57 protein-coding genes and 3 pseudogenes (1 of these 60 only partly in view) are annotated in these 57,671 nt (G+C 34.3%); 49 read left to right on the top strand and 11 right to left on the bottom strand.

The features are described 5' to 3' along the window. The 26 genes and pseudogenes from ACZDYH_RS13880 to ACZDYH_RS13755 all read left to right on the top strand — a co-directional run. Positions 1 to 27, top strand: the end of a protein-coding gene (locus ACZDYH_RS13880; protein ID WP_000688074.1) for a cupin domain-containing protein. Its footprint begins 339 nt before the window's first position; 27 of the gene's 366 nt are visible here — the last part of the coding sequence; its start codon lies beyond the left edge, outside the window; it ends in the stop codon at positions 25 to 27. A 3-nt stretch (positions 28 to 30) separates the two neighbouring features. Continuing rightward, complete coding sequence (locus ACZDYH_RS13875; RefSeq protein WP_000584245.1) at positions 31 to 459, top strand: GNAT family N-acetyltransferase; 429 nt, start codon at positions 31 to 33, stop codon at positions 457 to 459. A gap of 298 nt (positions 460 to 757) precedes the next feature. Then, positions 758 to 1,054 (top strand): WXG100 family type VII secretion target, encoded by a 297-nt coding sequence (locus ACZDYH_RS13870; protein ID WP_000918601.1) that lies wholly within the window; start codon positions 758 to 760, stop codon positions 1,052 to 1,054. Between the two features lie 126 nt (positions 1,055 to 1,180). After that, positions 1,181 to 4,894 carry a type VII secretion protein EsaA gene (gene esaA, locus ACZDYH_RS13865; RefSeq protein ID WP_474886406.1) on the top strand — a complete coding sequence of 1,238 codons (3,714 nt, stop codon included), beginning with the start codon at positions 1,181 to 1,183 and terminating at the stop codon, positions 4,892 to 4,894. Beyond that, positions 4,866 to 5,369 carry a type VII secretion protein EssA gene (gene essA / locus ACZDYH_RS13860; protein ID WP_000595658.1) on the top strand — a complete coding sequence of 168 codons (504 nt, stop codon included), beginning with the start codon at positions 4,866 to 4,868 and terminating at the stop codon, positions 5,367 to 5,369. Before esaA ends, essA begins: the two co-directional genes overlap by 29 nt. A gap of 4 nt (positions 5,370 to 5,373) precedes the next feature. After that, complete coding sequence (locus tag ACZDYH_RS13855) at positions 5,374 to 5,625, top strand: EsaB/YukD family protein (RefSeq protein ID WP_001007571.1); 252 nt, start codon at positions 5,374 to 5,376, stop codon at positions 5,623 to 5,625. A gap of 73 nt (positions 5,626 to 5,698) precedes the next feature. Then, a complete protein-coding gene (gene essB / locus ACZDYH_RS13850) occupies positions 5,699 to 6,898 on the top strand; it encodes a type VII secretion protein EssB (RefSeq protein ID WP_000136611.1) in 1,200 nt (399 codons plus the stop codon). 39 nt (positions 6,899 to 6,937) lie between these two features. Next, positions 6,938 to 11,449 (top strand): type VII secretion protein EssC, encoded by a 4,512-nt coding sequence (gene essC / locus ACZDYH_RS13845; RefSeq protein WP_474886402.1) that lies wholly within the window; start codon positions 6,938 to 6,940, stop codon positions 11,447 to 11,449. 12 nt (positions 11,450 to 11,461) lie between these two features. Further along, a complete protein-coding gene (locus ACZDYH_RS13840; protein ID WP_006923816.1) occupies positions 11,462 to 11,884 on the top strand; it encodes a YwqH-like family protein in 423 nt (140 codons plus the stop codon). A gap of 3 nt (positions 11,885 to 11,887) precedes the next feature. Next, positions 11,888 to 12,178, top strand: coding sequence for a TIGR04197 family type VII secretion effector (locus tag ACZDYH_RS13835; protein ID WP_000503889.1), 291 nt, complete (start codon positions 11,888 to 11,890; stop codon positions 12,176 to 12,178). Between the two features lie 39 nt (positions 12,179 to 12,217). Beyond that, on the top strand, positions 12,218 to 13,699 hold the full coding sequence (locus ACZDYH_RS13830) for a T7SS effector LXG polymorphic toxin (RefSeq protein ID WP_048558206.1): 1,482 nt from the start codon (positions 12,218 to 12,220) through the stop codon (positions 13,697 to 13,699). 29 nt (positions 13,700 to 13,728) lie between these two features. Further along, positions 13,729 to 14,511, top strand: a complete 783-nt coding sequence (locus ACZDYH_RS13825; RefSeq protein WP_048558207.1) for a hypothetical protein — start codon at positions 13,729 to 13,731, stop codon at positions 14,509 to 14,511. Positions 14,512 to 14,625: 114 nt separating this feature from the next. Further along, a complete protein-coding gene (locus ACZDYH_RS13820; RefSeq protein ID WP_000868165.1) occupies positions 14,626 to 15,087 on the top strand; it encodes a DUF5085 family protein in 462 nt (153 codons plus the stop codon). Further along, positions 15,084 to 15,527, top strand: a complete 444-nt coding sequence (locus ACZDYH_RS13815) for a DUF5085 family protein (protein ID WP_048558208.1) — start codon at positions 15,084 to 15,086, stop codon at positions 15,525 to 15,527. Before ACZDYH_RS13820 ends, ACZDYH_RS13815 begins: the two co-directional genes overlap by 4 nt. Before the next feature lie 137 nt (positions 15,528 to 15,664). Then, the gene (locus ACZDYH_RS13810) at positions 15,665 to 16,117 is read left to right on the top strand and encodes a hypothetical protein (protein WP_048558209.1); all 453 of its coding nucleotides are present in this window, start codon (positions 15,665 to 15,667) and stop codon (positions 16,115 to 16,117) included. 127 nt (positions 16,118 to 16,244) lie between these two features. Beyond that, complete coding sequence (locus ACZDYH_RS13805) at positions 16,245 to 17,033, top strand: hypothetical protein (protein ID WP_474886399.1); 789 nt, start codon at positions 16,245 to 16,247, stop codon at positions 17,031 to 17,033. A 32-nt stretch (positions 17,034 to 17,065) separates the two neighbouring features. Beyond that, a complete protein-coding gene (locus tag ACZDYH_RS13800; protein WP_048558211.1) occupies positions 17,066 to 17,863 on the top strand; it encodes a hypothetical protein in 798 nt (265 codons plus the stop codon). 94 nt (positions 17,864 to 17,957) lie between these two features. Next, positions 17,958 to 18,148 (top strand): annotated as a pseudogene (locus ACZDYH_RS13795) (hypothetical protein). A gap of 92 nt (positions 18,149 to 18,240) precedes the next feature. Next, a complete protein-coding gene (locus ACZDYH_RS13790; protein WP_088364054.1) occupies positions 18,241 to 19,035 on the top strand; it encodes a hypothetical protein in 795 nt (264 codons plus the stop codon). Between the two features lie 27 nt (positions 19,036 to 19,062). Next, positions 19,063 to 19,860 carry a hypothetical protein gene (locus ACZDYH_RS13785; protein ID WP_086412584.1) on the top strand — a complete coding sequence of 266 codons (798 nt, stop codon included), beginning with the start codon at positions 19,063 to 19,065 and terminating at the stop codon, positions 19,858 to 19,860. Positions 19,861 to 19,954: 94 nt separating this feature from the next. Beyond that, a pseudogene (locus ACZDYH_RS13780) lies at positions 19,955 to 20,232 on the top strand (hypothetical protein). 91 nt (positions 20,233 to 20,323) lie between these two features. After that, positions 20,324 to 20,862 (top strand): annotated as a pseudogene (locus tag ACZDYH_RS13775) (hypothetical protein). A 62-nt stretch (positions 20,863 to 20,924) separates the two neighbouring features. Next, the gene (locus ACZDYH_RS13770; protein WP_000267135.1) at positions 20,925 to 21,695 is read left to right on the top strand and encodes a hypothetical protein; all 771 of its coding nucleotides are present in this window, start codon (positions 20,925 to 20,927) and stop codon (positions 21,693 to 21,695) included. Between the two features lie 61 nt (positions 21,696 to 21,756). Then, positions 21,757 to 22,527, top strand: a complete 771-nt coding sequence (locus ACZDYH_RS13765; RefSeq protein WP_000263483.1) for a hypothetical protein — start codon at positions 21,757 to 21,759, stop codon at positions 22,525 to 22,527. A 205-nt stretch (positions 22,528 to 22,732) separates the two neighbouring features. Further along, positions 22,733 to 23,509 (top strand): hypothetical protein, encoded by a 777-nt coding sequence (locus tag ACZDYH_RS13760; RefSeq protein WP_061113314.1) that lies wholly within the window; start codon positions 22,733 to 22,735, stop codon positions 23,507 to 23,509. A gap of 152 nt (positions 23,510 to 23,661) precedes the next feature. After that, a complete protein-coding gene (locus ACZDYH_RS13755) occupies positions 23,662 to 24,459 on the top strand; it encodes a DUF3952 domain-containing protein (protein ID WP_006923850.1) in 798 nt (265 codons plus the stop codon). Positions 24,460 to 24,743: 284 nt separating this feature from the next. Here ACZDYH_RS13755 and ACZDYH_RS13750 read toward each other — a convergent pair whose 3' ends face one another. Further along, a complete protein-coding gene (locus tag ACZDYH_RS13750; protein WP_016122380.1) occupies positions 24,744 to 25,529 on the bottom strand; it encodes a GNAT family N-acetyltransferase in 786 nt (261 codons plus the stop codon). A 132-nt stretch (positions 25,530 to 25,661) separates the two neighbouring features. Between ACZDYH_RS13750 and ytfJ the strand changes: the two genes are divergently transcribed. The 4 genes from ytfJ to ACZDYH_RS13730 all read left to right on the top strand — a co-directional run bounded on the left by ytfJ (position 25,662) and on the right by ACZDYH_RS13730 (position 27,678). Then, a complete protein-coding gene (gene ytfJ, locus ACZDYH_RS13745; RefSeq protein WP_048558214.1) occupies positions 25,662 to 26,087 on the top strand; it encodes a GerW family sporulation protein in 426 nt (141 codons plus the stop codon). A gap of 160 nt (positions 26,088 to 26,247) precedes the next feature. Continuing rightward, on the top strand, positions 26,248 to 27,024 hold the full coding sequence (locus tag ACZDYH_RS13740; protein WP_000014087.1) for an oxalate:formate antiporter: 777 nt from the start codon (positions 26,248 to 26,250) through the stop codon (positions 27,022 to 27,024). Positions 27,025 to 27,075: 51 nt separating this feature from the next. Further along, a complete protein-coding gene (locus ACZDYH_RS13735) occupies positions 27,076 to 27,396 on the top strand; it encodes a hypothetical protein (RefSeq protein WP_000761174.1) in 321 nt (106 codons plus the stop codon). A 69-nt stretch (positions 27,397 to 27,465) separates the two neighbouring features. After that, positions 27,466 to 27,678, top strand: a complete 213-nt coding sequence (locus ACZDYH_RS13730; protein ID WP_000798747.1) for a hypothetical protein — start codon at positions 27,466 to 27,468, stop codon at positions 27,676 to 27,678. A 29-nt stretch (positions 27,679 to 27,707) separates the two neighbouring features. On the opposite strand, the gene ACZDYH_RS13725 is transcribed toward ACZDYH_RS13730, so the two are convergent. After that, the gene (locus ACZDYH_RS13725; protein ID WP_474886398.1) at positions 27,708 to 28,046 is read right to left on the bottom strand and encodes a permease; all 339 of its coding nucleotides are present in this window, start codon (positions 28,044 to 28,046) and stop codon (positions 27,708 to 27,710) included. A 205-nt stretch (positions 28,047 to 28,251) separates the two neighbouring features. Between ACZDYH_RS13725 and ACZDYH_RS13720 the strand changes: the two genes are divergently transcribed. The 6 genes from ACZDYH_RS13720 (at position 28,252) to ACZDYH_RS13695 (ending at position 33,987) form a co-directional block, all read left to right on the top strand. Then, positions 28,252 to 28,932 carry a class I SAM-dependent methyltransferase gene (locus ACZDYH_RS13720; RefSeq protein WP_088362689.1) on the top strand — a complete coding sequence of 227 codons (681 nt, stop codon included), beginning with the start codon at positions 28,252 to 28,254 and terminating at the stop codon, positions 28,930 to 28,932. 94 nt (positions 28,933 to 29,026) lie between these two features. Then, positions 29,027 to 30,715: a formate--tetrahydrofolate ligase gene (locus ACZDYH_RS13715; RefSeq protein WP_474886553.1), complete on the top strand. Its 1,689-nt coding sequence runs from the start codon at positions 29,027 to 29,029 to the stop codon at positions 30,713 to 30,715. 90 nt (positions 30,716 to 30,805) lie between these two features. Then, positions 30,806 to 31,333, top strand: a complete 528-nt coding sequence (locus ACZDYH_RS13710; protein ID WP_140421570.1) for a hypothetical protein — start codon at positions 30,806 to 30,808, stop codon at positions 31,331 to 31,333. 19 nt (positions 31,334 to 31,352) lie between these two features. Continuing rightward, positions 31,353 to 32,522 carry a DEAD/DEAH box helicase gene (locus ACZDYH_RS13705; RefSeq protein ID WP_474886397.1) on the top strand — a complete coding sequence of 390 codons (1,170 nt, stop codon included), beginning with the start codon at positions 31,353 to 31,355 and terminating at the stop codon, positions 32,520 to 32,522. Positions 32,523 to 32,739: 217 nt separating this feature from the next. Further along, positions 32,740 to 33,549, top strand: coding sequence for a sugar phosphate isomerase/epimerase family protein (locus ACZDYH_RS13700; protein ID WP_088362692.1), 810 nt, complete (start codon positions 32,740 to 32,742; stop codon positions 33,547 to 33,549). 54 nt (positions 33,550 to 33,603) lie between these two features. Next, positions 33,604 to 33,987: a VOC family protein gene (locus ACZDYH_RS13695; protein ID WP_088362693.1), complete on the top strand. Its 384-nt coding sequence runs from the start codon at positions 33,604 to 33,606 to the stop codon at positions 33,985 to 33,987. Between the two features lie 45 nt (positions 33,988 to 34,032). On the opposite strand, the gene ACZDYH_RS13690 is transcribed toward ACZDYH_RS13695, so the two are convergent. Both ACZDYH_RS13690 and ACZDYH_RS13685 read right to left on the bottom strand, forming a co-directional pair. Next, the gene (locus ACZDYH_RS13690; protein WP_088362694.1) at positions 34,033 to 34,671 is read right to left on the bottom strand and encodes a zinc dependent phospholipase C family protein; all 639 of its coding nucleotides are present in this window, start codon (positions 34,669 to 34,671) and stop codon (positions 34,033 to 34,035) included. Positions 34,672 to 34,700: 29 nt separating this feature from the next. Continuing rightward, on the bottom strand, positions 34,701 to 35,687 hold the full coding sequence (locus tag ACZDYH_RS13685) for a quinone oxidoreductase family protein (RefSeq protein ID WP_086404611.1): 987 nt from the start codon (positions 35,685 to 35,687) through the stop codon (positions 34,701 to 34,703). 208 nt (positions 35,688 to 35,895) lie between these two features. On the opposite strand from ACZDYH_RS13685, the gene ACZDYH_RS13680 reads away from it, so the two are divergent. Further along, positions 35,896 to 36,474, top strand: coding sequence for a sigma-70 family RNA polymerase sigma factor (locus ACZDYH_RS13680; protein ID WP_048656745.1), 579 nt, complete (start codon positions 35,896 to 35,898; stop codon positions 36,472 to 36,474). After that, complete coding sequence (locus ACZDYH_RS13675; protein WP_048656746.1) at positions 36,471 to 37,151, top strand: DUF3600 domain-containing protein; 681 nt, start codon at positions 36,471 to 36,473, stop codon at positions 37,149 to 37,151. The genes ACZDYH_RS13680 and ACZDYH_RS13675 overlap by 4 nt, the downstream gene beginning before the upstream one ends. 57 nt (positions 37,152 to 37,208) lie before the next feature. Here the strand turns inward: ACZDYH_RS13675 and ACZDYH_RS13670 are convergent, their stop codons facing one another. The 3 genes from ACZDYH_RS13670 to ACZDYH_RS13660 form a co-directional block, all read right to left on the bottom strand. After that, positions 37,209 to 37,643: a hypothetical protein gene (locus ACZDYH_RS13670; RefSeq protein ID WP_001174535.1), complete on the bottom strand. Its 435-nt coding sequence runs from the start codon at positions 37,641 to 37,643 to the stop codon at positions 37,209 to 37,211. 85 nt (positions 37,644 to 37,728) lie between these two features. Continuing rightward, positions 37,729 to 38,700 (bottom strand): MBL fold metallo-hydrolase, encoded by a 972-nt coding sequence (locus ACZDYH_RS13665; RefSeq protein ID WP_088362695.1) that lies wholly within the window; start codon positions 38,698 to 38,700, stop codon positions 37,729 to 37,731. Between the two features lie 95 nt (positions 38,701 to 38,795). Further along, positions 38,796 to 39,005, bottom strand: a complete 210-nt coding sequence (locus tag ACZDYH_RS13660; RefSeq protein WP_000844982.1) for a DUF3925 domain-containing protein — start codon at positions 39,003 to 39,005, stop codon at positions 38,796 to 38,798. A 223-nt stretch (positions 39,006 to 39,228) separates the two neighbouring features. Here ACZDYH_RS13660 and bsaA point away from each other — a divergent pair, with 223 nt between their 5' ends. Then, the gene (gene bsaA / locus ACZDYH_RS13655; protein ID WP_000219434.1) at positions 39,229 to 39,711 is read left to right on the top strand and encodes a glutathione peroxidase; all 483 of its coding nucleotides are present in this window, start codon (positions 39,229 to 39,231) and stop codon (positions 39,709 to 39,711) included. Between the two features lie 83 nt (positions 39,712 to 39,794). Here bsaA and ACZDYH_RS13650 read toward each other — a convergent pair whose 3' ends face one another. From ACZDYH_RS13650 to ACZDYH_RS13640, 3 genes are read right to left on the bottom strand one after another with little or no spacing between them, the layout of a single operon-like run. Then, on the bottom strand, positions 39,795 to 42,023 hold the full coding sequence (locus tag ACZDYH_RS13650; RefSeq protein WP_474886396.1) for a transglutaminase TgpA family protein: 2,229 nt from the start codon (positions 42,021 to 42,023) through the stop codon (positions 39,795 to 39,797). Next, entirely contained in the window at positions 42,020 to 43,234 is a 1,215-nt protein-coding gene (locus ACZDYH_RS13645) for a DUF58 domain-containing protein (protein ID WP_088362697.1), read from the bottom strand. Before ACZDYH_RS13645 ends, ACZDYH_RS13650 begins: the two co-directional genes overlap by 4 nt. Then, on the bottom strand, positions 43,234 to 44,196 hold the full coding sequence (locus ACZDYH_RS13640) for an AAA family ATPase (RefSeq protein ID WP_049107454.1): 963 nt from the start codon (positions 44,194 to 44,196) through the stop codon (positions 43,234 to 43,236). The genes ACZDYH_RS13645 and ACZDYH_RS13640 overlap by 1 nt, the downstream gene beginning before the upstream one ends. A 505-nt stretch (positions 44,197 to 44,701) precedes the next feature. On the opposite strand from ACZDYH_RS13640, the gene ACZDYH_RS13635 reads away from it, so the two are divergent. The 4 genes from ACZDYH_RS13635 to narI are packed head-to-tail and all read left to right on the top strand — an operon-like array spanning position 44,702 to position 51,107. Then, positions 44,702 to 48,385, top strand: a complete 3,684-nt coding sequence (locus ACZDYH_RS13635; protein WP_088362698.1) for a nitrate reductase subunit alpha — start codon at positions 44,702 to 44,704, stop codon at positions 48,383 to 48,385. Then, the gene (narH, locus tag ACZDYH_RS13630; RefSeq protein ID WP_000692658.1) at positions 48,375 to 49,850 is read left to right on the top strand and encodes a nitrate reductase subunit beta; all 1,476 of its coding nucleotides are present in this window, start codon (positions 48,375 to 48,377) and stop codon (positions 49,848 to 49,850) included. Before ACZDYH_RS13635 ends, narH begins: the two co-directional genes overlap by 11 nt. Before the next feature lie 19 nt (positions 49,851 to 49,869). Further along, positions 49,870 to 50,400: a nitrate reductase molybdenum cofactor assembly chaperone gene (narJ, locus tag ACZDYH_RS13625; RefSeq protein ID WP_002204795.1), complete on the top strand. Its 531-nt coding sequence runs from the start codon at positions 49,870 to 49,872 to the stop codon at positions 50,398 to 50,400. A gap of 17 nt (positions 50,401 to 50,417) precedes the next feature. Beyond that, a complete protein-coding gene (gene narI, locus ACZDYH_RS13620; protein ID WP_000969209.1) occupies positions 50,418 to 51,107 on the top strand; it encodes a respiratory nitrate reductase subunit gamma in 690 nt (229 codons plus the stop codon). 136 nt (positions 51,108 to 51,243) lie between these two features. On the opposite strand, the gene ACZDYH_RS13615 is transcribed toward narI, so the two are convergent. After that, positions 51,244 to 51,936: a Crp/Fnr family transcriptional regulator gene (locus tag ACZDYH_RS13615; protein ID WP_000013865.1), complete on the bottom strand. Its 693-nt coding sequence runs from the start codon at positions 51,934 to 51,936 to the stop codon at positions 51,244 to 51,246. Positions 51,937 to 52,260: 324 nt separating this feature from the next. Here ACZDYH_RS13615 and moaA point away from each other — a divergent pair, with 324 nt between their 5' ends. The 6 genes from moaA (at position 52,261) to narK (ending at position 57,632) form a co-directional block, all read left to right on the top strand. Further along, positions 52,261 to 53,274, top strand: a complete 1,014-nt coding sequence (moaA, locus tag ACZDYH_RS13610) for a GTP 3',8-cyclase MoaA (RefSeq protein WP_086411519.1) — start codon at positions 52,261 to 52,263, stop codon at positions 53,272 to 53,274. A gap of 17 nt (positions 53,275 to 53,291) precedes the next feature. Next, positions 53,292 to 54,305 (top strand): molybdopterin-synthase adenylyltransferase MoeB, encoded by a 1,014-nt coding sequence (locus ACZDYH_RS13605; protein WP_016122392.1) that lies wholly within the window; start codon positions 53,292 to 53,294, stop codon positions 54,303 to 54,305. Positions 54,306 to 54,347: 42 nt separating this feature from the next. Beyond that, positions 54,348 to 55,637, top strand: a complete 1,290-nt coding sequence (locus ACZDYH_RS13600; RefSeq protein WP_290102347.1) for a molybdopterin molybdotransferase MoeA — start codon at positions 54,348 to 54,350, stop codon at positions 55,635 to 55,637. 44 nt (positions 55,638 to 55,681) lie between these two features. Continuing rightward, positions 55,682 to 56,152 carry a molybdenum cofactor biosynthesis protein MoaE gene (locus tag ACZDYH_RS13595; RefSeq protein WP_049107462.1) on the top strand — a complete coding sequence of 157 codons (471 nt, stop codon included), beginning with the start codon at positions 55,682 to 55,684 and terminating at the stop codon, positions 56,150 to 56,152. After that, positions 56,149 to 56,382 (top strand): molybdopterin converting factor subunit 1, encoded by a 234-nt coding sequence (gene moaD / locus ACZDYH_RS13590; RefSeq protein ID WP_000573692.1) that lies wholly within the window; start codon positions 56,149 to 56,151, stop codon positions 56,380 to 56,382. Before ACZDYH_RS13595 ends, moaD begins: the two co-directional genes overlap by 4 nt. An 80-nt stretch (positions 56,383 to 56,462) precedes the next feature. After that, a complete protein-coding gene (narK, locus tag ACZDYH_RS13585; protein WP_044307180.1) occupies positions 56,463 to 57,632 on the top strand; it encodes a nitrate transporter NarK in 1,170 nt (389 codons plus the stop codon). The last annotated feature ends 39 nt before the right edge of the window (positions 57,633 to 57,671 follow it).

Here is a 57,671-nt window from a genome sequence, read left to right as displayed (position 1 = left end):
ATGCCTATTATTCAAGGGGAGTTGTGAAAAATGATAATTAAGGCGAATCAAGAAGATACCAATGAAATATTAAAATATGCGGCTCAATCGCTTTTTGAAGGGACGAGAGGCAATTGTCAATTAAGTACCAAGAAAGCAATTGAGATTACAAAGCCGATTGTAGAAAAAGGAGCATACTATTTAATTATTAAAGAAGAAAATAAAGTAATGGGATGGATATTAATAGGGGAAAATACAGACTATTTTTCTCGTGAAAAACTTGGATTTATATATGAATTGTACGTTTTCCCAAAATATCGCGGGAGAGGATTATCGCGAGAACTGATGGAAGCTGGTATTAAGGAATTAAAGGAGAAGTATTCAGAAATTCGGTTGAATGTATTTGCTGGGAATTTTGCAAAAGAGATGTACGAAGAGTTTGGGTTTGTTGAAAGGCAGGTAATTATGACTTTGAAGTGAGTATTATAGTCTGAATGAGAGAAGAGAAAATAATGATTTAGTGGCTACTTTATCGCTGGAATTTAAAGCGATAAAGTATAAAATAGATGGTTTGCCTTTATTTTATAGTCGATTTATAGAGTGTGCTTAAAAAACAAATAAATTAGTATTATACAATATATCGTTATTATAGTAAAAGAGAAATTTTGGAAAAATATCATTTTTTTGTTTAGAAATTTTTAAATTATTGATATAATCAATTTGTAGAATTGATTATTGGTTAATTTTACTATTTTTTAATTTTAAGGGGGATTTAATAATGGCAGGACAAATTCGTATGTCACCAGAGGAGCTTAAATCGAAAGCGACTCGATATGGACAAGGTGCAAATCAAATTGAGGACATTTTACGTCAACTACAAAACTTACAAAATGAATTAAGAGGAGAATGGGAAGGTCGTGCTTTCGAAGGTTTTGACCAACAGTTCAATCAATTAAAGCCAAAAGTACAAAACTTCGCACAGCTATTACAAGAAATTAATATGCAGCTTAATAAAACTGCAGAAGCTGTTGCTAGACATGACGAAGATCTTTCTCGTAATTTCGGTCTACAATAAGACAGATAAAAAGAAATATATAATTTAGCCATGCAACCATACGTTGTATGGCTAAATTACTTTAAAACTAGAGTAAGATACGAAGTCTTTCATTAGATAGACTCGCAGTCGCAGGAGTGATAAGTAGTGAAAAAGTTCAAATGGAGCATCTTGTTGTTTATTATTTTAGCTCTTGTACTATCGACAGGGGTCTCCTATTTAGCATTAAATCAAAATGTTAAGAAAGCTAATGAGAATACTACACCAAAAATGACAGTTGCGTTGGTAAATGAAGATCAAGGCACTGTATTTGAGGGCAATAAAATAGCGTTTGGAGATCAATTTGTTAAAAATGTAAATAAAAATACGAAACAAGAATGGTACGTAGTTAGTCGCGGGGTAGCGGAAAATGGATTGAAAAATAATAATTACAATATGATGATTGTTATTCCAAATGATTTTTCTAGGAAGGCAGTTGCGATTGATTCAGAGATTCCAGAGAAATTAACGTTAAACTACAAAGTAAATGCAACTGGGAATAAGGATTTGAAAGCTGAGGCAGAAAATACAGCTTCTGTTATTTTAGAAGATTTCAATAAGCAAATAATCGACGTTTATTTTGCGAGTATTATCGGTAAGCTACAAGGTGCACAAGATAATATAGGTAAAATAATTGAAAAAGGAAACGTTCAAACAACTATGTATAAAAAAGATATACATAGTCCGTTAGCGAATTACACAAATCAATTTAAAACAGTACAAGATTATACAGGTGTTTCTGTTAATAGTTTCAAAGGATTTCAGGATGTTTTAAAAGGTTTCGGTCAAGCGTTAGATGAAGGGAATAAATCTAACAGTACGTACTTAGATGGTTTTAATAACTTTCAAAAAATGCAAACTGATAACAATTTGTTAGCGAATAATTTCACAAATCAATTCAATCAATATATGAATGATATGAATACAGGCGATGCTTTAAAGCAATTAAGTGCATTGGAATCCGCTAATAAAATTATTTCAAATCAATTTACGTTTTCAGAGAAAGAACCAAATATTTTAACTGATGCTTCAGCAATTCAAAAATATTTAGCAGATGTAAAAAAACAAGTGTCTGAATATGATACAGAACTTGCAGGGAAGTTAGAAAGTGATATTCAAGAGACGGTAATTAAGAAATTAAAGCAATCTATGTCGAATGATGGAAAGCAAGAAATCTTCATAAATACATTAATGAAACAACCAGATGCTCGAATAAAGAAACAAATCGAGAATTTAATTGCGAAATTACCTAGTTTAAACATGGAAGAAATCGGTCAAAGTGATTTGCCAGATACAACGAAATTACAACTGCAAAATGTAATTCAATTTACAAAAAAATATAATAAAGAAAATAATTTTTATTATGATCCTGTAAATAAAATATCTTTAGGAAACGCAATTAAAGAAGTAAAGGATAGACTTTATACAGAGGGAATTACATTTAGTGATACTGCTAAAGTAATTAAAATGGAATCTCCGCAAATTTTGAAGATAAAGATTCCAGAAGAATTTAAACTAGATGGAAGTACAGGATTCTTACATATTGATGATGTGGATCGTACAAGTGACTTTCTTCAAAGCGAAGCAGGAGAAATTACAATAGCTCCTCGTAATGAAGGGGATATAAAGATTAGCTTGGATGTGAAGTTAAAAGATCCAAACATCAATATAGATGTTTTCTCTCCTGTAACATGGCAGTGGGAATTGAGTGGGACTCATAAAAAAGAAACTAGTCCTGAAAAAGAAAAACCTAACAAAGAAGATAAAGGAACACAAACGGAAAATAGCAATGTGGAAAATGTGGTTCATAAATCACAGTATGGCATAATGCCGTTAGTACACAATGCTAAAACGCCTATTATTCAAAAAACAGAACAGAGTAATAATGGTGACAGTGTCAAGCCTGATGCAGGAGGAAAACCTGATACGGGAGGAAATCCAGACACAGGAGGAAAACCTGATACAGGAGGAAAACCTGATACGGGAGGAAAACCTGATACAGGAGGAAAACCTGATACGGGAGGAAAACCTGATACAGGAGGAAAACCTGATACAGGAGGAAATCCAGACACAGGGGGGAAACCTGATACAGGAGGAAATCCAGACACAGGAGGGAAACCTGATACAGGAGGGAAACCTGATACAGGAGGAAATCCAGACACAGGAGGGAAACCTGATACAGGAGGAAATCCAGACACAGGAGGAAATCCAGACACAGGAGGAAAACCTGATACAGGAGGAAATCCAGACGCAGGAGGAAATCCAGACACGGGAGGAAAACCTGACACAGGAGAGAAGCCAGACACTGGGACAGATAACGGTAGCAATTCAAAAACTATTGAAAGTACAACGAATCAAGTTGTACATCAAAAAGCAGAAGTATTAACAAAAAATATATCTAGTTTATTAATTAAAGAAGCAGTAGATACAGTCGAAAGTTATCAAGGTTTAATGAGCCTTTACGAAATGTATTATGGGATTGATTTAAGAACGAAAGATGTAGGCCCTAAGTTAGAAGAGGGAAGTTTAGATGCAATTGCGACGGATCAATCTTTGTACTACGTATTAAATAAACAAAGCTTAATTGATTTAATTTCAAATCTTGTTTCATCAAGTATTACTACAGAAATAAAGCAAGATATGTCAGGTTTAAAACAAAAAATAAACTCTTATCAACAATCTATTACTAGTGCGGATCAAAATTCTATGCTACTAGCGGAGAAATTAAATGGAACGACGCAACAAGCAACTAGTATGAATGAAAATTTAGGAGAGTATTTAAAAGGTTTAGCGAAATGGCGTGAGAATAGCTTAAAGCTAGTTGAAGAGCAGCAAGTATTAACAACAAATCATGCTGGTGAGCAAACAGCTATTTTATCGTTAGATTCTGGTATTAAATCATTAATGATGCAAAGTCAGTCATTGGTCGAAAGTTCGAAGCATAGTTTAGCAACTTCAGACGATGTATATAAAACATTTGATCAAATTAATGGACAAGCAAAAGAAATTCAAGACAGCGGAACGACAATTGTTTCAAAAGCTGATCTATTATTAAATGACTTTACGAAGAAAATGGAAGATGATAAATCATTCTCCAAAAACTTTACGAAAATTTTAGCGAATAGCCGTATTGGAGATCGTCAAAATGAGATGCTATATGACTTTTTAGCTAGTCCAGTTCAAAAGCAAAATGATGGAGTAATTGTAGCAGGAAATGCTTTTACACCGTACTTAATTGTATTAACTTGTTTCATTGTTGCATTATTTACAGCATACGCAATTGCGAATCAAGAAAAGAAACGAATGCAATCAGATCATTTTGAAGAGAAATTCTCATTAATTGATATGAATGTACCAACTACAGTAGTAGCTTTCGGTATATCAATTGTGGAAGGGATTAGTATAGGTATCATTTCTGGGCGTCTTTTAAAGTTCGGTCAGGATCAAAGTTTACTATGGATTGCGTTCATCACATTTATTATGATGGCGTTTGTATTGGTCTCAACCTACTTATTACGACAAATAAAAATGGTAGGAATGTTTATACTATTAGTATTTTTAAGCATGTACCTATTTTTAACTGAGGCAGTTGGAAGTAAAGTAGATCAAATGTCGTCTGTCGGAAAGATACGTCAATTCTCACCGCTTCAGTATATAGAAAGTTTTCTAAATGATTTTATTAGTGGTAAAGATACTGGGAAAGTTATTTTTGTCGTATTGTTTGTAATTGCCATTATTGGATTGGTTAGTAATCTATTTGTATGGCATAAGAAATGGGAGGAAAAAGAAGTAAATGATCAAACAATGGAGCATAGTGGCTAAGTTATCATTTCTCTCTATCCTTTTACTGTTTGTCGCGCTACCGATAAGGAGCGCGGCTGACAGTTATCTTGGTGATGATGGGAAGATTAAGTTTAAAGTGGATCGACTTGAAGAAAGCGACCAAGAAAAAAATAAAAAGGAACATAAAGAAACAGAATTAGATAAAGCATCGATTGAGTTATTTAACAAAGATATAGAGGAAGAAATTGAGAAAAAGAAAAAGAAAGAACAAAAAGATATGGAAGCTTTGCGAGATTCTCTTTTTACAAAAACAAAAGAGAATAATAGTGTTAAAGATACGAAAAATAGTTTGTTTAGCAGTGAATACATTGTCAGAAAAAGTGCAGATGAAGTAGCGAGTAATGAAACAATGAATGAAGAGCCAATTAGTATAACAATAATATTATTATTTGGCGGCGGCATTCTACTTATTTGCATCGGTATTTATACAGTTCTTCGTAAAAGTTGGAGGTAAAGCGATGGCAATACAAACACATATCAATGTGACAGTAGATTTTAGTAAATGGAATGGAAATACATATGATTTGCGTATTCCGAATCATCAATCTATTAAATATTTATTAAAAAACTTATTAGATACGCTAAAGATTGATAATCATGAAGGTTCACATTTTGTAATTAAAGTGAAAAATAAGTCAATTGTTTTAACAGATAATGATCGTTTAATTGATCACCAAATAACAGATGGAGATATTTTGCAAGTTTTATAAAGAATATTTTTTACTTTTAGTTATTTGAAAATAAGTTATTACGGGTTATAAAGAAAAGGAGAAGAGGATAAACATGACGGAAAAAATAATTCAAATTGATGCAATGAACTATCAATTTCAAATAGAAAAAGAAAATTGGAAATTGGAGATGACCAAATCTCAAACACGTATAAAAGACTTCCGTCAATTCGATATAATTACGGGCGAATCATCTGAATTTGTACCATTAACAATAGAAGAAACGGATGATATGTTTACGTTTCTATATCAAGTAGATAAAAAATTATATAAGTGGGACGATCTTAGCCGTTTTGGAAGAAATGAGAAATTAAGACTACTTCGGAATGTTGCGCAGTTTCGTAAATATTTAAATAAACGAATCACGTTCTTTTTACATCCAGACAATATAGTTTTTAATGCTAATTTAATACCAAGTATTATACATAGAGGAATTCGAGATATTGTTCCGCCAACCCCGTTATTAGAAGAGCAATTTTTAACACAATATAAGTGTCTAATTATTGCTTTATTCTCCCAAAAACATAACTTTGATGATTTGTATGCTGGGTTACTAAAAGATGCAAAAGAAACAACATTTGAACAGACCGTTGCTCAAATGGAAAGCTTAGATGCATTACTGCAGTTTCTTGATGACAGCTTTGAGAAGGAACAAACAAAAACAGAAAAAAATATGCAGTTAGTACCTAAAAAAAGCTATAAATCGTTTAAATACTTAGCTTTTTCCTTCATAGCGGCAACAGTTATTTTAGCTGCTCCTTTAATATATTTCACTTTTATAAAATTTCCTTACCAAAATAAATTGTTAGAAGCAAATGCAAGTTTTATAGCAACTGATTATGACAAAGTCATTACGCAATTGAATGAAGAGGAGTTTGAATCATTACCGATTGCATCTAAATATGAGTTAGCATTTGCATACATTACAGCTGAAAAACTAGGTGAAGCTCAAAAGAAATCAATTATGAAAAATATTAGTTTGAAAAGTGATGAAAAGTATTTGCTGTATTGGATGTATAACGGAAAAGGTAATTTTGATAAATCATTAGATTTAGCTAAGACACTTGATGATCCTCAGCTTATTATGTACGGCCTTGTTAAACAAATTGAATCACTGAAAAATAATCCAGATTTATCAGGGGAAGAACGTGATCAAAAGTTAAAAACATATGAGCAACAATTAGATGAATATAAAAAGAAATATGGCAATTCATCAAACGATAAAAATTTGTCGGACACAGAGAAAAAAGAGTAAGCAATTGATGAGACAGTTGAAAAGGAGCAGTGAACACGGATGGAGCAACTATTAGTATTGACTTATGGAGACAAAATATATAAGTGCACATTACATCCAAATGAGCAATCAATAGTGTCGATTGGAAAAGAGTGGACAAATGATATTACGAATCCAAGTTTAGAACAAGAAGTAGAGTTAAAGTGGAATAATGAAGTAAATGCTTGGATGGTACAGGATCAATTAATAGAATTCAATAAGGAAATTGAGATTGGGAAAACAAGAGATGTGAGCTTGAAAATCTTTATATCTATTGTTGGCACAACTAAAGTGTTTGATATTGGAACGAAACATTCTCTTACAGTGAGTCAAAACGATTACGATGATATTTCTATTACCGGGACTAGTGTAGATTTAATGCTATCTCGCGAAACGTTGTACGATTCTTTTAAAGTGAACGTGTATGGCGGGGATGTATTTCATAATTATACGAAGTTAAAAGATAGCGTTATGTTGGAATCAGGAGACGTATTATATTTTGATGGTATTTTATTGGAGATTGGTAGTGAAGACATTCAAGTACTTTCTTCAGAAGATAAAGTGAAATCTGCGTTACCTATTTTAGTAGAATCAGAAACGAATTATCAAAGTGGTTATCCAGACTATCATCGTTCACCACGTATTATTTACCGTGAACCAGAAGAGAAAATGACAATTGCAAAGCCTTCAAGTATGCCATCAAAACCAACGGAGCATTTAGCAAGAATCATTGCACCTTCACTTGTCATGATTGTCGTAACTGTATTACTTGCTATTTTCATGAAATATGGAATGTTTATTATCGCATCGATTGCGATGACATTAGTAACAATCATTGTTTCTGTCACATCGTATATTAAAAATTTGAAGCAATATAAAGTCGACATTGTTGAACGAGATAAAAGCTATAGAGAGTATATAAAACAAAAAACGAAAGATTTACATGCAGAAAGTGAAAAACAGCGTCACGCATTACATTATCACAATCCAAATGTAGAAGTAATACGTAATATGGCAGTTCAAGTAAATCCTCGAATTTATGAAAAAACAATGTTACATCATGATTTCTTAACATTTAGCGTTGGAACAGGACAAGCTAATACGAGTTTTGAAATTCAATTTAATGAAGAAGAATTTAGTCAAACGAAAGATGAATTAATTGATATAGCACGTGAACTAAGACAGCGTTATCTATCGTTGGAAGATGTACCAGTTGTAACAGATTTAATGAATGGACCAGTCGGTTATATTGGTCAACGCTCTTTAGTGTTAGAGCAATTACAATTATTAGTTGCACAAACGGCTTTATTCCATAGTTATTATGACTTGCAGTTTATTACTATTTTTCCGGAAGAAGAAAAAGAAAAATGGGATTGGATGCGCTGGTTACCTCATGGAAGTGTTCGCGATATAAATGTACGTGGATTTGTATACCATGATCGTAGCCGTGATCAAGTGTTAAATAGTTTGTATCAAATATTGAAAGAACGAAAATTAAAACTAGATGAAAAAAGTTCTACTAATGAAAAAATGTACTTTGCACCGCACTATGTCGTTCTCATTACAGATGAAAAACTAATATTAGACCATGTTGTTATGGAATTCTTTAATGATGATCCGAGTCAATTAGGTGTATCACTCGTATTTGTACAAGATGTTATGCAAAGTTTACCGGAGCATGTGAAAACGGTAATAGATATAAGAGATGCAAAACAAGGGAACATCATCTTAGAGCAAGGAGAACTTGTTAACCGTCAATTTAAACTAAATCATGTGCCAAAAGGATTCAATTTAGAAGATATTTCACGGGCATTAGCACCATTAAATCATTTGCAAAACTTAAAAAATAGTATTCCAGAAAGCGTAACATTTTTAGAAATGTATGGCGTTGAAAAAGTAAAAGAACTGAATATTACAAGTCGTTGGGAGAAAAATGCAGCGCATAAATCTTTAGCTGTACCACTTGGATTACGTGGTAAAGAAGATATCGTAAACTTAAACTTACACGAAAAAGCACACGGACCACACGGATTAATAGCAGGTACAACGGGTTCAGGTAAATCGGAAATTATACAATCGTATATATTATCTCTAGCAGTAAATTTCCACCCGTACGAAGTAGCCTTTTTACTAATTGACTATAAAGGCGGCGGTATGGCGAATTTATTCAAAAACTTACCGCATTTATTAGGAACAATTACGAACTTAGATGGAGCACAAAGTATGAGAGCGCTCGCATCAATTAAAGCTGAATTACAGAAAAGACAACGATTATTTGGTGAAAATGATGTAAACCATATTAATCAGTATCAAAAACTGTATAAAGAAGGCTTAGTAAGTGAGCCGATGCCGCATCTATTTTTAATTAGTGATGAATTCGCGGAATTGAAGTCAGAACAACCAGAATTTATGAAAGAGTTAGTTTCAACAGCGCGTATCGGTCGTTCACTCGGAATCCATTTAATATTAGCTACGCAAAAACCGAGTGGTGTTGTAGATGATCAAATTTGGAGTAACTCGAAATTCAAACTAGCACTAAAAGTTCAAAATACGTCAGATAGTAATGAAATTTTAAAAACGCCAGATGCTGCTGAAATTACATTACCAGGACGTGCTTACTTACAAGTTGGGAATAATGAAATTTATGAACTATTCCAATCAGCTTGGAGCGGAGCAGACTATGTAGAAAATAAAGAGGATAAAGAACATTTAGATGCAACAATCTATGCAATAAATGATCTAGGACAATATGAAATATTAAGTGAAGACTTAAGTGGACTTGGTAGCAGTAAAGAAGTAATAAGCGTACCGTCTGAACTGGATGCTGTTATTGACTACATTCACGATTACGCAGAAATAAATGAAATTGAAGCATTAGCAAGACCGTGGTTACCACCACTTCCAGAAAGCGTATATTTACAAGACTTACATGCTATTCAGTTCAAAGAAGCATGGACGAAAGAAAAGAAACCATTACAAGCAACAATTGGTCTACTAGATCAGCCTGAATTACAATCACAAACACCATTAACACTAGATATTAGTAAAGACGGACACGTAGCGGTCTTCTCAAGCCCAGGCTACGGAAAATCAACATTCTTACAATCAGTCATTATGGATGTAGCTCGTCAGCATAGTCCGGAGCATTTGCATGTGTATTTATTAGACTTCGGAACGAACGGTTTAATGCCATTAAAATCATTACCGCATGTGGCAGACATCATTACATTAGATCAAGTTGAAAAATGCGAGAAATTTCTTCGTCGCATAGAAGACCTATTAAAAGATAGAAAGCAATTGCTAAGTAAATATGGTGTTGCGAGTCTTGAAATGTATGAGAGAGCTAGTAAAGAAGTATTACCAACAATATTAATTACGTTAGATAACTATGATGCTGTTAGAGAAGCTGGATTTGTCGAAGACTTTGAACGCATTATTGCACAAATTGTACGTGAAGGGGCAGCAGTAGGAATTCATTTAATGCTTACGGCTACACGTCAAAATGCATTGAGAGTACAAGTAAATACAAATATTAAACTACAAATTGCTCTATATATGATAGATGAGGCAGAATCTAGAGCTATTGTAGGAAGAACAGAGTTAAAAATTGAAGAATTAGCAGGCCGTGGTTTAGTTAAAATTGACGAACCAACAATCTTCCAAACAGCTTTACCGACAAATGGAGAAGAGGTCCTTACTCGAATTGAAAATATACAAGCTGAAGGAAAAGAGATGGATTCCTTCTGGGATGGAGAAAGACCGAAAGCAATTCCTATGGTACCTGAAGTTCTGGAATACAAGGAATTCATTGCATGGCCAGAAACAAGAAAAATTATTGAAGCAGGCAAACTAACATTTGGTGTAGAGACAGAAAACGTTACGCCTCTCGAATTAGATTTAACGGAAGCGTCTAATATTGTTGTAGGGGGAATTAAGAAAGATGAAGTTGAAAATGTAGTTCATCAATTCCTTCAACAGTTAGCAGGCAGTGGACACTTTGACCTAGGTTTAATTGATACAAGAACACGAAATTTCTCAAACTATAGAGAGAGCGCTGCTTTATATGTAGCTGAAAAAACAGGAATTGAGAAAACGATTAAACAAGTTACAAACGCTTATAAATCGAGAGAAGCGGCGTTTAAAGAGGAGCAGGAAGCATCAAGTGAAACAGTGAACCCGGCAGAATTTATTAAGAAATTTAAGCCGATTGTAATCGTAATTGCAGATGTAAATGATATTTTAAGTAATTTAGAAGATAGCGATATATATAGTTTAGCGGAATTAATAACAAATGGTGCATTTATGGGCATCCACTTCGTAATTGGCTGTGATGTTGATTCAATTGACAGTCGATATGACTTAGTTTCAAAAACAATAAAAACGCAATCTCATGTTATTTTACTTAGAAAATCATCAGGCCAAATGGTCTTCGATGTATCTAATAAAGATTTAAGTAGTACAAAATTAAATCCATTTGAAGGGTATTTTGTTGAAAATCGTTTTGCTACTAGAATTAAAGTGCCAACTATTTAAGGGGGGATTTGCATGGGGATAGAGGAATTAAATAGTCAAAAATCGGGTTTATTAAGTAGTATAAGTCATCAACAAGGGCAATTGGCTGAATTACAAATGAAACTACGAAGGCTAATAACTGCTAAGGGGAAATTTGTAAATAATCTTGAAGCAATTAAACAAAATCAAGAGCAGTTTAAGTCTTTAGAAATAAACGAGAGTAGTTGGAAAGGGCAAAGAGCAACTACTTTTAAAGAAACATATGAACAACAAGTCATTTCGAATTTAGGGAAGTTTATTGGAGAACTAGGGAGAGTGCAAGAAGACATCGATCAAGCTATACGGCGGCTTGAAAGAGAAATCGCTACATGTGAGTCTAGTATTCTTTCTCTAAGTAGAAGTGTTTCAATGGTTGACGCTAATATTCAAGTAGAAGTACAGAAGGCGGGGAAATGATAAATGGGGGAAATTAAATTAAATAAAGGGGTATTTGATGCGAAAGTAAGTGATTTGAAAAGTGGTGCTAGTGATTTAGGTAAGACTAAATTTAATGGTATGCAGTTACATCGTACTAATTTAAGTAAACTGAAAAAATATTGTGAAGCGATTGAAAAACTTTCTCAGAAAGTTCAGCGATATGAGAAATTGTTAGAAAATGATATAAGTAGAGTGCAAGAAATTGGAGCAAAAATGGTAGAGAAAGATGCAAAACTTGGGCAAGAACTAAAAGTTGGTATACAGCAGCACTAGAAAACATTCTACGTAAAAATGAAATAAGGGGAGAGAAACGTGGATAAAAATATTGAATTACAAGAAGTAAACGAATTACAAAAAAGATTTCAAACAAGTGCTGACGAACTAAATCAATATTTTGAAACCTTATTAGGGAAAATAGATGATTTGAACCAACTTAATTCTTTTCAAGGGAAAGCAGCAGATGAAATAAAGAGGTATTTTTCTAGAGTACATGGTACTACGATTGCTGGATTTCAAATTGCAGCGGAAGAGTTGAAAAATGAATTTCAAAAAGCAATAGAGAGTTTTAATAGTACAGTTGATAGTGATAGTGACACAAAGATTTATGGGAACTATTTAGATAATGTAAAGAAAAAAATTAATGGGTACAGCAATGAATTTGATCGTTCTAATGAAGAAGCAAAACAAACTATATCGACTATAGCAGACATTGTCCCAACTCAGTATCCATCATCTTCAGGAATATCTGAAGGAATCCAAAAAAGTCAAAAGGAAATTAGTGATACGCTAGAAAAATTAGAAACGTATAATAGTCAGCAAAATGAACTTCAACATTTTAATGAAATGTTAAGTTCATTAGACAAGGGGATGAAAGAAATACAGGCAGCCAATGGAGATTTTTCTAGTAAGATAGTCGAAAAAATTATGGCTGGTGGATGGAATGGAAACTTAATAAATGGTATTTCTGAGAGCATGACGACGTTTGATATTCGACAAAAGGGTGGTAAATTTTTGGTGGCCGCTTTTGCTCGTATGTATTATGCCAAAAAGAACTATGATTTAAGTGTTTTATTTGATTCTAATGGTCGAAAAGGAAAAGGAAAGTTTACACTATCAACACGTCAAAAAGAAGATTTAGTGGAAGTGTATAGATTACTTAAGATGGATAGTAGTGATGATAGTATATTTCGTTATTTAAAAAATGGACTTAAATTGGATGGTGTAGAAAATGCGAGAATCACGAATGAACAAGTAAGAAAAGCAAGAAAAGGGATCTATAAATTACCGGAATTTCAAGATTTTCAAAAGTTCCAACAGGATTGGAGTAACAAAGGGTTACCTACTGCAATTAAAGAAAGAGGATGGAGTTCGTTTAAAACGGAGTATGTAAAAGGGTTAAAAGATTTACATCCTGGGCAATGGAAAGAAGCATTTAAAGAACTTGGAAATACTGGTAAGCTTTTGAAAGGAGCGGCCATATTTGGAGCGGTTGTGTCAGTTGGAAATAACATTGCTGAAGCTCAAAAAGATGGATGGCAATTACATGATGTAGCAGATATAGCAACAGATTCAGCAGTAGATGTTGGAGCAACTGCTGGGGCGGCTGCAGCTGGTGCTGTAGCGGGATCGTTTTTCCTTCCGCCTATTGGAACTGTTGTAGGAGCTGGCGTTGGGGTAGTTATTACGGTAGGATTAAATACGAAAACGAGTATATTTGGGGGAGACAGTGCAATTGATGCTACTAAAAAAGGAGTAAAAAAAATAACAACAAAACTTAGGGATCTATTTTGGTAATTCGGCTACAAGAAAGGTGCAGATAGAGTATGTGGAACATAAAAGAAGAAGAGTTAGAGGAATTTAGAAAAACATGCGGAAGGCGTTTAAGTCCTGAAGGTGCGACGGGATTTATGCTAGGAACAATAATTATCGATTCATTAATGATGCTATTTATTATAGGAGCATTGGTGAAGTTTGGTTGGGGTTTTTATACTACTATGTTTGAAAAAACACTGGTTAGTATTGAACTTGTGTTGTATGGCTTGCAGATAATTTTTCTAATACTATATTCCTTTCCAAAAGCACGTTATAAATTTCAGAAGTTACAAACGCTCGTTGTATTATTATATGCATTTCAATTAGGAACAATTACATTTACAATGTTAGTTCTTCCTGGAATGACTGACTATTCAATTGATCGAATGACTTTAATTTGTGTAGGGTTATTATTTATAGGAGCAGTGATATTTCATATTGTGACAACAATTGATACGTTTAAGCAAGCAAGTGAAGGTGCGTTTAGCATGGATGAGAGGTCTCGTTCATTTTTTAGTGAAACAAAAGGAAGAATGATAAAAGGTAGCATGATATATATATCAGTTCTTCTTATAATCATTTATTTTCATAATGATTATAACTTTAATACATTAATTTTATATGTAGTAGGGACAATTTTAATGTATGCAGTGGCCATAGGTGCAGCTGAATTCCAACTTTTAGTGTACTGTAGATTCAAATTTAAATCATTTAATATGACATGGGAAGAGAATGAGAGAGAACGACAGAAATTTAGAAAATATAATAAAAAAAACAAGTCGAAAAGTAGATAATAAAAGAAATGAATTTTTGCTATAGCATAAGTTGTTAATTTATGTGTATGAAATGAGAAATTGCACGTTTCTATTCGAGTTAGAAAGAAATAAAGATTAAGGGGAGTAGATGTTGTGAAAGTTCAATATAAAGCATTATCATTATTAAATTTAATTAGTATTACTCAAGTCGTTAAAAAAGAAGATTGGTTACTACCTGCTATTGCGCTGAGAAATCAAGTTATCCGTAATGGAATTTATGCAGTAGGACCGGTTCTCTTTAAATATAAACCACTTGAAAATGAACCAGCATATGGTGAATATACATATTGTGTGCCAGTAAATGAACGTGTGGAATTAGGGGAAGATTCTGCATATGAATACATTGATGGTTTAATAATTGAAGATGCTTTAAGTGTGCGTTTTACGGATGAAGATGGTGATATTGAAGATGTGTATAAGTTAATACATGAGGTGGCAAATCAAAACCATATTAAATTAGATAGTAGTTTTTATCATGTATGCTTAGATGTATACGGCGATACTTGGTTAGATATTTACGCTCCTATTATAGAAGTAGGTGAAACCGTAAAATGATTATAGAAGGTCAAAGTATTGCATATACAAATGTTGTTTCAAAAGAATACTATATTCATTATACCTATATGAAAGATTCGATTGAGGATTTTATGCTAGAAATAGAAAAAGCGAACTTAACAGCAAAAGGTCCACTATTTTATGCATTGAAAAATGTTCCTTCAGATGAAAATATGTATATTGAATTATTTATGCCGATATATGAGGATAAAGTTCCACCATTAGAAACAATGAAATTTAGAAGCTATTACTATGTAGATGACATGCTTGTGAAACGATTGACAGGAGATTATGAAACATTAACCGAGTATGCATATGCTGAGATGCTTCAGTATATGGAAGATAATGAACTTGATATGATTTCACCTATTTATCATATTTTTAGCGGTGATGAAGAGCTACGGTATGTTGAAATAAAAATTGCAGTGGATACACAATAATAATTTAGTGTACTTTTAGTTCTGGAAATATGAAAAGTAAAAATCAGATTTTAGTTTCGTTTTATAGAAGAATAATATAAAGGTATTCTTGAATTAAGAGTTTTAATTGTTGTTTTTAGTAGGAAGGGAGTCTACATATGTGGCTATTTTCAAAAGAAAAAACTGTGTATTTTCAACAAGATTGTGAGGATAAAACTGGGGAATTAATTAAGCAGCAAATATTGGAGAAAGTATCAGTAGATGATTGCATAATAGCTGCTGAAATGATTGATGTATTGTTTATATACCCTGAACTTGCAGAAGAACTTGCAAGGGTTTTGTATATGAGTAATAAAGAATTATTCCGAACGGTTGCTATGTTTGTTGGCACATTTGAAATTTTTGTACAAGTCTCAAACACAACGAAAGTTATTATCCAATGTATTCCGGTAGATGAAGAAATGGAAGAAGAAGTGTTTTCGGATATGAAAGTGATCGGTTTTAAATATAAGAAAAAGTCCACTGATGAAGAGATAGAAGAAATAGCAGAGTGGATGCTGGAATATAAAAAGATGTGTAAAAAAATAGCAGAGCACTATGAAATAGCTTAAAAAGAATCATTATTATAATGTAACAATATCTGAGATTAATAGAACCTTCTCTTTTCATCAAAATGAGAAGGTTTTTATTTTTAATCTACATGATTTAAGGGAATGTAGTTAAGGGTGGGACAATTGGATGTGGAACATAAAAGAAGAAGATTTAGATGAATTTAAAATAACATGTAGACATCGTTTAAGCCCTGAAGGAGCTATGTTGTTTATGTTTGGTGGAATGCTTTATGGTTCGTTATTGATGCTTTTTATTTTTGTAGCATTAATTAGATTTGGCTGGGATTACTATCCGACTCTTTTTGACACAGTAATAGTTAGAATGGAATTGGTGTTATATAGCCTACAAGTAATCTTTTTTATTATATATCTGATCCCTAAGGTACGTTTTAAATTTCAAAAGCTCCAGACATTGGTGATATTATTATATGCGTTTCAGTTAGGTACTATAGGTCTTACGGCATTTGTTCTTCCAGGGATGAGTAATTATTCTATTAATTTTATTACGCTTATTTATGTAGGTTTACTAGTATTAGGAGCAATACTTGTTCATGGTGTAACAACAGTTGATACTTTTAAACAAGCAAGTAAAGGTGCATTTAGTATGGGAGAAAAATCTACTTCATTTTTTAATAAGGCAAAGAAAAATGTAATGTTGGGAGTGGTAATTTATGTACTAATTCTTTTTGTTTTAATTTATATACAAAATAATTACTCATTGAGCATAATGTTTGGTTACTTTATATTTACGTTCATCATGTACGCGATAGCAATAGGCGCAGCTGAGTTCCAACTACTAGCCTATTGTAGATTTAAGTTTCCGTCATTTTATATTTCGTGGGAGGAACACGAAAGGGGACGTCAGAAAAGACTAAAGCTTTATAAAGAGAAGGAAAAAAGAAAACTAAAGAAATAAAATAAGTTTTGTGTCGAAATGAGGAAAGATGAATGCTTAAAATAAAGGAAGAAGATTTAGGATTTTTTCAAATTACAAATAAAAACCGATTAAGTCCTGATGGTGTAATGGCCTTTTTAGTTGGAGTTTTTGTATACGCTTCATTACCGATGTTTTTTATTATTTTGGGTTTTTTACAACTTGGTTGGGAGACTTATCCAAAATCTTTTGAACGAATAATTGTTTCTGTAGAGTTAGCATTATATATTCTGCAAATCCTTTTTTTGATAATCTATTCATTTCCGAAATTAAGATTTAAATTACAAAAGTTACAAGCCGTTGTAATTGTTTTTAACTCGTTTCAGGTTGCAACGGTAGGTTATGCATATGTATTAATTGAAGCAATATTTGGATATTCTTGTGAAAATCTAACAGTATTTTATGTAGGTCTATTATTATTAGGAGCGATAATTACTCATATTGTAATAACAATCCATACTTTTAAAAAAGCAAAATATGGAGGCTATAAGTTAAAAGGGGAGTCAGCCTCATTTTTTACTAATACAAAACTTTGGATGTTAATTGGAATGTTTATTTATATAGTTGTCCTTTTGATATTAATCTTTGTAAGTATTCATTTTGCGCTAAAGCCAATGGTGTTCTATTTTTTACAAACAATAATATTATATGTATTTGCCGTTGCATCAGCAGAATTCGTCCTATTAGTGTATTGTCGCTTTAAATTTCCAACATTTAATATTACGTGGGAACAACATGAAAAGGAACGCCAAGAATTTATAGCAAATAGAAAAAGAATAAGAGAGAAAGAACAAAAGCGAAACAAAAACTGAAAAGAAAGTTATAAATGATACTCGTAAACTTATATTGAAGATAGAATGAATACATTATTCATAAATTAACTAGTAAAGGGAGGAATGTAATATCTTGAATAAAGATTCTAAAGCTGTAAAAAAAGAAAAAGGTTTATTTGAAAGTGTAATAGCACCTATTATTGTCGGATTATGTTTATTTTTTTATACCAGAAAGAATATGGAGGTGTATTGGTTTGTGGAATAGGCTTAATACTAATGCTATCGCTGTATTTTGTGTTTGTTAAAAAAAGTAAAAAAGGTTAGTTTAATATGAAATACCAAAAACATTTATTTACTCTCAGTTTGTCTACAAAAATAGAGTTATTACATGATTTTAGAAAAGATGGTGTAATTATATGTGGAATATAAAAGAAAAAGATTTAGATGAATTTAAAATAACATGTAGAAATCGCTTAAGCCCAGAAGATTCTATGGTGTTTATGTTTGGAGGAATAGTTTATAGTTCATTATTCATGCTTTTTATTTTGGTAGCATTAATTAAGATTGGCTGGGGTTACTATCCAACTCTCTTTGACAAAATAATTGTTAGTATTGAATTAGTGTTATATGGTTTGCAAGTAATCTTTTTCATTCTATATCTAATTCCAAAAGCTCGTTTCAAATATCAAAAGTTGCAAGCATTTGTGATATTATTATTTGCATTTCAGCTAGGAACTATAGGATTCACATTATTTATACTTCCAGCAATTTCAAATTATTCAATTGATCAAATTACATTATTGTATGTGGGTTTATTATTCCTAGGAGCAGTTTTTGTTCATCTGGTGACAACGATTGATACCTTTAAACAAGCAGAGAGTGGAGCATTTAGTATGGATGAAAGAGCAACTTCATTTTTTAGTAAAATAAAAAACAATACAATGATTGGTATTACGATATATGTACTAACCCTTCTTATTTTAATTTATTTTCATAATAATTATGAAACAGGGGTTTTAGTGGGGTATATGGCAGGAACCCTTGTAATGTACACAGTAGCCATAGGTGCAGCAGAGTTCCAATTATTAGCCTATTGTAGATTTAAATTTCCATCATTTTATATTTCGTGGGAGGAACACGAAACGGAGCGTCAGGAATTCTTAAAGCGTTATAAAGAGAGAGAAGAAAAGAAAGAAAAAGAAATAAAATAAGTTTTGCATCGAAATGAGGAAAGATGAATGCTTAAAATAAAGGAAGAAGATTTAGGTTTTTTCAAAATTGCAAATAAAAATGGATTAAGTCCGGATTATATAAGAATCTTTTATGTAGGAGTTTTTGCATATACTTCTATACCAATGCTCATCATGTTTTTAGGTGTTTTGCTGAACGGTGATAAGATTTCTTTAACACCTTTTGAAACATTTTTGGTACGATCTGAGGTAAAGTTATACATTTTGGAGTTGATTTTTTTAATAATTTTCATGTCTTCAAAGGTTGCTTTTAAATTACAGAAACTACAAACAATCGTAACTGTATTTTATGCTTTTCAGTTAGCGACATTACCTTTCATAGTTATGGTTGTTGAAGGAATATATGATTTTCCATGTGACAATAAAACATTGGTTTATATCGGTTTAATACTATTAGGAGCAATCTGTACCCACATTGTAGCAACGATCGATGTTTTTAGAAAAGCAAAGCATGGAGGATATAAATTAGAAGGACCGGCTGTCTCATTTTTTACTAACACGAAATTATATTTATTGATCGGAATAACGATCGGTGTAATAGTTCTACTTGTATTAATTTTTTTAAACCTTAATTATACATTTGATGAAATGGCAATTTATGTGACACAAACAATAATATTATATATATTCGCTGTAGTATCAGCAGAATTCGTCCTATTGGTGTATTGTCGCTTTAAATTTCCATCATTTAATATTACGTGGGAACAACATGAAAAGGAACGCCAAGAATTTATAGCAAATAGAAAAAGAATAAGAGAGAAAGAACAAAAGCGAAACAAAAACTGAAAAGAAAGTTATAAATGATACTCGTAAACTTATATTGAAGATAGAATGAATACATTATTCATAAATTAACTAGTAAAGGGAGGAATGTAATATCTTGAATAAAGATTCTAAAGCTGTAAAAAAAGAAAAAGGTTTATTTGAAAGTGTAATAGCACCTATTATTGTTGGGATTATATTTATCTTTTTAATTCTATATAAAGTAGTAGAGTTTCTGGGGAAGTGGATTGTTATCTTCTGAATAATATTTTTTATTGGTAGTATATTTCTTGCATATATCTAGAAGAATATGGAGGGGTGTTGGGCGGTGGGACAGGGTTAATATCGATGTTATTGTTATATTTTATGTTTATTAGAAAAAGTAAAAAAGGCTAGTTTAATATGAAATGCCAAAAAATTTATTCACTCCTAGTTTGTTTACAAATATAGAGTTATTACATGATTTTAGAAAAGATGGTGTAATTATATGTGGAAAATAAAAGAAGAAGATTTAGATGAATTTAGGATGACATGTAATAATCGTTTAAGTCCTGAGGGTGCTATGGTTTTCTTTATTGGAGGGATAGTTTATACTTCAGTATTTATGTTTTTTATTTTTATGGAGGGCTTGGAGTATTATAATGCTTTCTTTGACAAAACAATTGTTAAAATTGAAATTGTTTTATATAGCTTACAATTCATCTTTTTAATTCTATATTCATTTCCAAAAGCACGTTCTCATTTTTCAGTAAAACAAAAGGCAATGTGATGAAGTGGGCTACAATATATGCGCTAATCCTGCTTATTTTGATATATATTCATAATGGTTATGGAATTGATGTTTTAGTTCTTTATGCGGTAGGTATTGTTTTACTATATACAGTAGCCATTGGTGCAACTGAATTTCAGCTATTAATGTATTGTAGATTTAAATTCAAGTCATTTCATATGTCATGGGAAGAGAATGAGAGAATGCGTGGGAGAATTCGAAAGCGAAATAAGAAATTCAAAACGAAAAATAAATAAGAGTGAAATAGAATTGAAGTGAATGAAAATTATTTAAACTGTATAGAAGGTGAAATGTCAGGGTGTGGAATATAAAAGAAGAAGATTTAGATAAGTTTCGAATGACATGTCAAGGGCGTTTAAGTCCTGAAGGTGCTGCGGGTTTTATGCTCGGAACGATATTTTATACTTCATTATTTATGGTTATTATTTTTGTGGGAGGAATAGATTATTATACTACCTTGTTTGATAAGGTAATTGTTAGGGTTGAATTAGTGTTATATGGTTTGCAAGTAATGTTTTTAATACTATATTTATTCCCTAAAGTTCGTTATAAATTTCAAAAATTACAAACGCTCGTGATATTATTATATGCATTTCAACTTGGAACTATCGGATGCACGTTATTTGTTCTTTCTGGGATGATAGAGCATTCAATTGATCTCCATACACGTGTTTATGTAGGGCTATTAGTATTAGGTGGAATTATTGTTCATATTGTGACAACAGTTGATACATTTAAACAAGCGAGCGAGGGTGCATTTAGTAGTGGGGACAAATCAGCTTCATTTTTTAGTAAAACAAAGGGACATGTTATACGAGGTGCTGTAATTTATGTGTTAATTCTTCTTGTTTTGATTTATATAAATAATAATTACTCATTAAACACAATGTTTGGTTATGTTATATGTAATGTTGTTATGTATGCAGTAGCAATAGGAGCGGCAGAGTTCCAGCTCTTAGTGTATTGCAGATTCAAATTCAAGTCATTTAATATAACGTGGGAAGAGAATGAGAGAATGCGTGGGAGAATTCGAAAGCGAAATACAAAATCCAAAACGAAAAGTAAGTAAGAGTGAAATAGAATTAAGTGTATGAGGATTATTTAAACTGTATAGAGGGTGAAGAGTCAGGATGTGGGATATAAAAGAAGAAGATTTAGATAAGTTTCGAATAACATGTCAAGGACGTTTAAGTCCTGAAGGTGCTACGGGTTTTATGCTTGGAACAATATTTTATATTTCAATATTTATGTTTATTATTTTTGTAGGTGATTTGAATTACTACAACAATTTTTTTGATAGAGCAATTGTTAAAACTGAAATTGTGTTATTTAGTATTCAAATTATATTTTTAATTATATATCTATTTCCGAAAGCATGTTTTAAATTTCAAAAGTTACAAACGCTAATCGTATTACTATATGCGTTTCAACTTGGAACAATATTATTGGTAGTTTCGATTGTTTCTGAAATGGCTGACAATTCAATTGGTAGGATGTATACCGGGCTACTAGTTGTAGGAGCAGTTATTATCCATATTGTAGCAACGCTAGATACATTTAAACAAGCAAGTAAAGGTGCATTTAGTAGTGATGAAAGATCCACATCGTTTTTTAGTAAGACAAAAGGGGCTATGATAAAGGGAGCTATAATATATATATTCATACTACTTATTTTGATGTATTTTCAAAATGATTATTCAATTGATTTTTTTGTTATGTATGGAGTAGGAACTGTATTAATGTATGCGGTTGCAATCGGAGCGGCAGAATTCCAACTATTGGCGTACTGTAGATTCAAATTTAAGTCATTTCATATGACGTGGGAAGAGAATAAGAGAATGCGTGGGAGAATTCGAAAGCGAAATAAGAAATTCAAAACGAAAAATAAAGTGAAACTTTAATCAGTGGGGGGGTTCTTCATCCCCCACTGATTATTAGTTGAACCAATCGGACTTTTATGGGCAGTTGATCCCCCACCTAACTTCTTTGCTTTCGCTGCATTTTGAGGTGGGGGTCTTACTGCCCATTAAAGCGGGATAAATAATATATTAATAGAATTTTAGTGCGCGAAAAATAATTGAAACGTATAGAAGGTGAAGGGCCAGGATGTGGAATATAAAAGAAGAAGATTTAGATAAGTTTAGGATGACATGTAATGATCGTTTAAGTCCTGAGGGTGCTACAGGATTTATGTTTGGAGGAATACTTTATAGTTCAATAGCTGTTTTTTCTATTATTGTATCAGGTGATTGGGATTACTGTATGGTCCTCCTTAATATAGGAATTGTTAAGCTGGAAGTGTTGTTATATGCTCTGCAAGTAATTTTTTTCATTCTATATTTATTTCCAAAAGCTCAATTTAAATTTCAAAAGCTACAAACACTTGTTGTATTATTAAATGCATTTCAAATGGCAATAATCTTACTCGTAGTTTTGATTGGTACTAAAATGGCTAATAATTCAATTGATCAGATTACATTACTGTATGCAGGATTGTTATTTTTAGGAGCAGTTGTTGTTCATATTGTTACAACGCTTGATACACTTAAGCAAGCGAGTGAAGGTGCGTTTAGTATGGATGAAAGATCCGCTTCCTTTTTTAGTAAAGGAAAAGGAAAGATGATGAAGTGGGCTACACTATACGCAGTAACTATTCTTATTTTGATATATTTTCATAACGATTATGGGTTTGATGATTTATTTATGTATGTAGTAGGGACCTTTTTAATGTATACGATAGCAATCGGTGCAGCTGAATTTCAGCTATTAGCATATTGCAGATTTAAATTTCCATCATTTAATAAAACGTGGGAGCAACATAAAAGAGAGACTCCAAGATATCGAAAGAAAAATAAAAAAGGTAAATCGAAACGTAAGGCATAAAAAAAGTGCGTATTGTACGTTTTGATGATAGAAAAGTAATTATTTACAGGAGAGTATTTTCACTTCTAAAAGAAAATTTAATTATGTAAGGTGATTAAAGTGATTAGAAGGTTATCTGATCGAAAATGTAGAGTGGGTAGTGTGATGATGAAATGAACAAAAAAAGTGTTTCTAAAATAATTCCGATCATAATAGCAATCAGCCTACTACAAGCATGTAGTTTTTTTGAAGAAAAGATAGAGTATGAGCCATTTGTTAAGGCATTGGATGAAGGTGACATGAGAAAGGTTATGTCTGCGAGTGATGATGGATATGCGTATGTGAAACAAAGAGGTATATATAGTACATATGAGCAAAAGGAAGATGGAGAGCATAGAAAAACAATCTATCAAACTTCGGAAGGGATATATAATACGAAAGATAAAAGTTTATATGGAAATACAACACAAGAGGTTACTTCAGCAGTAGACAGCAAAGATAATAAAGAAGAAGTTGTTTATCGTACCAATATTATGTATAAAAATGGACAGGTACAAAGTCCGGAATCGAATCTGGATGTTTCATATGTGAACTTAATTGTAGATCGTTTAAAAGGGATAGGGAAACTAAAGATGAAGCCCGGGGATGATATAAAAAAGTTTGATCAGCCTAGTACTGTTGGATACAAACTAACTGAATTAGAGTTTCAGAGTATCATTAATGATAAGTTGAAAATACAATATGATGAATATGATGGTGGATCAATCGCATTGCATATTGATTCTAAAAATGGTTCAAAGCAGATATTGGAAGTAAGTATTGTAATAAATTATAAGAAAAGAAATGATGAAGGCAAGTTAGTAAAATACATATCACAAATACATACATCTTTTGATAGTCACCAAGGTAATAACCAAGATGCGAAACAGGAATATATTGATTTTAAAGCAAAGTATAATAAGACGCAGTAATATTTAGAAGGGCATTTGTACGTAAAGATAATAGCGACATAAGTGTGATAAATGTTTCATAAATATAGTGGAAAGAATTTGAGGATAAACGCCCCAATTGCTGGAGTAGATGCAACAACTGGGGCGTTTATCTGTCTAAATTTAGCTTGAATACATGACATGTTTTAGTTAGGGGCACGGCTTTACAAGTAGTTTCTCCATCTTCATAATAACGGTGTGAGTTATTTTGTAATTTGCTTGTATTACTAAGTTACGACTATTTCCTCTTATAGAGTTACTTCTTATTATCGATACATCGTCCACATTCCAATGTCTTTAAATCCTAGTCGTTTATAAATTCGTCCAGCAACTGGATTGTTATAAAATAAACAAAGTGTTCGGCTTTCTTTCGTAAAGTCTTGAATCATTTTTTGTAATATGAGTGAAGCAAATCCATTTCCACGATAATTCGGGTGTGTACATACACCAACTACCATAGCGGATAATGAATTTTCAGCGGAAGTAGAGGTGGATGCGATGATCACGCCGTCTTTTTCAATATAGTATGTGCGTCCTGTATTCGTTTCGATAGCCTGCCTTAATATTTTCTCTGATTCATTGGTAGTCGGAAATTCAGCAATGTCACTTCGTAATTTCATAATTCGTTCTATATCATCGAGTGACGCAAGTTTAATCGTTTCATGAATAGGCGTGTCAGGTAAGTTGTTGTCATTTAGACATTCACAAAAATACATTTCATTTTTGACGCCTAATTGTAGACTTGGAGCAGTTTCAAACTTTTCTACAATGGTTGACTTACCAGAGAGTTTAAGTGGCTTATATGCGGAAAGAAGTGCCTCATAATCAGTGGTAACAAAGTCTTCTTTACTATATGGTATAAATGAATCGTGGAATCGGAGTAAAATTGATTTTAATGTTCCATTCTCTTTAAATACTCCCCATAGTTCTTGAAAATCTGTGTCATAACCGAAAGCTTCAATATCTCCAATAATAAACAAGTTAAGGGCTGCTTCTTCTTTTAGATAAGCGAATACTTGTTCATGATCTTTCTTTGTTAATTTTCGCATCATAACGAATCGACCTCTTTTTTTATTTTTCTAAATATTACAACTTAAGTTTTTTGAAATCAATATAAAATTTTATGTTTAGTTCACAAACTTTCGGAAAAACTAGGAAAGATATGACAAAGGAGGTTATGAACGGTGGATCATCCAATTCAAGGGTTAATGAAAGCAGCAATGGAAAATTTAAAAGAAATGGTTGATGTAAATACGATTGTTGGAGAGCCTGTTCAAACGGCTGACGGTGGTGTGGTGTTAACGGTTTCTAAAGTAGCGTTCGGTTTTGGAGCAGGAGGTTCTGATTTCAAAACGAATGATGGACAAAGAGCAAACGGTAACGCTGCATTTGGTGGCGGTAGCGCGGGTGGTGTTTCTATTACACCAGTAGCATTTCTTGTGGTGAATAAAGATGGAGTAAATATTCTTCATTTACAAAATGCGACACATTTAGCAGAAAAAATGATTGAATTAGCTCCACAAACAATTGATAAAATTCAATCGATGTTCCAAAAAGAAGAAAAGAAAGAGGGAAATCATCATCCTCAAAACCCTGATGAAATCCTTTAAAAACGCCTGCTTATGAGCAGGCGTTTTTTCTTGTAATCACTATGTAATAAAACACATGAAATTGTAAATAGTTTTTGAAGTTTTTTCTATGTTTCTAAAATTTTTCATGTTAAAATATGCTATAGAATTGAAACATATAAAACGAAGGTGGCTAGGTGCTTTGTCTGGAGGATCTGACCAAGTAAAGAATATGATATATATTAATGGTAATCGTCGAGGTCATTGTTTTATTACATCAGGAATTACGTTTAAAGAGTTTGCGAGTAACATCCCTTCACCGCTTCATCAAGTGTTGCTTTTGAAGCACAACTTTGAATGGACGGATTTTCATTATCATACTTTATTTGAATATGTTGAGGAAGAAAATATACATAAGTTAATTCAAGCAGAGATTGATGAATTTGATGAATTTTGTTGGGTAGATTTTGATGATGCAAGCGATTTAGATGAATTAGAGCCGAAAGAAATTGCAGAATTATTATATTTGGCTCACAAAAAAGAACCACTTGCAAGAACATTCTTTCCGCTGTTGAAAAATAGATTTGTTTATTTTTCACATGATGACGGATGGTACAACAAAGTGTATTATCGTAGAATTGCTGATTTTGTAGGAATGTTAAGTAAAGTCATTCCGTATAAACTCGGTGCTTTCGGTAAGAAACGTTTTTCTTTCTTCCAAAAATCAAAAATTTTCCCAGCGATTTCAAAAGAATTGATTATGGGACTTATTCCACTAATGGAAGATGGTCTTTACATAGATTTAGCAGGGAAGATTGAGTCAAGAAGAGGTCTTGAAATTCCGGTATATGTAGTTGGTTCGTATGAAAGTACGGATGAGGTGTTAGATAATATCGATGAATTGAAAGAGGAAGCAACAGAAACAGGTTGGCTCATTTTTGATAAGAAAGAACAAGAGTGGCAATGGGTTGTTGACTAAGAAAACTTGGCGTATGAAGTCAAGTTTTCTTGTCATTTGAAAGGAGTACAAATGAAGAAATATTATACAATTGTGGGTATTATAAGTATTATTCTCGTGGCAATATTACTTATAACTTGTCCGAAAGAATCAGATTTTAAAGTGTATGTACAGGATAAGTATGCGTTGAATTGTAATGAGAGTAGTTTTGAATGCACGCAAAATGTAGATGGTAAAAAAGAAAAACTACAATTTGAAAGTACAGATGCACGAAATGGTGTATTCTTTATGACTGTAAAGCAAACATTTAAAACAGAAGCTGGTGTTTCAAAAGAATATAGCGGAGTAGGAATGTTTGGTACATTTCTTTTTGTTTCAGAGAAGACTTTCTAGTAATAGAAGGTCTTTTTTTTATGCTTATGTTCATATAGATGAAGTAAGACAAGCATAGGAGGGGTATTGATGAAGAACACATGTATTGTTTGTGGCGGTGAGGAGTTTTTTTCCTCAACGTTATATGCACGTACGAAACAAGATTGGGCATATGCACCAAACATGTATCGATTTGAAAAAGTATTTATTGAGCATCGAGATGAAGAAAATTATCCAGTGTTTCAAGAAATTACAGCGAAACATTGTTGTGGATGCGGCCATATTATGTTGTATCATGAATGAACACACCAAGCATAACTTGGTGTGTTTTTTTAAAACGCTGACAAAGCAAACGGATAAAATAAAGTGAATAAAACAGAAAAACTACCAAAACCAATTGCTGTATATCCAAGTGTTCTTGCTCCGAAATTGACAGCTAATAGGCCAACTAAAATTGCTAGGGAGCCGAGCGTAACTGGATAAAAAGCAATGGAGAATAACGAAAGAAATAAAGCGACATAGCCTACCATTGTGCCGGTATTTGTACCTTCTATCTCATTTACAATTTCTTTACGCTTATGTCTAATTGGAATGCCAGCTGGTGATATTTCAGCTGCATACTCTTCGTTTTTTTCACCACTTTTAAAATGATGATTTCTCTTTCTTCGCATGTACATCCCTCTCTTTCAATTGGGTGTACCTATAGTATCTTTCATAAAGAGAAGAACATGAGTATGAGTTAAACCCAAGTAAAGCAAAAATTGGAGAATAAAGATTCCTTCATTAGCATGTATATCTCCTTATGAAGATAAAACAGGAGTTTTGGAAAATGATGTAGAATGAAATGAGTGATAAAGCGTGAAGGTAGGGGAATGTATGACGAAATTTAATTGGCATGAATCAGCAGAAAAGAAATGGGATAGTAGCGCAGAGTTTTGGAATCAAAATAGTCAAGAGATGTGGGACAGTGGTAGCAGAAGTACAATTATTCCGTTTTTTGAACAATACGTGAAGAAAGAAGCACAAGTGCTCGATGTTGGTTGTGGTGATGGGTACGGTACATATAAATTAAGTAGCGCAGGCTATAAAGCAGTGGGAGTAGATTTATCGGAAGTGATGATTCAAAAAGGTAAGGAGCGCGGAGAAGGACCGAATTTATCTTTTATAAAAGGAGATCTTTCTGCATTACCATTTGAAAATGAGCGATTTGAATCAATTATGGCAATTAATTCTTTAGAATGGACGGAAGAGCCATTACGAGCGTTAAATGAAATAAAGCGTGTGTTAAAGAAAGATGGATATGCATGTATTGCAATTTTAGGACCGACAGCAAAGCCACGAGAGAACAGTTATCCTCGCTTGTATGGAAAAGACGTTGTTTGTAATACGATGATGCCTTGGGAATTCGAACAGTTAGCGAAAGAACAAGGTTTTAAAGTTGTAGATGGCATCGGCGTATATAAGCGCGGAGTAAATGAGAAGATGTTAGGTCAACTACCTACAGAGTTACAACAATCGTTAACATTCTTATGGGTATTTATGTTAAAAAACGTATAAAGAAATGAAAGAATTTTTAGGAGGTAAATAAGTGCAGAAAATACAAAAAACTGATACAATATCATCAGAACCAATTAAAGGGGGACTAGGGTATATGACAACTACTACAACAGTGAAATCCGATATTGAAATCGCACAAGAAGCGAGTATGAAGAAGATTCAAGAAATTGCAGCTGATTTAAATATTTTAGAAGATGAATTAGAGCCATACGGGCATTATAAAGGTAAGTTATCTCTTGATATTTTTAAGCGCTTACAAGATGAGAAAGACGGTAAAGTTGTTTTAGTAACAGCGATTAACCCAACTCCAGCTGGAGAAGGTAAATCAACAGTAACAGTTGGTTTAGGTCAAGCTTTTAATAAAATTGGTAAGAAAACAGTAATTGCACTTCGCGAACCATCTCTTGGACCAACGATGGGATTAAAAGGTGGAGCAGCAGGTGGCGGTTTTTCACAAGTCGTACCAATGGAAGACATTAACCTTCACTTTACTGGAGATATCCATGCGATCACAACTGCCAATAACGCATTAGCAGCGTTTATTGATAATCATATCCAACAAGGAAACACACTTGGAATTGATACGCGTAAAATTGTTTGGAAACGCTGTGTTGACTTAAATGATCGTGCCCTTCGTAACGTAGTAATTGGTCTTGGTGGACCTGTACAAGGTGTACCACGTGAAGACGGTTTTGACATTACAGTCGCATCTGAAATTATGGCCGTATTCTGCCTTGCAACAGATATTCAAGACTTAAAAGCGCGTCTATCTCGCATCGTAGTTGCTTATAACTTTACAAATCAACCTGTAACGGTTAAAGATTTAGGTGTAGAAGGTGCGTTAACACTATTATTAAAAGACGCATTAAAGCCGAACTTAGTACAAACGTTAGAAAATACACCAGCTATCATTCATGGCGGACCATTTGCGAATATCGCTCACGGTTGTAACAGTGTTATCGCTACAACAATGGCAGCAAAATTAGGTGATTATGTTATTACAGAAGCTGGATTCGGTGCTGATTTAGGCGCTGAGAAGTTTTTAGATATTAAAGCTCGTGCAGCTGGCATTAAACCAGAAGCAGTTGTTATTGTTGCGACGATTCGTGCGCTTAAAATGCATGGCGGCGTTGCAAAAGATCAATTAAAAGAAGAAAATGTAGATGCATTAGCAAAAGGTATGGAAAACTTACAGAAGCATGTTGAAACAATTCAAAGCTTCGGTGTGCCTTTCGTAATTGCAATTAATAAATTCATTACAGATACAGATGCAGAAGTTACATACTTACAAGAGTGGTGTAATGAGCGTGGCTATGCAGTATCCTTAACAGAAGTTTGGGAGAAAGGTGGCCAAGGCGGAGTTGACCTTGCTGAAAAAGTACTAAAAGAAATCGAAAAAGGTGAAAACAACTACGCACCACTTTATGAATTAGAATTACCATTAGAAGAAAAAATTCGTACAATTGCTCAAAAAGTATATGGCGCAAAAGATATTGAATTTGCTCCGAAAGCACGTAAGCAATTAGCTCAATATGAAGGAGAAGGTTGGAGTAATCTACCAGTTTGTATGGCGAAAACACAATACTCTCTTTCTGACGATGCAACAAAATTAGGTCGTCCATCTGACTTTATCATTACAATTCGTGAGTTAAAACCATCTATCGGTGCAGGCTTTATCGTTGCGTTAACAGGTACAATGTTAACAATGCCAGGTCTTCCAAAACAGCCAGCAGCACTTCAAATGGATGTAAATGAAGATGGAAAAGCAGTAGGTTTATTCTAAAAGGTTGTAATTCATCTCGTTTATCTGTAAACTATATATACATCAAGTGGCGCCTTTCCATCGAAAGGCGCCTGTTTTTTGGAGGAAATTATGTTTGATCCAACTGCTTTTGACAATTTAAAAGTAATCGTAGAAGGTGCTGTGTATGATTTTGATCTACATGGAGATATTCTTGTAACAGATCGAAAAGATATGATGGATCTTGCTTCATTAAGTCGTATATATCATATCTCATTTCAATTAACAGAACCGTTTGAACCATTAGTAGAAGCAACATTTTCATTATCTGTGGATGCAAAGAACTTGTCTGGTGAAATACTAGAAGTGCCTCAGTTTACACCAGGTTGTGAAATGAAGCTAGCATTTTCATTCCTGTTAGAACAACCAGAAGTAAAATGCGAAGAAATTGAAACATTAATGCGTTCTATATGGGGAAAAGAAAGAATGATTATGCAGAAAGTTTCATACGAATATAATAAGCAAGCGATTTCATATCATAATAAGGTAGAGGTTCTATTTCAAAAAGCGATTACAGAAGACCATGTTGATGATTTAATAGCTGTTATTTCACACATGATAGAAACGGTGCGAACAATACAGCATTTTCTTCAAAAATAGAGATAAAGGAGAAAAACAAATGATAAAAGATATGCAACCATTTTTACAACAAGCTTGGGAGAAGGCTGGTTTTAAAGAGTTAACTGAAATTCAAAAACAAGCGATTCCAACTATTTTAGAAGGACAAGACGTTATAGCTGAATCTCCAACTGGAACAGGAAAAACATTAGCGTACTTATTACCACTTTTACATAAAATTAATCCTGAAGTAAAACAGCCACAAGTTGTTGTTTTAGCGCCAACACGTGAACTTGTAATGCAAATTCATGAAGAGGTTCAAAAGTTTACAGCAGGAACTGAAATTTCAGGTGCATCTTTAATTGGTGGTGCAGATATTAAGCGCCAAGTTGAAAAATTAAAGAAACACCCAAGAGTAATTGTCGGTTCACCAGGCCGTATTTTAGAATTAATTCGTATGAAAAAGCTAAAAATGCATGAAGTAAAAACAATTGTATTTGATGAGTTTGATCAAATTGTAAAGCAAAAAATGATGGGCGCAGTGCAAGATGTAATTAAATCAACGATGCGCGATCGTCAATTAGTATTCTTCTCGGCGACAATGACAAAAGCGGCAGAAGATGCGGCACGTGATTTAGCAGTTGAACCACAATTAGTACGTGTAACACGTGCAGAATCAAAAAGCTTAGTTGAGCATACGTATATCATTTGTGAGCGACGCGAAAAAAATGATTACGTAAGAAGAATTATGCATATGGACGATGTAAAAGCAGTTGCGTTCTTAAACGACCCATTCCGTTTAGATGAAATTACTGAGAAATTGAAATTCCGTAAAATGAAAGCAGCAGCTCTTCATGCAGAAGCAAGTAAACAAGAGCGTGAAGCGACAATGCGTGCTTTCCGCGGAGGGAAATTAGAAATTCTACTTGCTACTGATATTGCAGCACGCGGTATCGATATTGACGATTTAACACACGTAATTCATTTAGAGTTACCAGACACAGTAGACCAATATATTCACCGCTCAGGACGTACGGGACGTATGGGTAAAGAAGGAACTGTCGTGTCTCTTGTAACACCACAAGAAGAGCGTAAATTACTGCAATTTGCGAAAAAACTAGGCATCGTATTTACGAAGCAAGAAATGTTCAAAGGATCATTCGTAGAAACGAAACCGAAAGCACCAAAGAAAAAGAAACCAGCATTTACTGGGAAGAAAAAGCTTAGATAAATGATGGAGAAGGCGTAACTATTTGTAGTTACGTCTTTTTTGTTTGTAAACAAGTGATAATGGGAATTGTATTAGTGTTTTTAATGTGCCTATCATATATATGCTTCTACTGGGAGTATCGAAAAAAGGGTAGTTTATTTATTTGGTTTATACGAGGAAATAATATAAAAAAGTCGAATATTAAACTGACACGAAATAATAAAAAGAAGGTACACATATGGATAGGAAATTAGGAATGTTTTTGAATACGAAATATATTGAAGTAAACGAAGGAATAAAAAAGGCGAGAGAATGGGAGTTAGAATATATTCAATTGTATGCTATGAATCCGACTTTCAACTTAGCTAACATCTCAAAGATACAATGGAATACATTAAAAGAAAACTTATCTTTTAATGAGATTCAAGTCCCATCATTAGCAATTAGCTTCGGAGAAAATGGAATAATAGGAACTGAAGCTGAATGTGTAATAGAGAGTTTTAAATATATTACTGATAAAGGGTTAAGGTTAGGAGCTAACATAGTAACAGCTCATATTGGGAAAGTTCCAGATGATGAAAAAAGTGCCTACTATGATAAAATGGTACGGGTTTGTTATGAGATAGGGGAATTAGCGTTCAAATTTGGGGGATTCTTTGCTATTGAGACGGGATCTGAAAAAGCAATAGTATTAAAACGATTTTTAGAAACTGCAAACTCGAAAGGACTAGCTGTTAACTTTGACCCAGCAAATTTAATAAGTGATGTAAATGAAAATCCGGGAGAAGGTTTATTACTATTAAAAGATTATATAGTACAAACTCATATTAAAGATTGTAAAGAAGTGAAAAGTGATCGTTCAACTAAGTATATAGAAGTAGCAGCAGGAAATGGTGAAGTGGATTTCGATATATTCTTCAAAGTATTAGATGAAATCGGATTCGATGGATATAACATGATTGAAAGAAATGATTATTTTGACGAACTGGATGGGATGAGTCAGTCGATAAATTTTGCAAAGAAGTACATACCAACTCAAAAGGAATAACGATAGCATCTATAGAAAGTTACATAGAATATAAAAACAATAGGAGGAATACAAATGATTCATAAGGTCGGACAAATTATGTTATATGTAAATAATCAAGATGAGGCAGTAAATTTTTGGACGGAGAAGGTAGGGTTTCATGTAGTTGCAGAGGAAGATAATAAGCAAGGAATAAGATGGATTGAAATCGCTCCGAAAAGCGGTGCGGAAACGAGCATTATATTACATAATAAAGAAGTTATTTCGAAAATGAGCCCAGAATTGAATCTTGGTACACCGTCCTTAATGTTCTTCTCAGAAAATCTTGATCAATTATATACAGATTTAACAAATAAAAATGTTACTGTTGGAGAAATGGTAACTATGCCTTCTAGTAAAGTATTTAACTTTGCTGATAGCGAAGGGAATTATTTTGCAGTTATGGAGAAGAACCAATAATAATATTGCTATGTGAAAATCCCCCTCAAATATATTTGAGGGGGATTACATTTTTGAAGTGGATTTTTCATTAGAGAGTTGTTTAATAAAAAATACTCCTTTTTCAATAGCTGTCTCAATATAGCCAATGATTTGGTCAAACGTAAATACTTGTAAGTCTTCATGCAAATGTTGCTTTGGATATAACATATCTTCAAAAAGATACTTTCGAAATTCTAAAACGTTTTCTTTAGAAACCTCTTCAATATCCACAATGTGAGCCTCTCGATTGAGAAGAGAGAAAAGCTGTTGTTCTTGATCGTAATGATGAAGCAACTTTGCATTTAACAATTTAAAATCGTTATAGTACAGGGGTGCGATAGTTTCGTCATTCTCTATTCTATTTTTTAGCCAAGGTAGAAAGAATCCACTTAGCCAATTATCATCGGCGATGAGATGGGTATAATAGCCTAAAATAAATGGGGAATCTATATGTGATTCATATTTATGAAAAAATGAATCATAATCTATTCTTCTCGTATAGTTCTTCGTTGTACCGGCATAAAAATGTGAGGTTCCTTTTTCTTTTTTTGAATGAACAGCATCAGGGGCTACAGCTCCAAGTAAGAAAGAAGTCTTATCGTGAATAGATAGTTTCTCAGCAATACCGTTAGCGATAATAACATGCATAATTCGTGATCCCATGAATGCCACCTCTGTTTCCAGTATTCATTTCAGGAAGAGGACTGAACAGTTAGTATTACTTTCCCTGTACTTTTTCTACTTTCGACCCATTCATGTGCTTTCCCTGCATCTTGAAGTGGAAAAGATTTCGTAGCCTTAATTTGTAAACGTCCGTCACGCAAATAACGGAAAACTTCATTTGCAGTTTCTTGGAGCAGTTCAGGACGCTTTTTTCGTGTGGTTCCAAAGCTAAAACCGAGTATAGAGCGGCAACTTGCATGTAAATCTTTCGTTTGAAAGTTACCAATTTCACCGCTAGCATTACCGAAATGAACGAGGCGACCGTAAAAAGCAAGGCAGTTTAAACTTCTTTCAGAAACAGTTCCAGAAATAGAGTCCAAAATAATATTCACTCCTTCTCCGTTTGTCAGCTCATTGACTTTCTCTACAAAATCTTCAGTTTGATGACAAATTACATAATCAGCTCCAGCATCTAAAGCGATTTTTCTTTTCGTTTCACTTCCGATAGTACCGATAACTGTTCTAGCCCCTAATAGTTTTGCAAGTTGAATTGCGGTAGTACCAATCCCGCCAGCAGCTGCATGAATGAGTACAGATTCACCTTTTTGAATTCTTGCAACATTTGCGAGTAAATTATAGCTTGTAAAGGATACGATTGGACAAGCGGCTGCAGCTTGAAAGTCAACTTCATGGGGTAATACGAAAGTAAGATTTTCATTTGCAACAACGTATTCTGCGTAAGATCCATTTTGAGGAAAAGCAATGACACGTTGTCCAGGGTGAATATTTTTCACATGAGAACCGACACGTTCTACAATACCAGTGGCATCTATACCTGGAATAAAAGGTAGTGCTTTATTTCCTTTTTTGCCATAACGTGATTTAATATCAGCGAAATTTACACTAGTAGCAACTACGCGAATTAAAACTTGATCTTCTGAAATAGCCGGTATATCAAAATCTGTATATTTCATCACTTCAGGACCACCGAACGACGTTACAACGATAGCTTTCATTATATGTCCTCCTAAATTTGACTATATAAATTATTTTAAATCTTTATCAGAAATTGGAAAATTATATAATAGTTATGTGTGGTTATAAGTGAAGCTTATGAACTCAGTGGATCATTATATTAATTTATATAAAAAACTTTTTCGGAAAAATCGAACGAAATATGAATTACCTGCCAATATATAGTGTAAGACAAAGGAGGGCTGGAATATGAAGGGTGAAATAGATTACGCACATTTAATTCAATTAACTTTATCAGGCAATAAAGAAGCGTATAGCGAATTGTATGATGTAACGATTCAAGAAGTATATAAAACAGCACATTTTTTAATTGAAGATAAAATGGATGTAGATGATGTCGTTCAAGAAGTATACATACAGCTATATGAATCGCTTCGTAAATATGATAGCGAGAAGCCATTTCGCCCTTGGCTAATTGGGCTTGCGATTAAACAAATTCATTCTTATAGAAGAAAGAGGTGGATGCGACTACGAATTATAAAAAAAGCAGAAGAGCAAAGAAAGCCAGTGCAAATTGATTTTTCTAACGATGTTGTAAGTAAAATATCAAACCAAAAACTAATCGAACTCATTCATAAATTACCGTATAAATTGAAACAAGTTATTATCTTAAGATACTTACACGATTATTCACAAGAAGAAGTAGCACAAATATTACATATTCCAATCGGTACAGTGAAATCTAGAATTCATGCGGCATTAAAGAAACTACGTCAAAAAGAGCAAGTAGAAGAAATTTTTTTAGGAGAGGTAGGGAATGTGAAATGAGTTTAGATTGTAGAGTTAGGGAATCTATACAAGAAGAAGCAAAGGGTATTGTTGCCCCGCCGGAGTTAAAAGAAAAAATAATTGTTCAAATCAAAATGAATCGCGGGGGAAGTAAGGTGAAGAGACGCCTTATCGCCGGAGTGCTTGCAGCAGCATTTTTAATCCCTACGACCGGTTTTGCATATCAATCTATTATGGCGGATGGTATATACGGATCTTTTGAGAATTTAAAAAAACACGCCGGAGCGATGACGTTAGAAGCGTATATGCGTTTTAATGCAAAGTTATCAGAAGCGAAAGATGAAATGGGCACGAAGGAATATGAGGAGTTTACAAAAGAACTAAAAAAATTAACAAATGCAAAGCTTGCGTACGGAGATTCGAATGGTAATATAGATTATGATGGATTATCACCAGCAAAAAGAGAAGAAATGAAAAAGGTAAGTATGGGCCTTCAACCATACTTTGATAAATTAAATGGTCATAAATCTAGTAAAGAAGTATTAACGCAAGAAGAGTTTGATCGCTATATGGAAGCTTTAATGACACATGAAATAGTACGAGTGAAGACAAAATCAACTGGTGCAATAAAAATAGAAGAAGTACCTGAGGCGTACAAAGAAAGATTTATTAAAGCGGAGCAGTTTATGGAGTATGTAGATGAAAAGGTGAGATAAGTAAAAAAGCTCAAAGCTTTAGCTTTGAGCTTTCTTTATTAAAAGAAAATAGAGCATTCAATTATATTTTTTCATCGTTGCATTGTCCTTTTGTATAAAACAATCTAAAAGGGAATAACCAGCTATTAAACTAATAATCGTAACAAAAGTTGTATTTATTAGAATAATATTAACTAAATAAGGTAGGTATTCGGCAAGTGGTGAAAAGAGTAGTGCTGGGGAAAAGGAAATGAATAGTGTAGGCACTGTAATAGCAATAAATTTATCCGGTTGAAAGCTCCAGTTTTGTTTACTCGTTTCGCGATTAATAGATTGAAGAAAGCGTAATAAAATGCCAACTATAAGAGGGAAGAGTGTAAAGTAGAATAATCTTGGATAAACGTTAAAGTTCACTTGTGCATCTGTATCTAAATAAAATTGAATTTTTACTCCTACAAATAATAATAAGACGATAAATAATGTGAAGCAGAGGTATAGCATCACTTTTTGCATTATATTCCACCATCCTTTACTCAAAATATATTCAAAAAAAGAAGAGATATACAATAACTACTGTTGTATATCTCTTCTTTTACTGTTAGTTAATAGTGGAGTTTGCTTTTTCTTGCTTCGTGAAATAATCAATAATGCCCATTGCGCTAATTTCTATATCTAAATGTAAAATATTATAAACGGAATGATCTGATGGAACGTTTAACTTTGTAAGATGAGAAGAGATTTTATCCATTAACAAAGTTTGTAAAGCTTTAGTCGCTTCATCGAAATCATTATACTTTTCAAAGACTTCCTTACCAGTCTGAACGAAAATAGGTAGCCAATGTTCCAGTTGATTGTATACTTCTGTAACATGAGAGGATGCGCCGTAATGACCGAAATAAATAGTATCTACATCCATACTTTGAATATGATTTTTAGAAGCAATCATCGCATCTGGTTGAAATTGTGAAGGGGACGTTGATGGTAGATACAGTTCTACACCAACGTTTGCGAGTTCTCTATAATAAATTCCAATTGTATCACCAGTGAAAATCCCGTTTGTTAATGAATCGTGAATGCTAATATGGTGCTTCGCATGTCCTGGTGTATCGTAAAATGTAAGGGTGCGGTCTTTTGCAATTTTTAACGTATCACCATGTTGTACAATATGAACACGTTCTTCTTCAATTGGAAGAATTGGATCAAAGAGTTTATTGAAATCTTCTTTGTAGACAGCTTTTGCACCTAAAATGAGTTTTGTTGGATCAATCATATGACGAGCACCACGAGAATGCACATATAACGTAGCATTTGGGCACTTCTCCATCATTAAACCAGCTGCGCCAGCGTGATCTAAATGCACATGTGTAACGATAATGTTTTTAACATCGTTTAAATCAATATGTAATTGTTGTAAGCCGTCTAAAATATACGGAAGAGAAGGGGCTGCACAAGTTTCAATTAAAGTAATATCGTCACCTAATAAAACGTACGTACCTGTTCGTTCATTATGCTGTAAATCGAAATCATCAATAAGATATAGGTGAGAAGATAATTGCTCTACTTTTTTCATATTTACCACTCCTTATATACTGCATGTTTCTATTATACGCTAAAATAGAAAAAGGCAGAAAACGAAAGCTCGTCTTCTGCCTTTTTAAAGTGTTGTTATTTCGTTTGTTCTCTATTGATAGACATAACGAACAGTCCAACTATGCCACCAACGATTGGAAGCATAATCTCTCCTGCTAAATTAAAGTAGGAGCTTAAAAATAAACCATTTACATCGATTACCCAGCCAGTAACATACAATAACATCATATATAGTACGAAATAAAACTCGCGATTTGAAATCGTTTCATGTTGTGCAGTTTTCATAATGAACACCATCCTTTTCTTTTATAATGGAATATAAACTGTCACATTTTGTTCACAATTTAATTGTAAAACTTTCCATCATAAAAGTCTAGTGGTATGTGTCGAATTTTGAATGGAAATAAAGCGCTATCATTATATCTTATAAGTACGTAATAAGAGCTGTATATTCACGAATATAGTATAGTATAAATATAGAATGATAATGAAGAGAGGGGCAAAGACAATGACAGTTTATGATTTTTCAGCTAAAACAATTACAGGTGAAGAAAAATCGTTAAAAGATTACGAAGGAAAAGCACTTCTTATTGTCAATGTAGCTAGCAAATGTGGTTTTACACCACAATATAAAGGATTACAAGAGGTGTATGATAAATATAAAGACCAAGGACTCGAAATACTCGGATTCCCTTGTAACCAATTCGGGGGACAAGAACCAGGTACAGAAGCGGATATTACTAGTTTTTGTGAATTAAACTACGGTGTAAACTTCCCAATGTTTGCAAAGGTTGATGTGAAAGGTGATAAGGCTCATCCTTTATATACATACATGACAGAACAAGCACCAGGTTTACTCGGTATGAAAGCAGTGAAATGGAATTTTACGAAGTTTTTAATCGGAAAAGACGGGAAAGTAGTAGGGCGTTTTGCGCCGCAGACGAAGCCGGTAGATTTAGAAGTTGAGATTGAGAAGGTACTTGGAGAATAATTAGGAGCTTCACTTTATTAAAAAACGTCTCAAAGAACAATGTAGTTCTTTGAGACGTTTTCTTTAAACTCACATTTTCAAGATTAAATAACTGTATCAAAGCCATCTGATTTAGGTAGAGAAGCTGCTTTTTTCATAAGCACTTCCCATAAGTGTACAGATTTCTTCCATTCTTCTGCAGCCTGCTCCTGTTTATACATAGCGTTCTCATAACTGGCAGTAAGTTGTTGCATATCGGCCGAGTTGTAAAGTGTATCGATATGGAGAGCGTATTCTCGGAATGTTTGACTTTCACTCCGTGGTATGCCAATTCTCGCAAATTGTTTTAAAAGTGCACCGTAAGCTTTTTGATAAACAGCATCATTTTTTCGGTATTTATAGAAATGAATAATAAGAAATGTCATCCATTTCATTCTAGTTGTGAAGAGAATGTATCCTATAATACTAATTAGTATCGTAGAGAGGAATACGTACCACCAAGAAAAGCTAGTTTTAGAATTTGTGACCTTTTTAGTAGAAGCTTCTTCTGTATTTTCTATTAAACTTTTAAGTTTTGCTTCATTATTTCGTTGTTGTATTTGCTCGTTATTAGAATTATTTGCTTCGCTATTTTGTGAAATAGGAGCAGGCGTATTATTTATAAAATTATAGGGATTGGTAAATCCTTTTGTTGGTTCGAATGGAATCCATCCGTATCCTGGGAAATATACTTCGACCCAAGAGTGTGCGTTATCGTTCGTGATTGTATAAACATCCGCACCTTCTGCAGAGGCAAGCGTATTGTCAAGAGTTCCTTCTGTATAGCCTTTTACCCAGCGAGCAGGAATCCCGGCAGAACGAAGTAGTACAATCATAGACGTCGAAAAATTATTACAGTAGCCGCTTTTTGTATCGAAAAGGAATTGATCTACATAATCTTGGCTTTTGGCAGGGAATAAGACATTCGTTGATTCGTATGTAAAAGAGTTGTCTGTGAAGTAATTTTCAATAGCTAATACTTTATCATATCGGTTGTCTTTATCATTTGTAAGATTGACAGCCAAGTCTTTTACGCGCTGTGGTAATGACTCGGGAAGTTGTGTGTACTTTGTCATAAAATAAGGGTTTGTTTCTTGACCTTCATTTGTTTTTACAGCTTTCAAGTTTTCTATGGAAAACTCAGAGATCTCATATGTTACTTTATACGAATGTAAAGTAGTAGAAGAGTCTCCATTCATTGTATAAATTTTTTCTGAAAACGGGTCAACACTGTATGATACATCAGAAGAAGCCTCAACTGATACTAATCCTGCTGGATAGGTAAGGTGAGGGTAACTTTTTTGCATGGTAATTGTTGCCTCAGTCGTTTCCGTTTTTGTATTTTGTTCGTACCAGCTTACGACGTCGTTTTTATTTTTAAAAGAAATCTTTTTCGGATTTCCAGAAATTTCCCAGCCTTTTCCTGTATAGAAATCTTTTGTTTCTACTCTCCAATATTGTTTGTTTTGCGTTCGTGCTGTGAAAACAATTGTAGGATCCGCCTTAAAAGGACCACCTAATCGCGAGTCATCTAAACCATACCCAATTGTAGAAACTTTTTGTTCTTTACTTGCTTCAGATGTGTTGAATTTTAAAAAATCCATTGGGTTTGGCCATTGAGGGCCAAATTTTGGAGCAAAGTATGCGATGGTTGCTAAGAATACAATAAATATTGTAAGTGGTCTAAGTAATTTTGAGATTTCCCTAGCATAATTTTGTAAGTGTTCACGCTCTTTTATTCGTTCTACTTGAAGAAGACTAAGCATAAAAAATCCGATGACAACAGTTCGAATAATAGCGTAGTTTGCATTGTATAAATGTAAGTTATGAAAAGTTGCGATATAAATAATAGTCAATACAAGAAATAGAAACCCACGTTTTTTATGAATAATCCAAAATGAAGTGAAAGAACTCAAAAACCAAAATGAGAGAAAAAATAAAACCGTCGGAAAAACTGGAGAAATATCTAGTAAATTCCCTTGGAAAAATAGGGAGGAATTTCGAGACATATCAGAAAAGAATGTTGTTAGCCAAGATGGATTTATAAAAGCATTTTTATAATATAGGGAATGAATGATAAATAGGACTGTGACAATTTTTATTGGAATCTGCCACCTCGTTTGAAAAAAAGAGAGAGCGAAGCAAATTCCTATAAATGTTACGAAAATATCTAATCTACCTACATTTGTAATACCTATAAGAGGTCTTAGCCATTCTAGTAAAAGAAGAAATACACACGCATGCATAAAGAATCTGTTCGTATCCCACTTGTATTTTGTTTGTAATGTTATCATTTGCTCACCTCAAAAAACACGTTTGTATACCGGTTTTCATAAACCGTGTTTACAAATATTTGTCGTTTTTTTAGAGTTTCTATTATACTGATTTCTCGGTGTGAAAGTTGATTCGCTTTTTCTTTCACGACAAAAACCATACATTTTCTATTTTTTATAGCAGCACAATCAGCCGCCTTTTGAATATCGGGAGAAAGATTACTGGTCACGAGTATAACCGTGACGGGCTCATAAATTTTTCTTAGTTCCATGTCTACACTCTGGGAGAGCGGGAATACACTGTCTGCTTGCACTTTTGCTAAATGAAAAAGGATTTGTTGTAACTGCGTATCTCCATTGTCTAAAGGGAAAATAGTTTGTTCTTTTCCGATAGACACGAATGATGCTGGTGAATTTTGTTTCAAGACAGCCCTTACGATAGAGGCAGTAAATGTGACGACTGATTCGAATAGAGGAGACTCGGTTCTGTCTATGAATATCATGACATTATGGCTGCGCTGTTGTTCAAACTCTTTTGTCATAATATTGCTTGTTCGTGCAGTTGCTTTCCAATCAATCCATGAAAAGCGATCACCAGGTTTATAGTCTCTGACACCGACAGAGATTGTAGAGTCTTTTGCGGAATTTATATTTGCTGAAAGCGCTCCTTGTTCGAAATGATTTTCCAATTGTCGATATGCTATATCTACATACTGGGGATAGACTAAAAATGTATCTGGAACTGAAAAAGTTACTTCTTTCTCTATCATGCCGAATAAATCGCCAGTTTTGACACGAACGCTTGAAAAAGTGTGCTCGCCTCTAGGGATTGTGTCAATAACATATTGAAACGAAATATTTCGTTTCAATCCTGGGAAGAGTACTACCTTATTCATCTTTGTTTGTTTACAACTTATAAATTGTGGTGGCAGTTCATCTTCTATAACTAAATAAAGTAAGGGAAAAGGAAATTTTCTTTTTATTGTAATCGTGCTTACAAATTGTTCTCCTACTACATATCCATTCTGGTTTGTTATTCGCTTTACTTCAGCGTCCCGTAAAGCGTAGAAGGGGAGTAGTAGCGAATAAAGAGCAATGGGAATTATGCTGTAAAACAAAAACCAACTGACAAACCCGCCTTGAAACATAGCGTACATAAATGTTAAGACTAGGCATAAAGGGAGTAGCAATAACTTCATAACGTGATATAGCGCTCGCAGCATTCGTTTCATCAAGGGTTCATCGTCCTTTGAGTAGGCACGGTAGTTCGTGCAACGATTTTTGCGATAACTTGTTCGCCAGTTATTCCTTCAAATTTTGCTTCCATTTTTAGAATGAGTCTATGTGCTAAAACGTAAGGAGCTAAAAATTTAACATCGTCTGGAATAACATAATTCCTGCCATGGATAAATGCATAAGCTTGTGAAGCTTTCATTAAAGCAATCGAGCCACGTGGACTTGCACCTAACTGTATAGAACTGTACGTACGAGTCTGATTAACAAGCTTTACAATGTAATGCTTAATTGCTTTGTCCATACTTACTACCTGTACGCTTTGTTGTAAATAAAGTAAATCTTCTATTGTAGTAATGGTTTGTAATTGAGAGAGTGGATTTGTTTTTTCCATCCGGTTTAAAATTTCAAATTCTTCCTCTGGTGTAGGATATCCCATTTTTAGTTTCAATAAGAAACGATCGAGCTGAGCTTCTGGTAGAGAATATGTTCCTTCATATTCGACTGGATTTTGTGTAGCCATGACAAAGAACGGCTTTGGTAAAGGTCTTGTAATACCATCTATTGTAATATTGCCTTCTTCCATACATTCAAGTAAAGCAGATTGTGTCTTTGGAGATGTACGATTAATTTCATCAGCAAGTACAAAATTCCCCATAATTGGTCCAGGCTTGAACTCAAATTGGAGCTCTTTCGGATTATAAATAGAAACTCCTGTTACATCTGACGGCAATAAATCAGGTGTAAATTGAATTCGCTTATAATCAGCATCAATGGATTTAGAAAGAGCACGTACTAGCATTGTTTTCCCGACACCAGGAACATCTTCTAATAGCACATGACCTTCAGCTAAGAGAGCTGTCAAAGCTAAGATTGTTTCTTTTCGTTTTCCGACCATTATTTTTTCAATATTATTGATTATTTTTTCTACAGTGGGATGTAATGAATCAAGCTGGGGCATCGTAATCCTCCTAATGTTATTATCGTTTTCTAATCAATTTAGTGGACATATTTCTAATTCTATATGTAGATAGTAAAAGGTCTACCTTAAATTCTGAGAATATTCAGATTATTTATTTCGATTACATCTAGTATAATTGTTTCCGTAACTAAGGGCAATACAGTAAATAATGATTTGTAGTTTTATGTAAAATCAGACTCAATATAAAATAATAACATTAGGAAAAAATTTCTTACATACAATTTATACTCTTTTCCTTATGGCAGTTTTGAAATAATATCAAAACTCTTTTTCTTTTGCAAAATAGTCGATACCTCAAAATAGCATTCTCCTAATAATTAAGATTAACCATAATCTTCACAACGGAACACAAGATTTTCTCACAAACTTATTTTCTACTGAATTTTTGACAATCTCTTGAACTGTGCGAAATGTCACATCTGTATTTTACAACCTCTCTTATAGTAAGGGTATGTAAGAGAGACGTATTAAAGGAGTGAACAGTATGAAGAAAAAAACTTCAGCACTAATGAGACGTTTAAAATATTTTTCACCAATAGATCGTTATAACGATAATCATACACAAGAAACATATGAAGATCGCGAATGGGAAAATGTGTACAGAAAGCGTTGGCAGCATGATAAAGTAATTCGTTCTACACACGGCGTGAACTGTACTGGTTCATGTAGCTGGAATATATATGTGAAAGATGGAATTGTAACTTGGGAAGGGCAGGAGCTTAACTATCCGACTACAGGTCCTGATATGCCAGATTTTGAACCGCGAGGATGCCCACGTGGAGCAAGTTTTTCTTGGTACATTTATAGTCCACTTCGTGTGAAATACCCGTATGTACGTGGTGTTCTTTGGAATATGTGGCAAGAAGAATTGCAAAATAACGAGTCACCATTAGAGGCTTGGAAAAGCATTGTGGAAAACCGTGAAAAGGCACGTACGTATAAGCAGGCGCGTGGTAAAGGGGGATTCATTCGTGCGAATTGGGATGAAGTGTTACAACTCGTTTCAGCTTCATTACTGTACACAGTAATGAAATACGGTCCAGACCGAAATGTTGGCTTTTCACCAATTCCAGCTATGTCGATGCTAAGTCATGCTGCTGGTAGTCGCTTTATGCAACTTATGGGTGGACCGATGCTTAGCTTCTATGATTGGTATGCGGATTTACCACCAGCTTCTCCTCAAATTTGGGGTGATCAAACAGATGTACCAGAAAGTAGTGACTGGTATAACTCTGGTTACATTATGACATGGGGTTCAAATGTACCAATGACGAGAACACCAGATGCACACTTTTTAGCAGAGGTTCGATATAAAGGAACGAAAGTTGTTTCTGTCAGTCCTGATTTCGCTGAATCAACAAAGTTTGCGGATGATTGGATTAGTGTGAAACAAGGTACAGACGGTGCACTTGCGATGGCAATGGGGCACGTAATCTTACAAGAATTTTACGTAGATAATCAAGTGGAATATTTCACAAAGTATGCGAAGCAATATACTGATTTTCCTTTCTTTGTCACATTGAAACAAAAAGGAGATCAATTCGTTGCTGATCGGTTCTTAAATGCTTCTGATATTGGACGAGAAACGAAGTTAGGGGAATGGAAACCTGTTCTTTGGAACGAGAATACGAATGATTTTGCAACACCTCACGGCACAATGGGGTCACGTTGGGATAATGAAAAGAAATGGAACTTGCGTTTAGAAGATGAAGAAACAGGTGAAAAGATTGATCCACGTCTTTCTTTACTTGGAATGGAAGAAGCGATTGGAACTGTACAAATTCCGTACTTCTCTGATGATGGAAACAAAGTATTAGAACGTACGATTCCAGTGAAAAAGGTTATGACAGAAGAGGGCGAAATGTTCGTTACAACTGTATACGACTTAACGTTAGCAAATTACGGTGTGAACAGAGGGCTTGGCGGACAAGAACCGAAAGACTTCAATGATGATATGCCGTTTACACCTGCATGGCAAGAGAAAATGACAGGAGTAAAACGTGAGCTTATTATTCAAATCGCTCGTGAGTTCGCACAAAATGCTGTTGATACGAATGGTCGCTCAATGATAATTGTTGGAGCAGGTATTAACCATTGGTTTAACTCTGATACGATTTATCGCGCCGTTTTAAATCTTGTTCTTCTCGTTGGAGCACAAGGTGTAAACGGCGGTGGTTGGGCTCATTATGTTGGTCAAGAAAAATTAAGACCAGCAGAAGGATGGCAAACAATCGCGATGGCAAAAGATTGGCAAGGGCCGCCAAAATTACAAAACGGTACATCTTTCTTCTATTTCGTAACAGATCAATGGCGTTATGAAGATACACCTGTTGGACATTTAGCATCTCCAGTTGAAGGCAACTCTCGTTATCAACATCACGGTGATTACAACGTATTAGCTGCACGACTTGGCTGGTTACCTTCTTATCCAACATTCGAGAAAAATGGAATTGAATTATATAAAGAGGCTGTTGCTGCTGGTGCAACAAAGCAAGAAGAAATCGGAAAATATGTTGCACAAAAATTAAAAGAAAAAGAACTGAAATTTGCGATTGAAGATCCAGATAACAAAAACAACTTCCCGCGCAACTTATTCGTATGGCGTGCGAATTTAATTTCGAGTTCTGGTAAAGGACATGAATATTTCTTAAAACATTTATTAGGTACAACAAACGGGTTAATGAATGACGACAGTGATTCATTACGACCAGAAGAAATAAAGTGGCATGAAGAAGCGCCAGAAGGAAAGCTTGATTTACTCATTAATTTAGATTTCCGTATGGCTGGAACAGCACTGTATTCTGATATCGTCTTACCTGCTTCAACTTGGTACGAAAAACACGATTTGAGCAGTACAGATATGCATCCATTTGTACATCCATTTAATCCGGCAATCGGTTCACCGTGGGAAGCGCGCTCTGACTGGGATATTTTCACTTCACTTTCTAAAGCTGTGTCAGATTTAGCGAAGAAAATTGATCTTGAACCAATGAAAGAAGTTGTTGCAACACCACTTCTTCATGATACACCGCAAGAATTAGCGCAACCACTTGGCAAGATTAAAGATTGGAGTAAAGGTGAATGTGAACCAATCCCGGGTAAAACGATGCCACAAATTCATGTTGTCGAAAGAGATTATAAAACGATTTATGACAAAATGACTGCGCTTGGACCGAATGTCGGAAAACAACCGATTGGTACGAAAGGGATCTCTTGGTCTGCGGAAAAAGAATATGAGCAATTAAAGAGCAAATTAGGAGTTGTTCGAACGGATTCTATCGCGAAAGATTGCCCAGACATAAAAGAAGCAATCAATGCTGCTGAAGCGGTATTAACACTATCTTCTACAACAAACGGTCATATGGCAGTAAAAGCATGGGAAGCACTTGAAAAACAAACAGATCTAAAATTACGTGATTTAGCAGAAGAACGTGAAGAGGAATGCTTCACATTCGAACAAATTACAGCACAGCCGAAAACAGTAATTACTTCTCCAGCATTTACAGGTTCAGAAAAAGGTGGACGCCGTTACTCACCGTTTACAACAAACGTGGAACGTCTTATCCCTTGGAGAACGATAACTGGTCGACAATCTTTCTACTTAGACCATGACATGATGAAAGAATTTGGTGAAACGATGGCAACATTTAAACCAATTCTGCAACATAAACCGTTCCGTAAATCACGGCCCGAAGTAGAAGGGAAAGAGATTACACTAAACTATTTAACACCGCATAATAAGTGGTCGATTCATAGTATGTACTTCGATTCATTACCGATGTTAACGCTATTTAGAGGTGGTCCAACTGTTTGGATGAATAAAGAGGACGCTGCTGAAGCGGGTGTTGCAGATAATGATTGGATTGAGTGCTTTAATCGTAACGGTGTTGTTGTAGCGCGTGCTGTTGTAACGCATCGTATACCGAGAGGAATGGCATTTATGCACCATGCGCAAGATCGTCACATTAACGTACCTGGTACGAAATTAACAAGTAACCGCGGGGGAACGCATAATAGTCCAACTCGAATTCACGTAAAACCGACACATATGATTGGTGGATACGGTCAATTAAGTTATGGATTTAACTATTATGGTCCGACTGGGAACCAGCGCGATTTAAACGTTGTAATTCGCAAACTGAAGGAGGTAGATTGGCTTGAAGATTAAAGCACAAGTCGGAATGGTAATGAACCTAGATAAATGCATCGGCTGCCATACTTGTAGCGTAACGTGCAAAAACACCTGGACAAATCGTCCAGGTGCTGAATATATGTATTTCAATAACGTAGAAACAAAACCTGGAATTGGTTATCCGAAACAATGGGAAGATCAGGATAAATATAAAGGCGGCTGGGAATTGAAAAATGGTGAAATTCAGCTGAAATCTGGTTCGAAAATGAAGCGTCTTATGAACATTTTCCACAATCCAGATCAACCAACAATTGATGATTACTTTGAACCTTGGAATTATGATTATGAAACATTAACAAATAGCCCACAGCGTAAGCATCAACCAGTTGCTCGTCCGAAATCAGCAATTACAGGCGAATTTATCGACAAAATTGAATGGGGTCCAAACTGGGAGGACGATTTAGCAGGCGGACATATAACAGGATTGCAAGATCCGAACGTAAAGAAAATGGAAGAAGAAATTAAAACTGATTTTGAAAACGTCTTTATGATGTATTTACCACGCATATGCGAACATTGTATGAATCCATCGTGCGTATCATCTTGTCCATCTGGTGCAATGTATAAACGTGAAGAAGACGGGATTGTACTTGTGGATCAAAATGCATGTCGTGCTTGGAGATTCTGCGTATCATCTTGCCCATATAAAAAAGTGTATTTTAACTGGCAAACGAATAAAGCTGAAAAATGTACAATGTGTTTCCCACGTATTGAAGCTGGTATGCCAACAATTTGTTCAGAAACATGTGTAGGACGTATCAGGTATATTGGGGTAATGCTATATGACGCTGATAAAGTAAAAGAAGCAGCTTCTGTTGAAGACGAAAAAGATTTATATGAATCTCAGCTTACTGTTTTCCTAGATCCAAATGATCCAGAAATAGCAGCTGAAGCGAAAAAACAAGGCATTCCTGAAGAATGGATTAAAGCGGCACAACAGTCACCAATCTATAAAATGATTATCGATTGGAAAATTGCTCTGCCTCTTCATCCAGAGTATCGTACAATGCCGATGGTTTGGTATATTCCGCCGCTTAGCCCAATTATGAATATGGTGGAAGGGAAAGGCAGTAACTGGCAAGCAGAAGAGATTTTCCCTGCTATCGATAATATGCGTATTCCAATTCAATATTTAGCGAATTTACTCACTGCAGGAGATGAATCACACATTCGTCTTACATTAAAGAAAATGGCTGTTATGCGAACGCATATGAGAGCGCTGCAAATTAATAAAGAGCCAAATGAAGCTGTATTAAAAGAACTTGGTTTAACAAAACAGGATGTAGAAGATATGTACCGTCTTCTTGCTATTGCGAAATATAAAGATCGCTTCGTCATTCCAGGCACTCACCGTGAACAAGTGGCAGATTTATATAGCGAACAAGGAAGCTGTGGTTTATCATTCGCAGGTGGTCCAGGCTCTTGTATGACAATTTCTTAAATAAAGGAGGCAGAAAATGATGAAACAAAGTTTACAAACTGCTTTTTCTTGTTCTTCTTTTCTTCTCTCCTATCCTGAACTAGGGTGGAGAGAAGCTGTAACTGAATTGCAAGAAGAGATTGAAACGATAGAAAAGGAAGAAGTTAAAGCATCACTTACAGCCTTTATAAAACAAGCGCTAAATAAAACGAATGATCAACTCATTGATAGTTACGTATATACATTCGATTTTGGTAAGAAAACAAATATGTATCTTACTTATATGAACACTGGTGAACAAAGAGAAAGAGGTATTGAATTACTGGAGTTAAAACAGCATTATAAAAAATCTGGTTTTGAAGTAACAGATAAAGAACTACCTGATTATTTACCGCTATTGCTTGAGTTTTTTGCAAATGCAAATGAGATAGACATTGAACCAATTATGAGTAAATACAAGGAGAACATCCAAGCATTACACGTTCAGTTAAAAGAAGCAGGTAGTATGTATGAACCAATTCTTGCGGCTGTTCTACTCGCTATCGATACATGGGGTGTACAGACAAATTAGAAAGGAGAGTTGTTAAAATGATGGATCAATTTCTATGGGTATTGTTTCCCTATATCATTTTTGCAATCTTTATCGGTGGACATATTTTTAGATACAACTATGATCAATTTGGATGGACATCAAAATCTAGTGAACTATTAGAAAAGAAAATGCTCCGAATCGGAAGTCTATTATTTCACTTTGGGATTATGTTCGTAATTGGCGGTCATGTTATGGGGATTTTAATTCCAGAAGCTGTATACCGTTCAATAGGTATTTCTGAGCATATGTATCATGTAATAGCAATTAGTTTTGGGCTTCCGGCAGGTGTTGCTTCTATCATCGGTTTAATTATATTAACGTACCGCCGCGTAACTGTAAAACGTATCATTGCAACGAGTACAAAGGGAGATTATATTGCGCTTATTTTATTACTTATCGTAATGCTAGCAGGACTTTCTTCAACATTTTTAAATATCGATTCAAAAGGATTTGATTATCGTACAACAATTGGCCCTTGGTTCCGAAGTCTCTTTATTTTCCAACCGAAAGTTGAATATATGATGGAAGTACCAGTATGGTTTAAAATTCATATTCTTGCAGGGATGGGTTTATTCGCAGTATGGCCATTTACAAGACTAGTACATGTATTTAGTGCCCCAATTAAATATGTAAGCCGTAGTTATGTAATTTACAGAAGACGTATTCCTAATGAGTTGAAAAAATAATACTGCTGTAAACGGATAGGAGCTAATGGTTAAAACGAAACGAGGTCTAATATGGAAGGCCTCGTTTTTGTTTACATAGGGAATAACCGTTAATAAATAGCTTAAATTGAAAAAAGATTAGCATCTAAATAAGATGCTAATCAATGCTACAAACAGAAGCAGAGCAATCTTCACAAGCAATTTCACATTTTAAAAATTGTAAATCGTGGATTGTAATCTTTCCTTTATGAATTGAAATTGTACCTTGCTTTTTTAATTCATTTAACATTCGATTTACACTTTCACGTGAAGTTGCACAGAAATTAGCAAGTTCTTGATTTGTTAATGGTAAATCGATGAGAATCCCATTTTCTTTTAATATACCGTAACTATTTGTCATTCGTATAAGGGTAGAATACAGGGCACCTTTTTTGCCGTGTAATACTAAATCTCGGAACTTCGTTTGCATTCTTCTTAAATGTTCACTAATCCATTTCATAAATTCAAATACGAGTGCAGGTTTTTGGAGTAATGCTTTTTCTAACGCTTCACGCTTTATAACGCCTACTTCCACATCCTCAAGACATTTTGAATTTAATAAGTATTTTGCATTGTCCGTGAACAATGTTAATTCTCCAATAATGTCATATTCTGAACAAATTCGAAGTGTTAATTCTTGTCCGTCAGCACTTAGTTTACTAATTTGTACTTTTCCTGAGTGGATGATATAGAGCTCTGTTGCCTCCATACCTTCTTGAAAAATAAAACTACCTTTTTTTATCTGCATTTTATATTCAACAGATGCAAGTAATTCTTTTAAATCTTGAGATAATGTCATACTGTTTGCCACAGTGATCACCTTTCTTCTTATAAGCAATACATTTCCTATTTTGAGTGTAAATATGATGAAAATGCAAGAGCTATTTTAAAAATAAATTGAAATTTCAATGACCGTAAGGGGAAGAGATTTTCAGTTTTTAGTTTGAAAAATTCAATAGACAAAGTAGATGAGATTAAAGATGTGAACAAAATTCGAACGGATTTGTGAAAAAATTTTGAATGGGGAAAGTAATGTGAGAAAAGTCACATTGAATATGTAGCTTCTTTTTTATAATAAAGGCAAATAAAAAAATGAAAGCTTACTAAGGATTGCAGCAGAAAAGAAGGGATATAGATGCACGAGAACATAAAAGATTCTTTAAAGCGGCCACTTCAAGATTTACGTATTTCAGTTATTGATCGTTGTAATTTTAGGTGTACATACTGTATGCCTGCAGAAGTGTTCGGACCTGATTACGCTTTTTTAAAGGAAGAGCTTTTATTAACGTTCGATGAAATAGAAAGGTTAGCGAGATTATTTATAAGTATGGGAGTTAATAAAATTAGGCTTACTGGCGGTGAACCTTTATTGCGTAAAGACTTATCGACGTTAATTGCAAGACTTACAAATCTAGAAGGCTTACAAGATATTGGACTCACAACAAACGGAATTCATTTAGCAAAACAAGCTAAGGCGCTAAAAGACGCAGGATTAAAGCGAGTAAATATTAGTTTAGATGCAATAGAGGATCATGTCTTCCAAAAAATTAATGGAAGAAATATAAGTACGAAACCTGTATTGAAAGGAGTTCAAGCAGCGAAGGCAGCTGGATTAGAAGTAAAGGTAAATATGGTCGTAAAAAAAGGGATGAATGATAGTCAAATTCTTCCTATGGCTCAGTATTTTAAAGAACAAGAAATACAGTTACGTTTCATTGAGTTTATGGATGTAGGCAGTACGAACGGATGGAACTTTGAACAAGTCGTTACGAAGGAACAATTAATAGAAAAAATTAATCGTGTATATCCAATTGAACTTGTTAAACCTCGTTACTTTGGAGAAGTTGCGAAATTGTATCGATATGTAGGAAGCGATGCCGAAGTTGGATTTATTACTTCAGTCTCTGATTCATTCTGTTCTTTTTGTACGAGAGCCCGTATTTCGGCAGACGGCAAGTTTTATACATGCTTATTTGGAGAAAAAGGAACGGATTTGCGAACGCTTCTTAGAGAAAATATTTCGGATGCCTCACTACTAAAAATTCTCCAACATACATGGCGATATAGAACAGATCGATATTCAGATGAAAGAACGGTGGAAAGTACAAATAAACGTCAAAAAGTTGAAATGTCGTATATTGGCGGGTAGTGAAAGGAGGATTCCTTATGCAAGAGCGATATTCAAGGCAAGTGTTGTTTTCTAGAATTGGTGAAATGGGACAAAGAAAAATAAGAAAGAAACATGTGCTCCTAATCGGTGCGGGTGCACTAGGAGCTGCGAATGCGGAAGCACTCGTTAGGATGGGAATTGGGAAATTGACAATTGCCGATCGTGACTATGTCGAATGGAGTAATTTACAGCGGCAACAGTTATATACAGAAGAAGATGCAAAACAATGCAAACCAAAAGCAATTGCAGCGGCAGAACATGTAAGAAAGATTAATTCTGAGGTGGAAATTGTACCAGTTGTAACGGATGTCACAATGAAAGAAATGGAAGAGTTAACGAAAGAAGTGGATCTCATATTAGATGCGACTGACAATTTTGATACGCGTCTACTTATAAATGATATTTCACAAAAAGAAAATATACCTTGGGTATACGGTGGATGCATTGGAAGTTACGGTGTAACGTACACAATTCTTCCAGGAAAAACACCATGTTTTCGATGCTTAATGGATCAACCTATGGGCGGTGCAACATGTGATACAGCGGGAGTTATTCAGCCAGCTGTACAGGTGGTTGTTGCTCACCAAGTGACAGAAGCAATGAAAATATTGGTGGATGATTTCGAGGCGCTAAGAGGAACAATGTTATCATTTGATATTTGGAACAATCAATTTCTCTCATTAAAAGTAAATAAACAGAAAAAAAGTACATGTCCATCTTGCGGAAATACACGTACGTATCCAAGTTTAACATTTGAAGCGCAGATGAAAACGGAAGTATTATGCGGACGGAATACAGTCCAAATCCGTCCAGGAATAAAGAGAGTTCTAAATTTAAACGAAATCAAAAAAAGATTACAAAAAATTGTACATGTCCAAAAAACGCCGTACTTACTAGCATTTCTAATTGATGAATATCGTTTCGTTTTATTTACAGACGGTAGGGCATTTATTCATGGGACAAATGATGTGAAAATAGCAAAACGATTGTACGCAAAATATATAGGCTGAATAGAAAGTGAGTTTCACTTTCCAAAAACGAGGTGAAAAAGAATGGTATTAAAACGTAATCCAATTCCAGTGGCAGAAGCAGTTGCACGAGTAATGGAATATGCTTATCAGGGTGAAATAGAAGAGGTTTCTCTTATAGAAAGCTACGGTAGAACGCTTGGAAAAGATGTTATTGCAGATCATGATGTCCCGCATTTTGATCGCTCTCCGTACGACGGGTTTGCGATTCGAGCAGAAGATACGAAAGAAGCAAGTAGTAGTAACCCTATTCAGTTTGAAGTGATTGGTGAAATTGGAGCAGGGGTTGTTTTTACAGAAGAAGTGAAAGCATTTCAAGCTGTCCGTATTATGACAGGAGCCGCAATTCCGAGAGGGTGTAATGCGGTTGTTATGTTAGAACTAACGGAAGGATTTGAAGAAAACGAAAAGATTTATATGGTATTAAAACGTTCTTTCTCTTCTGGCGATAACATTTCTTTTAAAGGAGAAGATGTAAACCAAAATAGCATTCTTGTGAAAAAAGGGACTGTTATTAATCCTGGAGTAGCAGCGCTTCTTGCTACGTTTGGTTATAGTTCCGTACATGTTATAAAACAGCCGGTTATTGGAATTGTAACGACAGGAAGCGAACTGCTTGAAGTACATGAACAATTAAAGCCAGGGAAGATTCGAAATAGTAACTCTTATATGATTGCTGCTCAAATTGAACGAGCCGGCGGAGTTGTACAGTATTATGGGCAATTCGCTGACGATTTAGAGACGTGTTATAACACTGTAAAAAAAGCGATGAAAGAAGTCGATATTTTAATTACAACTGGTGGCGTTTCAGTAGGGGACTATGATTATTTACCGGCTATTTATGAGAAATTACAAGCAAATGTACTTTTCAACAAAATAGCGATGCGACCAGGAAGTGTGACAACTGTAGCTGAGGTAGAAGGAAAATTACTATTTGGTCTATCTGGTAATCCTTCTGCTTGTTATGTCGGTTGTGAATTATATGTTAGACCAGTGATTGGAAAATACTTGCATAGGGAAGATTCGCACATATATCGTGCAGAGGCAATTTTACAAAAAGACTTTCCGAAAGCAAACCCATTTACTCGTTTTGTAAGAGGGCGAGTAGAAATTATAGATGGTCAATTACAAGTTACACCAGTTGGTTTAGATAAATCTAGCGCAATTTCTTCACTTGCAGAAGCGAATGCATTTATCGTTTTACCAGGGGGAACGAGAGGATTTGAAGCTGGAATTACTGTTTCGGTACTGTTATTAGAATCAAACAACGGAAGTGAGTGGCCGTGGGAAGAACCGCTTCGATCATACAAGTAATAGAAAAAGGGATTGCTAACTTATATAAGGATCAGAGGTGCAAGATGACATATACGTATTATGAAGTAATTGATACACCTATTTCAATTGAGGAAGTTACAAACAAAGTAATTCGTCGTGAGTGTGGCGCAGTTACTACTTTCGTTGGTACTGTTAGAGAATTTACAAAAGGGCGTCGTACACTTTGTTTAGAGTATGTAGCTTATAAGACAATGGCGGAGAAACAGCTTGAGAGAATTAGCATTGAAGTAGGAGAGAAGTGGCCGGGGACATATGTCGCTATTACACATCGCATTGGTACATTACAAATTTCTGATCTTGCTGTCGTTGTCGCTGTGTCTACACCACATCGGAAAGCGGCCTATGAGGCGAATGAATATATTATGGAGCGCATAAAACAAATTGTTCCTATTTGGAAAAAAGAGTTTTGGGAAGATGGAGAGTGGTGGATAGGTGATCAGTTAGAGAAAACAGCATATGGTAATGGCGAGCCTGGAAAGGAGATGAGAATATGATTGAAGTACTATTATTTGCACATTTGCAAGAAGGAGCAAGTAAGCCGGCTTTGCATATAGACTATGAAAATATTACAGTTGCGGAATTAAAGGAAGTCCTCACTAAGAAATACAACATAGCAATTTCAAACGAGATTATGGTCGCGATAAATGAAGAATACGCAAATGAGGATGACATCATCCAAATTGGTGATGTCGTAGCAATGATTCCGCCAGTAAGTGGTGGTTGATTCTTTTCAGCCTAATGATGTTAGGACGTGATTGGGCTGGAGAGAATGAATTTAACTATGCATACATAGGAGGGAACAGGATGAAAAGTCCTAATTTTCAATTAAGTTTACAAACTTCTAATCTAATTATCGGTTTTATGGTATGGGTCATTTTATCATCATTAATGCCTTATATTAAAGCGGATATTCCATTAACTGCGGGACAAATTTCTATGGTCACAGCAGTACCTGTTATTTTAGGCTCTATTCTTCGCATTCCAATTGGTTATTGGACAAATCGTTTCGGAGCAAGAAAATTATTCTATATTAGTTTTATTCTATTATTATTTCCTGTTTTTTATATTAGTGTTGCCAATTCTATGATGGATTTAATTATTGGTGGATTATTTGTAGGAATCGGTGGTGCTGTATTCTCTGTAGGAGTAACTTCTTTACCAAAATACTTTCCGAAAGAGAGTCACGGTTTTGTAAATGGTATTTACGGTGTCGGTAACGCCGGAACAGCAATTACTTCGTTTTTAGCACCTGTCATTGCAACTTCAGTTGGCTGGAGAACGACAGTACAATGTTATTTAGTTTTACTTGCAGCGTTTGCACTTATGAACTTTTTATTAGGTGATCGTAAAGAGAAAAAAGTGAATACACCACTAATGGAACAAATAAAAGGTGTATATAAAAATGAGAAACTTTGGTTTTTATGTATCTTTTACTTTTTAACTTTCGGATCATTTGTCGCATTTACCGTATACTTACCAAACTTTCTAGTATCTCATTTCGGATTAGAGAAAGTAGATGCTGGTATGCGGACAGCCGGATTCATCGTACTCGCAACAATTATGCGTCCGATTGGTGGGTGGCTCGGTGATAAGTTTAATCCATTTAAAATATTAATCTTTGTATTTATCGGTTTAACACTATCAGGTATTATTTTATCATTTATGCCTAGTATGAACGTGTATACATTTGGTTGCTTACTAGTCGCATTTTGTGCAGGGATTGGTAATGGTACAATCTTCAAACTCGTTCCAATGTATTTCTCAGAACAAGCTGGTATTGTAAATGGTCTCGTATCAGCTTTAGGTGGACTAGGAGGATTCTTCCCACCGCTAATTTTAACATTACTATTCCAATTAACAGGTCATTATGCAATTGGATTTATGGCGCTATCAGAAGTCGCACTTGCTTGTTTAATCATTACAGTATGGATGTATAGCCAAGAGAAATTGTTAGTGATGTTAAAGAATCATTAATAAGGAAAAAGAACCATCCCAAAGTATATTGGGATGGTT

The organism is Bacillus sp. EB V-12 (assembly GCF_056158125.1).
Note: the sequence above shows the minus strand (reverse complement) of the source record. Positions and strands in the feature narration are given on the sequence as shown.

Coding starts and splice junctions, on each gene's coding strand:
- ACZDYH_RS13875 (WP_000584245.1), top strand. CDS start 31: ATGATAATTAAGGCGAATCAAGAAGATACCAATGAAATATTAAAATAT.
- ACZDYH_RS13870 (WP_000918601.1), top strand. CDS start 758: ATGGCAGGACAAATTCGTATGTCACCAGAGGAGCTTAAATCGAAAGCG.
- essA (WP_000595658.1), top strand. CDS start 4,866: ATGATCAAACAATGGAGCATAGTGGCTAAGTTATCATTTCTCTCTATC.
- ACZDYH_RS13855 (WP_001007571.1), top strand. CDS start 5,374: ATGGCAATACAAACACATATCAATGTGACAGTAGATTTTAGTAAATGG.
- essB (WP_000136611.1), top strand. CDS start 5,699: ATGACGGAAAAAATAATTCAAATTGATGCAATGAACTATCAATTTCAA.
- essC (WP_474886402.1), top strand. CDS start 6,938: ATGGAGCAACTATTAGTATTGACTTATGGAGACAAAATATATAAGTGC.
- ACZDYH_RS13840 (WP_006923816.1), top strand. CDS start 11,462: ATGGGGATAGAGGAATTAAATAGTCAAAAATCGGGTTTATTAAGTAGT.
- ACZDYH_RS13835 (WP_000503889.1), top strand. CDS start 11,888: ATGGGGGAAATTAAATTAAATAAAGGGGTATTTGATGCGAAAGTAAGT.
- ACZDYH_RS13825 (WP_048558207.1), top strand. CDS start 13,729: ATGTGGAACATAAAAGAAGAAGAGTTAGAGGAATTTAGAAAAACATGC.
- ACZDYH_RS13815 (WP_048558208.1), top strand. CDS start 15,084: ATGATTATAGAAGGTCAAAGTATTGCATATACAAATGTTGTTTCAAAA.
- ACZDYH_RS13810 (WP_048558209.1), top strand. CDS start 15,665: ATGTGGCTATTTTCAAAAGAAAAAACTGTGTATTTTCAACAAGATTGT.
- ACZDYH_RS13805 (WP_474886399.1), top strand. CDS start 16,245: ATGTGGAACATAAAAGAAGAAGATTTAGATGAATTTAAAATAACATGT.
- ACZDYH_RS13800 (WP_048558211.1), top strand. CDS start 17,066: ATGCTTAAAATAAAGGAAGAAGATTTAGGATTTTTTCAAATTACAAAT.
- ACZDYH_RS13790 (WP_088364054.1), top strand. CDS start 18,241: ATGTGGAATATAAAAGAAAAAGATTTAGATGAATTTAAAATAACATGT.
- ACZDYH_RS13785 (WP_086412584.1), top strand. CDS start 19,063: ATGCTTAAAATAAAGGAAGAAGATTTAGGTTTTTTCAAAATTGCAAAT.
- ACZDYH_RS13765 (WP_000263483.1), top strand. CDS start 21,757: ATGTGGGATATAAAAGAAGAAGATTTAGATAAGTTTCGAATAACATGT.
- ACZDYH_RS13760 (WP_061113314.1), top strand. CDS start 22,733: ATGTGGAATATAAAAGAAGAAGATTTAGATAAGTTTAGGATGACATGT.
- ACZDYH_RS13755 (WP_006923850.1), top strand. CDS start 23,662: ATGAACAAAAAAAGTGTTTCTAAAATAATTCCGATCATAATAGCAATC.
- ACZDYH_RS13750 (WP_016122380.1), bottom strand. CDS start 25,529: ATGATGCGAAAATTAACAAAGAAAGATCATGAACAAGTATTCGCTTAT.
- ACZDYH_RS13735 (WP_000761174.1), top strand. CDS start 27,076: ATGAAGAAATATTATACAATTGTGGGTATTATAAGTATTATTCTCGTG.
- ACZDYH_RS13730 (WP_000798747.1), top strand. CDS start 27,466: ATGAAGAACACATGTATTGTTTGTGGCGGTGAGGAGTTTTTTTCCTCA.
- ACZDYH_RS13725 (WP_474886398.1), bottom strand. CDS start 28,046: ATGCGAAGAAAGAGAAATCATCATTTTAAAAGTGGTGAAAAAAACGAA.
- ACZDYH_RS13720 (WP_088362689.1), top strand. CDS start 28,252: ATGACGAAATTTAATTGGCATGAATCAGCAGAAAAGAAATGGGATAGT.
- ACZDYH_RS13715 (WP_474886553.1), top strand. CDS start 29,027: ATGACAACTACTACAACAGTGAAATCCGATATTGAAATCGCACAAGAA.
- ACZDYH_RS13710 (WP_140421570.1), top strand. CDS start 30,806: ATGTTTGATCCAACTGCTTTTGACAATTTAAAAGTAATCGTAGAAGGT.
- ACZDYH_RS13705 (WP_474886397.1), top strand. CDS start 31,353: ATGATAAAAGATATGCAACCATTTTTACAACAAGCTTGGGAGAAGGCT.
- ACZDYH_RS13700 (WP_088362692.1), top strand. CDS start 32,740: ATGGATAGGAAATTAGGAATGTTTTTGAATACGAAATATATTGAAGTA.
- ACZDYH_RS13695 (WP_088362693.1), top strand. CDS start 33,604: ATGATTCATAAGGTCGGACAAATTATGTTATATGTAAATAATCAAGAT.
- ACZDYH_RS13690 (WP_088362694.1), bottom strand. CDS start 34,671: ATGGGATCACGAATTATGCATGTTATTATCGCTAACGGTATTGCTGAG.
- ACZDYH_RS13685 (WP_086404611.1), bottom strand. CDS start 35,687: ATGAAAGCTATCGTTGTAACGTCGTTCGGTGGTCCTGAAGTGATGAAA.
- ACZDYH_RS13680 (WP_048656745.1), top strand. CDS start 35,896: ATGAAGGGTGAAATAGATTACGCACATTTAATTCAATTAACTTTATCA.
- ACZDYH_RS13675 (WP_048656746.1), top strand. CDS start 36,471: ATGAGTTTAGATTGTAGAGTTAGGGAATCTATACAAGAAGAAGCAAAG.
- ACZDYH_RS13670 (WP_001174535.1), bottom strand. CDS start 37,643: ATGCAAAAAGTGATGCTATACCTCTGCTTCACATTATTTATCGTCTTA.
- ACZDYH_RS13665 (WP_088362695.1), bottom strand. CDS start 38,700: ATGAAAAAAGTAGAGCAATTATCTTCTCACCTATATCTTATTGATGAT.
- ACZDYH_RS13660 (WP_000844982.1), bottom strand. CDS start 39,005: ATGAAAACTGCACAACATGAAACGATTTCAAATCGCGAGTTTTATTTC.
- bsaA (WP_000219434.1), top strand. CDS start 39,229: ATGACAGTTTATGATTTTTCAGCTAAAACAATTACAGGTGAAGAAAAA.
- ACZDYH_RS13650 (WP_474886396.1), bottom strand. CDS start 42,023: ATGATAACATTACAAACAAAATACAAGTGGGATACGAACAGATTCTTT.
- ACZDYH_RS13645 (WP_088362697.1), bottom strand. CDS start 43,234: ATGAAACGAATGCTGCGAGCGCTATATCACGTTATGAAGTTATTGCTA.
- ACZDYH_RS13640 (WP_049107454.1), bottom strand. CDS start 44,196: ATGCCCCAGCTTGATTCATTACATCCCACTGTAGAAAAAATAATCAAT.
- ACZDYH_RS13635 (WP_088362698.1), top strand. CDS start 44,702: ATGAAGAAAAAAACTTCAGCACTAATGAGACGTTTAAAATATTTTTCA.
- narJ (WP_002204795.1), top strand. CDS start 49,870: ATGAAACAAAGTTTACAAACTGCTTTTTCTTGTTCTTCTTTTCTTCTC.
- narI (WP_000969209.1), top strand. CDS start 50,418: ATGATGGATCAATTTCTATGGGTATTGTTTCCCTATATCATTTTTGCA.
- moaA (WP_086411519.1), top strand. CDS start 52,261: ATGCACGAGAACATAAAAGATTCTTTAAAGCGGCCACTTCAAGATTTA.
- ACZDYH_RS13605 (WP_016122392.1), top strand. CDS start 53,292: ATGCAAGAGCGATATTCAAGGCAAGTGTTGTTTTCTAGAATTGGTGAA.
- ACZDYH_RS13600 (WP_290102347.1), top strand. CDS start 54,348: ATGGTATTAAAACGTAATCCAATTCCAGTGGCAGAAGCAGTTGCACGA.
- ACZDYH_RS13595 (WP_049107462.1), top strand. CDS start 55,682: ATGACATATACGTATTATGAAGTAATTGATACACCTATTTCAATTGAG.
- moaD (WP_000573692.1), top strand. CDS start 56,149: ATGATTGAAGTACTATTATTTGCACATTTGCAAGAAGGAGCAAGTAAG.
- narK (WP_044307180.1), top strand. CDS start 56,463: ATGAAAAGTCCTAATTTTCAATTAAGTTTACAAACTTCTAATCTAATT.